The organism is Leucobacter sp. BZR 635, assembly GCF_048061935.2.
In the GTDB taxonomy this organism is placed as follows: Bacteria; Actinomycetota; Actinomycetes; order Actinomycetales; family Microbacteriaceae; genus Leucobacter.
Genome location: NZ_JBLUNZ020000065.1, coordinates 1 through 56,718, shown reverse-complemented (window position 1 = coordinate 56,718; position 56,718 = coordinate 1). Strand labels below are relative to the sequence as shown.

Genomic DNA, 56,718 nt, shown 5'->3' with positions numbered 1-56,718 from the left:
TCATCGGCGCGGTCGGGCTCCCGATCGCGTTCGTGCTCATGTTCTCCGTGCCTCCCGGGCTCTCCCCGGCCGTCTCAGCAACCTGGGTGCTCGTCGCCTTCATCGCGGCGGCGACATTCTTCAGCATGTTCCAAATCCCGTACATCTCGCTCCCCTCAGAACTCACCGACGGCTACAAGGAGCGCACGCGGCTACTCACCTGGCGCGTCGTGGTGCTCACGATCGCGATCCTCCTGTTCGGCGCGGGCGGCCCCGAGATCCGCGACCTGTTCCCGAACAACCAGCTGCTCGGTTACCTCCTCATGGCGATCGCGGCAGCGGCGATCCTCGGCGTGAGCCTCTGGATCGCCTCGACCGTCGCTCCGACCGGCGTGCCGACCATCGCGGCCAACGGCGGCACACGCGCGTTCTCCCTCACGCACTACCGCGAGGGGCTGAGCGCACTGCGCGACAGCCAGCCGTTCCGCGCGCTACTCGCGACGTTCATGCTGCAGGGGCTCGCGACGGGCCTCATGCTCGCCGGGGCTCAGTATGTCGCCACGTGGGTGCTGCATTCGCAGGGAGCGGTCACGATCCTCTTCGCCTCGCTCATCGCCCCCGCGCTGCTGTTCGCCCCCGTATGGCGGTGGATCGCTGACCGTCTGGGCAAGGTGCGCACGTTCCGCATCGCGAGCACGCTCTTCCTCATCGCCACTGTCGCCCTCATCGGGATGCTGCTTTGGCCTGGGATGTGGATCCTCGTGCCCGTCGGCATCGCCGGAGCCGCCTACGCGGGCATGCAGACAATGCCGATGGCGATGCTCCCGGACGTCATGAGCCACGACGCGTCGCGCTCCGGCGGCGGCGAGGCACGCGCCGGGGTCTTCGGCGGCGTCTGGACCGCGGGCGAAACCGCCGGCATGGCGCTCGGCTCCACGACCCTCGCACTCGTGCTCGCCGCGACCGGCTATGTCGAGTCGGTCGCTTCGGTCACGGTCACGCAGCCGGCAACCGCCGTCTCGGGGATCGCGCTCGCTTTCAGCCTCTTCCCCGCGCTGCTCATGCTTGCGAGCCTCGCGACGCTCCGCGGGTACAAGCTCTCAGAGCGCGACGTCGAGGCCGCGGCCGGAGGCCGGGCATGAGCGCCGGCGTGGGCAGCGGGCCAAGCTCTTCCGAGATCCTCGCGGAGCTCGCTGCGCTCCGCGAGCTCGACGCACCCACGCACGGCGGGCGGGTGCTCTCCTACGTCTACGATTCGGGCCTCGCCGAGCTCGACGAACTCGCGCGCGACGCGGCCGAAGCCACCCGGCCGCTCAACGCCCTCGACCCGACGACGTTCCCGTCGGTCGCCACGATGGAGCGGGACGTCTTGGAGTTCATGCGCAAGGCGCTGGGCGGTGGGCCTCGCTTCGGTGCCGGCCCCGTCGTGGGGAGCGTCACGAGCGGCGGCACCGAGAGCTGCCTGCTCGCCGTGAAAACCGCGCGGGATCTCTGGCGCGCAGACAACCCGGAGCTCGCCGAGAAGCTCGCGCGTGCGGGTCGCCGGCCGCGACTCGTCACGGCTGCGACCGCGCACGCTGCGTTCCAGAAGGCTGCCCGGCTCTTTGATCTCGCGTGGGATCCGGTGCCCTGCCAACCCGACGGCGCTGTCCGAGCGGCAGACTTTGACGGCAAGCTCGGGGCAGACGTCGTCCTCGTGGTGGTGTCGGCCCCGGCTTACCCGTCGGGCGCGATCGATCCCGTGGTTGCGGTCGCGCAGAGCGCCAAGGAGTTCGGTATTTCGTGCCACGTCGACGCCTGCTTTGGCGGCCTCGTGCTGCCGTGGTGGCCAGGCACTGACGAGTGGGATTTCCGGGTGCCAGGGGTGACGAGCATCTCGGCGGATCTCCACAAATTCGGCTACGCCCCGAAGGGCGCCTCGGTGCTGCTGCACCGAGGCCGCAGGCGGCACCGCGCCCAGTTCTTTGCGACAACGAGTTGGCCCGGGTATCCGGTCGTGAACCCGACGTTGCTCGGTTCGAAGCCGGCGTCGCCGCTCGCCGCGGCCTGGGCGATCATGAAGCGGCTTGGCTCGGATGGCTACGCGCAGCTCACCGCGTCGTGCGTGCGCTCCGCCGACGTCATCATGCGCGAGGCCGCGCAGGTCCGGGGGCTCAACGTGTGGGGCGCACCGACCGGGCCATCTGTTGCCGTCGTCACCGACACAGGCCTGCCTGAGTCTGAGCAGGTCGATCCGCACCACCTCGCGGATAAGCTTGCGACGCTGGGCTTCCGGATCCAACACCAGCCCGGTTTCACGCAGCCGAACGGTGTGCGGCTGCCGCACACCGCGCACCTCACCATTACGCCCGTCACCGAGCGGACGCTTCCTGAGCTCGCCGCGGCGCTGCACGCCGCGGCCGACGCCGTGCGCGGGAAGCCGCGGGCGAACCCGCGCCTCGAGTACGGCGCGCTGCAGACGCTCGGCTACGCGCCGAAGCGGGAGGGCGGATCTTTTCGGGTGCCATCACCCGATATGGCGTGGCGAATCCTGAAGATCGCGGGGGCCGGGGGCAAGGGATCCTCACTGCCCGGCAAACTCGCGCCGCTCATGGCGCTCGCCGAGCGCTTGCCCGCTCCGGTCGCCGAGGCGCTGCTCACCGAGCTGCTGGCCCGGGTGAGCGAGCCGTAGGGAGCTCCGTCGCCTCCCCACTGCCCCGAGTTTTCTATACCGACTCTTGCACAGCCCGAACTTAGCTCACCTAGGAAAAGTAGGGTCGGACTGGATGCGGGTGCGGCGGCCCCATCCATTCCGACCCGAATGATCTATTCAGCTCGGAATCCGACCCAAATAAGGGTCGGATTAGATTAATCGGGGTCGTGGGGATCGAGCGAGCGCTCTCATCCCTCAGCCCTCAGCGGCTGTGCCCAGCGCCTACGCCCTGACGCGACCGCCGAGGGCGCGCGCGTCGCGATTACCCGCCGCGTCCTTGCGGAGCTCCTTCGGCAGCGAGAACACGAGATCCTCTTCCGCGGTGACCACGGCGCGAACGTCCTCGTACCCGGCCTCGCCGAGATCGTCGAGCAGCTCCTGCACGAGCACCTCGGGCACCGAGGCACCGCTCGAGATACCGATCGTCTTCACGCCCTCGAGCCACTCCTGCTTCACCTCTTCGGCGAAGTCAACGAGGTACGCGGCCTTCGCGCCGTACTCAAGCGCGACCTCAACGAGGCGCACCGAGTTCGATGAGTTCGTGGAACCCACGACGAGCACGAGGTCAGCCTCGGGTGCGATCTTCTTGATCGCGACCTGGCGGTTCTGCGTCGCGTAGCAAATGTCGTCAGACGGCGGGTCCTGCAGGTTCGGGAAGCGCTCGCGGAGCCGGCGCACCGTCTCCATCGTCTCGTCGACCGACAGGGTGGTCTGCGAGAGCCAGACCAGGCGATCCGGATCCTTCACCACGAGGTCGTCAACATCGTCGGGCGAGTTCACGATCGTGATGAGCTCCGGGGCCTGGCCGGCGGTGCCCTCGACCTCTTCGTGACCGGTGTGGCCGATGAGCAGAATCTCCATGTCCTGCTTCGCGAAGCGCACGGCCTCGCGGTGCACCTTCGTCACGAGCGGGCAGGTCGCGTCGATCGCGTGGAGGTGGCGATCCGCCGCTTCCTGCACGACCGCGGGCGATACGCCGTGCGCCGAGAAGACGACGTTGGCGCCCTCGGGCACCTCCTCGACCTCCTCAACGAAGATCGCGCCCATCTTCTCGAGCGTCTGCACGACGTGCACGTTGTGCACGATCTGCTTGCGCACATACACGGGAGCGCCGTAGCGCTCGAGCGCCTTCTCGACGGCGACGACCGCGCGATCCACCCCGGCGCAGTAGCCGCGGGGCGCGGCGAGGAGCACTCGCTTGTCGCCTTCGACGGGCAGGTTCTTCAGCCTGCCGCCCAGGCGGCGCATACGCGGCATCGCCAGGCTCACAACCGGTGCACCAATGGTGCGCTGATTCACTACCGAAGCCTGCTGAGTCATACCCCCCAGTGTACGCCGCAAACTCTGAGCAATCAGTCTGAGCGCTGTGAGCGCGGGGTTGCCGCGCCGCGCCCGCACTGCCGGGCCGCCAGACTAGGCTCGAACACATGGCAACAGACGCACCCGCAACCCGTGACGCCCCGTGGCCGGTCGCCCTCATGAGCGAGAAGGTCGCCGGCTGGATCGACAAGCTCGGCCAGGTCTGGGTCGAGGGCGAGGTTACGCAGTGGCAGGTGCGCGGCGGCCACGTCTACGGCAAGCTCCGCGACCTCTCACAGGATGCAACCGTGAGCTTCACAGTTTGGCGCTCGGTCGCGCAGCGCCTCACGGCCGAGTTCAAGCAGGGCGACCGCGTCATTGCGCTCGTGAAGCCGAACTTCTGGGTGAAGGGTGGCTCGCTCACGATGCAGGTCTTCGACCTGTCGCACGTGGGTCTCGGGGAGCTGCTCGAGCGGCTTGAGCGGCTGCGCCGCCAGCTCCAGTCCGAGGGACTGTTCGCGGAGGATCGAAAGCAGGCGCTCCCCTTCCTCCCCAGCAAGATCGGGCTCGTGACGGGCCGCGATTCCGACGCCGAGAAAGACGTCGTGCGCAACGCGACCCTGCGATGGCCGGGCGTGCAGTTCAAGATCCACTACGCGGCGGTGCAGGGCGACCGCGCCGCGAGCGAGGTGACCGCAGGGATTCGCGCGCTCGACGCGGATCCCGACGTCGACGTCATCATCGTCGCGCGCGGCGGCGGCGACTTCCAGAACCTGCTGCCGTTCTCGGACGAGGCGGTCGTGCGGGCCGCGGCCGAGGCACGGACGCCGATCGTGAGCGCGATCGGGCACGAGGCGGATCGCCCGCTGCTCGACGAGGTCGCGGATCTTCGCGCGTCCACCCCGACCGACGCGGCGAAGCGCGTCGTCCCCGACGTCGGCGAAGAACTCGCTGGCATCGACCAGGCGCGCAGCCGCATGTCGAGCCGGGTGACACAGCTCTTCGCATACGAGGCGGACCGCATCTCCCAGCTGCGGCAGCGCCCCGTGCTCGCGAACCCCGACCGCTTGATCGATGAGCGCGCCGACGAGCTCGTGCGCTGGGTGGCTCGCGGTGCCGAGCTCGCGGATCGCGCGATTGTGGATCGGGCGAGCTCCCTCGCCGAAACCCGCGCCCACCTCAGGGCGCTTTCCCCGAAGGCAACCCTCGAGCGCGGCTACGCGATTGTGCAGCTCCCTGGCGGAGCGGTGCTGCGTGACCCGGCCGACGCCCCCTCCGGCACCTCGCTGCGCGTCAGCGTTGTCGGCGGCCGCATCGGCGCGACGTCGACGGGCACGGGCCTCGACGAGCTTTAGCTTCTAGCCGGGCCAGCGGCAACCTATTTGTTGGTTTGCCCACAGCCAGCATTCATGCTGAAAAGACGAGTCATTTCTCTATAGTTTGCGTCTCAGCAAAGTGCAGCAGCTCAGCCGCGAGTAGCTTGGCGGCGGAGGTGAGCTTTGCCAACGATCTTGAGGCTGCGGGCCTACCGATTTTTCTTCTACAGCAACGAACGATTTGAGCCGGCTCATGTACACGTTGAGCACGGAAAATTCCCCGCAAAGTTCTGGTTATCCCCAGTAGAGTTGGCTCGAAACAACGGGTTCCGTGCTCACGAAATCAACCTTTTAGCCGAGCTGGTCACGATTCATGAAGCAACCTTTCAGGAGGCGTGGGATGACTATTTCAGCACCTAGCCATATGGCGACGCAGGTGCGCATCACGAAGAGCGAAGTCTGCGTTGATCTTCGCGACGGGCGCACCATCTCTCTTCCGTTCGCAGAGGTGGAATCCCTTGCGGGGGCGAGCCAGCAGGAACGCGAGAACTGGCGGATCGTGGGTGGCGGCGAAGGCGTGCACTGGCCAGACCTCGACGAGGATCTTTCAGTTGCCGGAATGCTCATGAGCGGCCGCATCGGCGCGACCTCGACGGGCACGGGCCTCGGCGAGCTTTGAGGCGGAGCGGCTAGACTGGCAGGCATGACTGCCCCGATCGAAGCAGACCTCGCTGAGCTGAGCTATGAGCAAGCCCGCGACGAGCTCATTCAGGTGGTGAGCCGCCTCGAGCAGGGCGGTGCCACGCTCGAGGAATCGCTCCAGCTGTGGGAGCGCGGTGAGGCCCTCGCGACCCGCTGCGAAGAGTGGCTCATCGGGGCACGCAAACGACTCGAAGACGCGCGCCAGGGCGGCGCCGCCTCCGGGGGCAATGCCTCCGCAACCCAGCCCGAGAATGGCGAAGAGTTCTAACTATGGCGAAGCAGAAACGTCCGAATATCGTCGCCGAGCTTGGCCGCCCTGAGACCGCGGCAGAGACCGCGGCGCGGAAGGCCGAAGGCACGCGACTGTACAAGTCGCGCAAGACCGTCAACAACCTGGTCTTCTCGCTGCTCGTCACCGTCGGACTCGTCTTTGTGATCTACCTCATGGTGCCCCGCGCCCCCGGTGACTACGCAGACCGCTCAGTCGATGTCGCACAGGCAGCTGAGACCGCTGGGGCCGACTACTCACTCGCGGTACCCGACGTTCCCGACACGTGGAAGGCCAAGCAGGCCTCACTCACTATCGACGGCGGCGTGACGTACTGGCAGATCCACTACACCACCGAAAACCAGGCGTACGCGTCGGTCGTACAGGCGTACACCGCAGACGGCGAGCCTGTCCCCGCGAAGTGGATCGCGAACAAGCTTGAGGATCAGGATCCCACGGGCACCGACCAGCTCGGCGGCATCGACTGGAAGGTCTACGACCACCAGGACCGCAAGGCTGATGAGGTGCTCCTTCGATTCGGGCTCGAAGGAGTCGTCGGAACCAACTCGGTACTCGTGTACGGCACCGACGATGAGGCCACGATCCGCGTCCTCGCAACGCAGGTGGCCGACTCGCTCGCAAACTTCCAAGCAGTTGACCCAGCCGAGAGCGCTGCCGCGGGACCTGCCGAAGGCAGCGAGGGCACCGAGTGAGCGAAGACACCCAGCGCGTCACACCGCAGCAAGCATGGGACACCCTCATCGCCGGCAACGAACGCTTCGTCACCGGCGGCTCGGCGCACCCCAACCAGAACGTTGAACGCCGCAGCGAGCTCGTCAACCAGCAGACGCCCGACGTCGCACTGTTCGGCTGCTCTGACTCACGACTCGCGGCAGAGATCATCTTCGACTGCGGCCTCGGCGACCTCTTTATCGCCCGCAACATGGGCCACGTCGTCGCGGAGTCCATCACCGCTTCGATGGAGTACGCGGTCACTGAGCTCGGCGCTTCCCTCATCGTGGTGCTCGCGCACGACTCATGTGGCGCGGTCGCCGCGGCCATCGACCAGTCGGGGCGGGAGCCCTCCGACACGACGGTCTCGGTGAAGAACACGCTCGCGCCGATCCAGCCCTCCGTGCAGCAGCTGTGGCTCCAGGGCCGCACTGACACCCCGTACGTGGATCCGTCCAAGGTTGACGCGAACGCCGTCGGCCGGCTGCACCTCGGTGCGACCGTCAACGAGCTGCTGCGCACCTCGCGCGCGATCAGCGACGCGGTTGACGCCGGCCGCCTCGCGGTCGTCGGCTGCCAGTACCGCCTCACCGAGGGTCGCGCCGTACCGTACACGGTCGTGGGTCCGGTCGACCTCGAACTTGCTCCCCTGAGTTAGCTTCAACTTCGCACTAGCTTCATCCCTCAAAGATCCATCCAGAAACAAAGGATTATTGTGACTGAAATCGAGTACCGCATCGAGCACGACACCATGGGCGAGGTGCGCGTTCCGAAGACCGCTCTCTACGCGGCGCAGACCCAGCGCGCCGTCGAGAACTTCCCTATCTCGGGCACAGGCCTCGAGGCGACGCAGATCGTTGCGCTCGCTCGCATCAAGCGCGCAGCGGCAATGGCGAACGCTGAGCTCGGCATCCTCGATGCAGACATTGCCAAGGCGATCGTCGCGGCGGCAGACGAGATCATCGGTGGCGCACACCACGACCAGTTCCCCGTCGACACGTACCAGACCGGTTCGGGCACCTCGTCGAACATGAACATGAACGAGGTCCTCTCGGCGCTCGCGACGAAGCACCTCGGCGCACCCGTGCACCCGAACGACCACGTGAACGCTTCGCAGTCGTCGAACGACGTCTTCCCGACCTCCGTACACGTTGCGGTGACCGGTGCGCTCATCGAGCAGCTCAAGCCCTCGCTCGCGCACCTTGCGGAGGCCCTCGAGGAGAAGGCTGAACTGTGGAAGAGCGCAGTGAAGCCAGGCCGCACCCACCTCATGGACGCGACCCCCGTGACCCTCGGCCAGGAGTTCGGCGGCTACGCCGCGCAGATCCGCTACGGCATCGAGCGCATCGACTCGGCACTCCCCCGCGTCGCTGAGGTTCCGCAGGGCGGCACCGCGGTCGGCACCGGCATCAACACCCCGCTCGGCTTCCCCGAGAAGGTCATCGCCGAGATCGCAGCTTCGAGCGGCCTGCCCATCACCGAGGCACGCAACCACTTCGAGGCGCAGGCGAACCGCGACGGCCTCGTCGAGGCTTCGGGCGCGCTGCGCACCATCGCCGTCTCGCTCACGAAGATCGCTGAAGACGTCCGCTGGATGGGTTCGGGCCCGAACACCGGCATCGGTGAGCTCCACATTCCCGATCTGCAGCCCGGCTCGTCGATCATGCCCGGCAAGGTCAACCCGGTCGTTCCCGAGGCAACCCTCATGGTCTGCGCTCGCGTGATCGGCAACGACGCGACGATCGCCTGGGGCGGCGCACGCGGCAACTTCGAGCTCAACGTGATGATCCCCGTCATGGGCACCGCCCTGCTCGAGTCGATCCGCCTGCTCTCGAACGTCTCGCGCGTCTTCGCAGACAAGACGATCGCTGGCCTCGAGGCAAACATCGACCGCATGGCGACGCTCGCGGGCATGAGCCCGTCGACCGTCACCCCGCTGAACCGCCTCATCGGTTACGAGGCTGCGGCGAAGATTGCCAAGCACTCGGTTGCTGAGGGCATCACCGTGCGTGAGGCAGTTGTGGATCTCGGCTACGTCGAGCGCGGCGAGGTCACCGAGGCCGACCTCGACAAGGCACTGGATCTGCTCTCGATGACCCACCCGGGCGTCGCGAAGTAGTTTCTCTTTCCGGAAGGGGGTGGTGGGGCTTCGGCCCCACCACCCCCTTCGGCGTCCCCGCCCCTTCCCTTCCCTTCCCTTCCCTTCCCTTCCCTTCCCTTCCCTTCCCTTCCCTTCCCTGCCCCGGCCCCTGCCCCTGCCCCTGCCAGGCCGCCCTTCCCCCTTGCCTACCTCCCCGACGCTCACAAGACATCCCTTCAGCGAGGTCATGCCTGTTCCGTGGCCGATCAAGCATGACCTCGCTGAAAGCATGTCTTTTCAGCACCCGGGTCGGGGCGCGGGCAGGGGCAGGACAGGCAGGGCTCGGGCGGGCAGGGGCCGCGGCGTTGGGCACGCGCTCGGTACAGTAGTCGCATGGAGACGCCGAGAAGCGACGAAGCTGTGGAACACACCTGGCAGGCGCGGGTGGACGCCGTCTGGGCTGATGCAGACGCCAGCGAGGCCGATGTACTCGACCGCATGACACAGCTCGTGGATGAGCTTCCGGAGAGCGATCCGCGTGGCCCCTTCGAGCTTGGTGGTGCGAACGATTCGGCGGGAAACGAGGCCGAGGCTGCTGCCCTCTACGAGCGCGCCATCGCGCTCGGCCTTTCTGGCGAGCCTCGGGCCGCACTCGATATTCAGTACGCCTCCACGCTTCGCAATCTTGGACGCATTGACGAGGCAATCTCGGTATTGGAGAAGACAGAGCGTTGCGCTGAGCTGGGTGCCGCGCCCGACGCGTTCCTCGCCCTCGCACTGCATTCGGCGGGCCGGGAGAGCGACGCACTGGCCACCGCAATTGAGGCGCTCGTCCCGTTCCTTCCGAAGTACCATCGGTCACTCACGGGGTATGCCGGGGAGCTCAGGAGCGGGGCGGATCGCACGCGCCAGCGCGCCACCGACTCAGACGCATGACCTGAGCGGGCCCAGCCGAACCCGAGCGACGCTCGGTATACGGGAGAATAGTCGTGTGCTCGACGAAACATTCTCGCTGCCCCTGTGGGCGGAACTCACCGCAGTCGCCGTCGGAAGTCTCCAGGGGGCGCTGTTCGCCGCCGGGTTCAAGCGGCTTGACCTGCTCGGCGTCGCGATCCTCGGCATCGCTTCGGGCATCGGCGGCGGTTTCCTCCGCGACATTCTGCTGAGCACCACCCCGGCAGCGTTCTCGATCAACTGGTATCTCATCACCGCGACGCTCGCGGCCTTCGTCGGCATGCTCGTGCCCCGGCTCTTTCGCAAGGTCGACCCCGTGGTGTCGCTCCTCGACGCGGTGAGCATCGGCATGTTTGGGGCGATCGGCGCGACGAAGGCGCTCTCGCTCGGGCTCCCGGTCGTTCCGGCGCTCTTCATCGGCACGGTCTCGGCCGTCGGCGGCGGTGTGGTGCGCGACCTTATTCTCAATATTCCTATCGCGCTCATGCACGTCGGGTCGTTCTACGCGGTCGCCTCGATGGGCGGGATCGTCGTGCTGCTCGGGCTGCTCGCGTTCGATGTGCCCGTACTCATTGCGGGGATCGCCTGCGTCGTCGTGACGACGCTGCTCAGGCTCCTGGCGGTGCGCTTCGGGTGGAGCCTCCCGGAGCAGCGCGCGCTCAGCCGTGTGCAACTGCGCCGCCAACGCCAGGTCGAGGCGGTCATCGACGAGGCTTTGCAGACCGGCGTGATCGTCCTCCCCGATCTGGGTGAGTACGACGAGGACGACGATGAGGATCTCGACAGCCCCGACGAGAGTCAGCGCCGCAGCGACGGCTTCCCCACCGGCTGACACCGCAGGGCGGTGGCTGTGCAGCACCACAGGGCGGTGGCGGTACAGCACCACAGAACGGCTGCTGTGCAGCACCGCCGTGCCGTGCACTCTCTCACACTTGGGCCGCGGTTCACCCAAACGCGCCGAGCCGACACCGACTGGCCATCTGTGGTCATCTGAAGACACCTCCCGGGGACACCCCCGTAACCCGAGGGAGGCCCTCGCGCAACCCGTATCCGATGAGATGGTGTGAGCCGCCAACAGCGGCTCAGCACCAGACGCATTCGACTCTCAAAGGAACGAAATGACGAACCCAGCCCGCGTTACGCGGCTGCGGCGCGGTTCTACCGCCCTCGCACTTGCTGCCCTCGTCGGAAGCGGATTGGCCCTTCCCACGGCCAGCCCAGCAACCGCCACCACGATCGACATCCCTGCGCCTCCCACACCCGCGGCAGCGCCCGCCGAGGCCCCAGCTGTTCCCACGGATTCGCTCCTCGTGACCGGCTCCAAGTGGAAGTACCTCGACACGAACGTCGACCCAGCAGCGGGCGCGGCCGACCGAAATGTTTGGACCACCCCTGCTTTCGATGACTCCGCTTGGAAGGCGGAACCAACGGGCTTCGGCGTGAAACGAGACAAGCTGGCCGCTGTCGGACCGTACACACCGGTAACGAAGCTCGCCCACCACATCGACGGCGATTCCACGAACGTCGTCCCGACCTACTTCTTCCGCACCACGGTGGATCTCGCCGAGGGCGTCGCCGCCGAGGTGACCGGAGTCGAGGCATCGGCCATTCACGACGACGCCATTCGCGTGTATGTCAACGGCACAAAGGTCGCCGGGTTCTTCGACGAGCGCGTTGACGATTCACTCCCCACAAACCTGCAGTATGCGGGCGCGGGCAAGAGCGACCCGGTGGTGAGCGACTTCAAGATCGATCCCGCGCTGCTCCAGGACGGCGAGAACACGATCGCCGTCGCGCTCTACCAGGATCGCAATAACTCTTCCGACGCCTACTTCGATATGACGAAGCTGCAGCTCACCGGGAAGAGCGGCACGGACGAGCCCGGCCAGGTTATCGCTGCTCCTACTCGCGTGATCCTCACCCCGACTGAGACCCCGTCGGTGTCGCAGTCGTTCTCCTGGCTCGCGGGCGACGAATCGCATGAGAGCGGCCACGTGGAGATCGGTCTCGCTGCGGGCGGAGAGACTCGCGTGCTCGACGCGAAGTCCGTAGGCCAGGTCAACGGCAACACGAAGCAGCACTTCTCGGCGACGGTCGGCGAGCTCGCCCCGGGTACGACGTATCGGTACCGGGTCGGCATGCCCGAGAACTGGAGTGAGTGGTTCGAATTCACCACCGAGACGCCGGGAGCCACCGACTTCCAGTTCGTCTACTACGGCGACGCCCAGATCGGCCTCGACACCACCTGGCCGTCGGTCGTGAAGCAGGCAGAGGAGCGCGCTCCGCGTTCGATTGGCTCCGTGCACGCGGGCGATCTCATCGACACCTCGAGCAACGACACTCAGTGGCTGAACTGGTTCAAGGGCATGGAGCGTTCGGCAACGAGCACGAACGTCATGGCCGCTCCCGGCAACCACGAGTACTACGGCGACAACCTGCTCGCCTCGTGGAAGGCGCACTTCGAGTACCCGCTCAACCAGCCCGCGACCGAGACGATCGGCGAACTGGCGCAGCTCGCTCAGGGCGACACCGAGGTGGCGAAGCAGTACGCCGCATACTTCGAGCACTGGGCTGAGTTCGCGGCAGAGACCGTCTACTACACCGATTACCAGGGCGTGCGCTTCATCACCCTGAACGCGACCCGCGACGCGGGCTTCCTGAAGCCTACGAACCTCCCGGCTTGCTCGGGCGATGCATGCCCGAGCGCCAAGGTTTCAGAGCTCTGGACTGAGTATCAGGCAGCCTGGCTCGACTACGTGCTGAAGAACAGCCCGTCAAAGTGGAACGTCGTCACGTTCCACCAGCCGGTCTACTCGACGTCGGCTGGCCGCAACGAGGCCGTGCTGCGCAAGCACTGGGTGCCCGTCTTCGAGGAGAACAACATCGACCTCGTGCTCATGGGCCACGATCACACCTACGGCCGCGGCTACAACAACGCTGACACGACCGATACGGTCGGCCAGACCGTCGGCCCCGTGTACGCGGTGTCGAACTCGGGCGCGAAGCACTACAACCTCGAATCCGAGGAGAAGAACGTCTGGACAAATAACGGCGCGACCCAGGTGTTGCGCGGCGAGCGCGTCACGACGTACCAGGTCATCGATGTGACGGAGGATCAGCTTGTATACCGCTCCTACGTCGCCGAGACGCGCGACGGCGCAAAGAGCTTCAAGCTTGCCGACGCGAGCGGGGAGCGCCCCGTCTACGCCGCGCAGCCGGTGCCGAACGTCGGTGAGCTGTACGACGAGTTCACGGTCACGAAGTATGCGTCGGGCGAGAAGTGGGTCACCGAGTCGGGTGTCTCAGCACCCGCTGGCCCCGCGATCGAGCTCGGAGCCACCGCGGTGAAGCAGGGTGACAAGGTCGAGGTCACGGGCAGCGGTTTCGCAGCGGGCTCCAAGCTGAAGATCGAGCTGCATTCGGATCCCGTCTCGCTTGGCGAGGTCGAGGTGGGGGCGGATCGCGCCTTCGCAACGACCGTGACGATCCCTGCGGATACCGTGCCGGGTGAGGATCACTCCCTCGTAGTCGTGCTGCCGAATGGGAAGACGCTGTCCACCCCGATCAGCGTGGCGACGGCTGACGCAGAGATACCCGGTGACGGTGACGGCAAGCCGGGCGAAGACGGCAAGCCCGGCGAGGACGGTAAGCCCGGAGTAGACGGCAAGCCCGGCGAAGACGGCAAGCCCGGCGAGAACGGCAAGCCCGGCGAAGACGGGAAGCCCACTCCCGTGGGAACCGGAGGCGGCCAGAAGGGCGATCCAATCGCCGCGACCGGTGGGTCGACGTTCCTCCCGCTCGGCATCGGTGCTGCGGCCCTGCTCTTCGCGGGCTTCGCGACGCTGCTCTGGCGTCGCCGCGCGACGGCAACCGCGACGGTGGCTGACGCGAACAGCGACAACAGCTAACATCGCACACTGCATGAGCGGGTGCGCGGCCCTTTGCCGCGCACCCGCTCATTGCATTCCCCCACCGGCATCAGTTATTCGGCGGACGCACCGCCCGGCTGCACGGGCACCGTGCCAGTCTCCCCGACAACGGTGCGCCGGGGGCCCACCACGCGCGTGAGCAGCAGCCCCACGGTGACCTGAGCAAGCGCGCCCGCCATCAGCAGCACGAGCACGAGCGTCCACCCTCCGGTGAGCTGCCGCAGGGCCCCAGCCCCGAGCGGGCCGAGCGTCGCGACCGTGTAGCCGATCGATTGCACGGCGGTCGACACCCGCGCGGACTCTGCCGCGTCGCGCCCCAGGCCTGCGATGAGGGCGAGCGCGAGTGGAAAGGCGCACATGCCGAGGCCGAGGAAGACGGCCCAGACTTCCGGCAGCGCGACCGGGGCGAACAAAAACCCGAGCATGCCGGTGAGGCTCGCGGCCCCAACGATGATGAAGCCCGCGCGCATCCGTTTGGGCCCGCGCGTCAAGGGGACGATCACCGCCGTCGCTGGAACGCCGACGGCCATCGCGATGCCGAGCAGCAGGCCCGCGCGCTCAGCTGAGAGGCCGGCGTCGGTGGCGATGCTCGGAAGCCAGCCCATGAGCACGTAGCTCAGCAGGGCCTGGATCGCGAAGAACCCGGCGAGCAGCCAGGTTCCCGCGGGGTAGGGTTCGCGGCGCATCGCGGACCCACCATCATCCTCGGCTCCATCAGAGACGGCAGCAGCGACATGGCCAGCATCAACGGCCATCAGCGCGGGCTTCTGCAGCGGCATCCAGACCAGCCAGGCGGCGAGCCCGATGAGCGCGGGGATCGCCCAGGCAGCAAGCCCGAGGGTTGGGCTCCCGAGCGCGACCGCGACGGGCACTGCGGCGGCGGCGGCCGTTGCAGCGCCCAGCGACATCGCCGTCGTGTAGATGGTCGTCACCGTGCCGATGTTGCGGCCAAAGTGCGCGCGCACGACGGCGGGCAGCAGGATATTGACGACAGCGAGCCCGCCAGTTGCGACGACGGTGCCGAGCACCACGATCCACGGGTCGGGGAACACGCGAACGAGGAGCCCAACGGTGAGCAGCGCCATGCCGATCGCGACCGTGCGCTCAACCCCGAGACGGGAAGCGACGCGCGCGGTACTCACGCCAGCGAGCGCGAATATTGCGGTCGGGATCGCGGGGATGATCACGACGGTGAGCGAGTTGAGCGCGCCAGCGTCGGTGAGCATGGTGAGGAGCGATGCGGCGCTCGTGATCGCGAGTCGCAGGTTCAGGGCGACGAGGATCAGGGCGAGGATCATGAGGGCGGGCCGCCGCAGCGGCGGGCTCTGGGGGGAACGGGAGAACATATTCATCCAAACATCAAACGTCTAACCTTTGGGCCGTACTATCATTGCACACATGAGCCTTGATCCGGTACGCCAGTCTTCCCTCAGCGATCAGGTCGTCGAGCGATTGCGCACAGAAATCGTCGAGGGCCGCTGGAAGGTGGGCGACCGCATTCCGGCAGAGCCCGAACTCATCGCGAGCCTCGGTGTCGCCCGCGGCACCCTGCGCGAGGCGCTTCGCGCGCTCCAGTACAGCGGCATGCTCGACATCCGGCGCGGCGACGGCACCTTCGTGAGTGCTCGCAGCGAGGTTCCGGGAGCGCTCGCCCGCTCCGGGGGCTCGATCGCCGACGTGCTCGAGGCGCGCGCAGCGATCGAACCGCAGCTCGCGCGGCTCGCCGCCGAGCGCGCCGACGACTCAGACATCGCCCGGATCGAGGCTGCACTCGAGCACCGAGCAACGGTTCCCGCCGAGCGCTGGGCGGCCGCAGACTCCGCCGTGCACGAGGAGATCGCGCGGGCAGCCCACAACCCAATCCTGTTCGAGGTCTACACGGCACTGCTGCCGCGGCTGCAGGATTCGGTGCATGACGCCATCACCCGCGACGGCTTCCGCCGCGACGACCCCCGTGGGCACGAGGAGGTACTCGAGGCGATCCGCCGCCGGGACCCCGCCGCCGCTGGCGCGAGCGCCGCCGCGAACCTCGCGGCGACCGAGCACTGGGATCACGCCGAGCGGGCCGGCACCATCTCGTAGCACCGACCCGCGCTAGCCCAGTCCTGCGCTAGCCCAGCACTCTGCAGCCTCGCCGCCCCATGAATCCCACCACCCCCGTTTAATCCATTCCGACCCTTTTCGCGCCTCGCAAGTGTCGGTCTGAATTAATCGGGGCGGAGAGGAAAGCCGGCGGCTAAGCCGAAGGCCACGCACAGAACCAGAGGGGCTCTTCACAATTCAAGGCGCAGCGGCATATCGGCGTGGAGTCGCACCGAGTGCGGCTTTTCCCTACTCGCTGAGAGGCCAGAACCACCTGACGCAACGAACGCACCTGGGAGCTGCGATAGGCACACGGCCCGCGCCCACCTGCCTTGCGCCGCAAGGGCGCGAAGCGCCCGCGGCACCCGATTGCTCTGGGCGGTATCCCCCGCAGCAATGGACCGCGGCGAAGCCCCGTCTCCCTACGGCCACCACCTACCCAAGGAGACGGCACACCCAGCTGGAGTCGCTCACAACCCATGACTTCAGCGAAGTCGGGCGTGATTTACCGCAAAAACACCATGACCTCGCTGAGGTCATGGCTGTTGAGCGCTCTTCTTCGCGGAGGTCCACACCCTCAATTGCGCAGAGCAGCCAGAGGCCACGCACGCAGCCGGAGGCCGCTCGCAGAGGCGGGGGCACGGGGCACAGGGCTGAGGCGGGAAGCCCGGCTGGCACCCCGCCTCAGCGCCTCACCGGCTACGCGTCGAGCAGCTGAGTGACGAGCGCCGCGATGTCGCTGCGCTCACTCCGGGTGAGGGTGACATGCCCGAAGAGCGAGTGACCCTTGAGCTTCTCGATAACCGCGGCGATCCCGTCGTGCCTCCCCACGCGGAGGTTGTCGCGCTGGCCCACATCGTGAGTGAGCACAACACGCGAGCGCTGCCCGATGCGGCTGAGCATCGTCAGCAGCACATTGCGCTCGAGCGACTGCGCCTCGTCGACGATCACGAAGGCGTCGTGCAGCGAGCGCCCCCGAATGTGGGTGAGCGGCAGCACCTCGACAAGATCCCGCGCGACGACCTCATCGAGCACGTTCTGCGACACGATCGAACCGAGCGTGTCGAACACGGCCTGCCCCCACGGGTTCATCTTGTCGTTCTGGTCACCGGGGAGGTAGCCCAGCTCCTGCCCGCCGACCGCGTACATCGGCCGGAACACCATCACCTTGCGGTGCTGCTGCCGCTCGAGCACGGCCTCGAGCCCCGCAGCGAGCGCGAGCGCCGACTTCCCTGTGCCGGCCTTGCCGCCGAGCGACACGATCCCGACATCGGGGTCGAGCAGCAGGTCGATCGCGAGCCGCTGCTCGGCACTGCGCCCGTGGACACCGAAGACCTCGCGGTCGCCGCGAATGAGCCTGAGTGAGGCGTCGCCGTCGACCCGCCCGAGCGCCGATCCACCGCCCGGCGCACTGATGATGAGGCCCGTGCCGGGGGTGAGCTCCCGCACCGGCTCAACCTCGTCCAGCCGCTCGGCCTCCCAGAGCGCATCCATCTCGGCATCGCTGAGTTCGATCGTCGCGGTGCCAAGGTAGCTGTCGTCGCCGGTTTGGTCGTTGCGGTACTCCTCCGCCCCGAGCCCGAGGGCTGCGGCCTTCACGCGCATCGGGAGATCCTTCGAGATCACCGTCACCTGGAGCCCCTCAAGCGCGAGGCTCTGCGCGACCGCGAGAATTCGGGTGTCGTTATCCCCAAGCCGCATCCCGCTCGGCAGCACGTCGGAGCTCGAGTGGTTGAGCTCCACGCGGAGCGTTCCGCCCTCGCCCACGGGCACCGGGAAGTCGAGCCGCTCGTGCCGCTCACGCAGACCGTCGAGCAGCCGGAGCGCCCGCCTAGCGAAGTACCCGAGCTCTGGATCGTGCCGTTTCTTCTCGAGCTCGGTGACGACAACAACGGGAAGCACAATGCTGTGCTCCGCGAACCTGAAGATCGCGGACGGATCGCTCAGCAGCACTGACGTGTCGAGCACGTAGGTGCGTTCGGCCTGTGTGAGCGGATCGCTCAGACCGATCGCCGGCTGCTGGAGGATTTCTCGGATATGTGCCACGGCGGCTCCTTCGTTCTGCCGGGGCGGCCCCGGCGAAACGAGTCGGCCGTAGCTTTCGAGGGTGGCTGCGGCCTCCTCAACCGGGCACGGTGCCCGGTACAGCACACGGTACGCGGCGAAGGTAAACGCGGGCTGGCGACACGCTGTCGTGCGGGTAAGCATCTGTCGGCCACACAGTCTTGGGCTTCACAACATCAGCGGGGCTGTAGCCCGACAGTCGTGAAGGGTCTCTTTGTCACAAACACCAGGTTTACGACAACAGAAAAGTTTTCCTTTGTAGCGTATCCTCCATGGATCACGGGTAGGCTAAAGCCATGACTGACGCGCGCAGCCTGCGGACCCGTGCCGCTCTCCACGGAGCCATCACTGACCTTGCTACACAAAAACCCGTGGGCGACATCACCGTATCCGAGCTCGCAGAAAAGGCCGGCATTAACCGGGTCACCTTTTACAAGCACTACACGACGCCCGCGGAGGCGCTCGCAGACGCGCTGCACACCGAGCTCGCCGCCGCGTGCGAGGCCGCGCCGCCCAGCAACGGCCTCGACCCGTTCACCCACTACATCTACGCGGCGCTCGACCACCTTGAGGCGCGTCGCGACCTGTACACGATCGCATTCGGCGATCCCGTCGACGGGACGATCCCCATCATGCTGTCGCGCTTCCTCACCGGCGTCGCAGAGACCTACCTGACCAAGCGCCGCAAGCGGAAGCCCGCTATCCCCGACGTCGACCTCGACGTCGCCGCCGCGTTCCTCGCGAACGGCGCAACCGGCGCGATTCGCGTGTGGATCCTCGAGGGCGACATGTCGCGCGAGCGCTTCTTCGAGAACCTTCCGCACCTGCTCCCCGTTTGGTTCCAGGCTTCAGAGAGCAACTAACTCACCGTCCACGTTCCGTAAACAGTTCAGCCCCGACGAAGCCGTCGGGGCTGAACTGTTTATTGGGCCTTACTGGGTTCTTCACAACCGAGGGTGTAGCGGCATCCGGCATCCGGCATCCGGCATCGCTCATAAGACATGACCTCAGCGAAGTCAGGAGTGATTTGCAGTACAAGAATCATGACCTCGCTGAAGTAATGGCAGTTCAGCGTTGCTGCCCGCGGGAGTGGGGGCGCCGGGGCTAGCGCCGGCGCGCGGCGAGCTCCGGCTGCCGGCTGAACTGCCCCGTCAACACCAGCACCGCGATGACAATAGCGGCGACAATCCAGCCAGATACCCCGAGCGGGTTCACGAGCGCGAGCGGCAGCGGCGCACCAGCCATGCCGAACAGCACGAAGATGCCCGCGGCGCCGTTGAGCGCCCCGTGCGCGATCACCGCGGGCCACACCGAGCCACTGCGCAGGCGCAGCCAGCCGAAGAGGATCCCCCAGCTCACGCTCCCCACCGTCATGAGGGCGACGCCGCGCCAGTCAAACAACCCAAAGTTGTGGCCGAGCAGAGTGAGCGGCGCATGCCAGATGCCCCAGATCACTCCACTGATGAGCAGCGCTGGCCACGTGCCGAGCGGGCGCAGCGCCGGCAGCAGCCACCCGCGCCAGCCGACCTCCTCGCCGAACGCGGGGAGGATGTTGATGAGACCGGCAAGCGGCAACATCACGAGCTGCGTGAGCGCCACCGCCTTCGCGCTCTCGGCGGGTGCCCCCGATGACGCGAGCACCGCCGCGAAGCCAGAGAGGTTCGCGAGGTCGGGCGTAAACCAGCCGAACAGGGTCGCGACCGCAAGCGATGCCGCGACGAGCAGTATTGGCGCGAGCGCCCCGAGCACGATGAACCAGACGACGCGCTTCGCGGGCCGGAGCGGCCAGAGACCCAGGAAACGGGCGCGCCCCGTGCGCGGCGTCCTCGCGAGAAACACGACCACGAGCATCGCGACCGCGGGTGTGAACATGACAGCGATCGGGGTGAGCTGCGCGAGCAGCTGCTGCCCGATTGAGAGGGAGGCCGAGTTACTCGCGACGAGTCCCCACATTGGCAGGGCGACGAGCCAGGCCAGCCCGAGCGCGATCCCCACGAACAGCGCAACGGCTCCCCACGGCACTCGCGTGGGCTGCTGGTTAGGGTTTTCGGGAATCTGTTCAGCGGTCATTGCATGTCTCCTTCGACGTCGGTGGCAGTGGTCGCGGCGTGGGCGGCAGCTGTGAGCACGGTCGCCGCGGTCTCGGCGTCGGGCATCGTCACCACGAGCACTCGGCCATCGCGGCGGGTAATCACCAGGCCCTCCCCACCGCGCGGCACGATACCGGTGCGGTTCCCCGAGAACCTGAGCCCCCAGCCGCCGAATTCGCCCAGCGGATTGATGTTTGCGGTCACCACGTTCGCGACCTCTGCCGCGGGGACACGGAACACGGGCCAGCCCGCGATTGATCGGGCCTCGAAGCCTTGTGGCCCGATCCGCACCCGAAACCACAGGCACGTCACCAGCAGCCCCGCAGAGAACACGAGTGTGCCGAGGGTGATCCACCCGCCGACCGGGTCAACGGTGAACATCCACACCGAGAGCGCAGCGAGCAGCACGATCGTGACGCCGACAACCCAGGCGACCGCCGGCGACGGCTGGATATCGCCCACCCAGGCAGCCCGCTCTGCACCGCCCAGCGGAAGCGGCTCGGCTGGTGGCTCGCCGGCCTCTGGATTGAGCTGAAGCTTTGGCTGCGCCAGGAAGGCGAGCACCCCAACGATGATGCCCGCGGCGAAGCCACCGATGAGGAACCACAGCGTCGAGCCAGTCTCGCGCGCGTCAAGAGCGTCAAGCTGCACCCACGTGCTCCCCAGCGCCTGGGTTTGCAGCGAGACGGTGAGCCCGACCACAAACGCGGGAATGAGCCGGCTGTTGCCCGCCCAGGTGGGCTTGCCTTGGGCGGCGGCCGCACGGCGGCTCTGGAACCGCTCGAGCAGCGGCAGCAGCAGGAGAACGGCGTTACTGAGCGTGAGCACCGCAAGGTTCTGCCACGGTGAGCCGAATCCGTCGGGTGCTCCGGAGATACCCCAGTGAACCGCGGCAGGACTGGGCATGCGGGGCAGCCACGCGATCTGCACGGCTGCCGACACGAGGATGAGGAGCGCGGGGAGCAGCGTGCCAACGCTGAGGGCGGCGCGCCTGGCGCGCGGCAGCCGCTGGTCGGCGCTCATGCGTTGCCTCCCGCAGCCGAGCCCGACGCCTGCTGCGGCGAGGCCGTCTGCGCGAGCTTCGCCGCGGTCGCGAGGGCGGCCGCCGCCGATTCAGCGTCGTCGAGGGTGACGACGAGGTCGCGGCCCTTTCGGCGCTCGATCCTCAGTCCCTCACCCGTGCGCATCACGATGCCGACCCGGCCGTCGACCGTCACCCGCAGGCCCCAACCGCCGAACTCGGCTAGCGGGTTGATCTCGCCGACCGACACGTCTGCGACGTTGTCTGCCGCCGCACGAAGCACCGGCCAGCCAACGAAGGAGCGGGCCTCGAAGCCGCGCTCATCGATTCGCACATTGAAGCGCAGGCTGAGCACCGAGAGCACGAGCACCAGCCCGAATGCCGCGCCCATGCACGCCACCAGTACCGGGCTGCTCGACCGCAGCGAGAGCACGAAGATAAAGCCGGCTGCCCCCACGACGAGCGCCGTGATCATCGTCCAGAGATACGGTTTCGTCACGCCGATCGAGCCGAGCCAGGCCACGCGCTCAGTCGCCGCAATCTCGAGCGGCGTGCCCGCGTCCGCGTCGACCTCAGCGCTCACCCGCAGCTTCGGCTGCGCGAAGTACCCGAGCACGCCCGCCGCGATGCCGACCGGCCAGGGCACAACCATTGCCCACAGGTTCGGGGCAAGGTCGCGGCCGTCGGCGAGGTCGAGCTGCAGCCAGGTCGTGTAGATCCCGAGGGTGAAGATCGAGACCGCCGCGCAGAGCACGACCGCGGGCAGGAAGCGGTTCATCGGGCCCCATACATCGCCGCCGCGACTGGGTGAGAGCTTCGCCTGCAGATCGGCGGCCTTCGTCACGAAGAACAGCGATGCCATCAAAAGACCCACGAGCGGGAACATCACGATCGTGAGGATCGGACTCGCGAAGCCGTCAGCCACGCCCGCGCCGCTCCAGTGCACCGCGATCTCGTCGGGGAGCCTGGGCAGCCAGGCGAGGAACACGATGACCTCGACGACGACGAGCCCGAGCGGGATGTAGAGGCCGACGATGCGCGCGGCGGTCTTCGCGCGCGGCAGCTCTGGGTGTGCTGGGCGCTCGCGGTGCTCGGCGGCCGGCTGCTTCTCGGCAAATTCCGCGCTCGCAGGGCGCTCTGGGCGTTCCGTCTGCCCCTCGGGCCGGAGTGGGATGGGGGTGTTGTCGCTCATGCGGCAGCTTCCTCCTGGATAGCTCTGAGTGGGATAGGTTCGTTGCCCGCGGGCGGGGGCCCGGCGGGGCCGAGGTGAGCAACCATCGCGGCCACCGTCTCCTGGCTCACGCCGAGACTGTTGGCCCGATCGACGAGCGCCCGCACCTCGCCGGAGAGCTCGACGAGCGTGCCTGCGAGCGCGGTGACCACCGCTCCCCTGCCGCGCCTGAGGTCGATGAGCCGCTCGTCGCGGAGCTGCTGGTACGCGCGCAGCACCGTGTGCACGTTGATGTCGAGTGCCTCGCCGAGTCGCTTCGCCGCGGGCAGCGTCGCGCCCTGGCGCAGCTTGCCGCTCGCGATGTCGGCCCGAACAGAGTCCGCGATCTGCGCATAGATGGCGCGCTCGCTGGCCTCGTCGATTCTGATGAGCATGGGCCCTCCTTACGCCTATAACTCTACCTGAACTAGAACAAGTTGTGGGCGAAAGATCTGCGGGGTTCGAGTACCGTGTGTAGACATAGAGAGAGGACATCATGCACACTTCACGACGCCCGCTCACCCTCATCGCAGCTTCGGCCGCGATACTGCTTGCCCTTTCGGGGTGCGCCCCCGAGCCCGAGGCGACGCCGACTCCTCCCCCTGCCCCGTCGAGTGAGACACCCGCGGCCAGCGAGACACCGGAGCCGCTTGGGCCCCGCCAACCGACGCTCAATCTCACAGCCCCCTGGTCAGTCGCGTTCGTCGGAAACTCAGCTCTCGTGAGTGAGCGCGATAGCGCGAAGCTGCTCGAGCTCGCCGAGGATGGCTCGGCCCGCGAGATCATGACGGTCCCTGGCGTGGTCCACGGCGGCGAGGGCGGCTTGCTGGGCCTGGCAGTGTCGCCCGCCGACGCGGGCACTCAGCCAGAGCACCTCTACGCCTACTCGACGGCCGCCGGTGGCAACCGCGTGCAGCGCTTTGCCATCACGGGAGAGCCAGGATCCCTCGCCCTCGGCGACCCGACCACAATCATCGACGGCCTTCCCAGTGCCGCCTCCCACAACGGCGGACGGATCGCGTTCGGCCCCGACGGCATGCTCTACGTGACGGCGGGCGATGCAGCACAGCCCTGGCTCTCGCAAGATCTCGCGAGCCCGGGCGGCAAGATCCTCCGCCTTGCTCCGGACGGCGCGATTCCCGCGGACAACCCGTTCGACGGATCCCCCGTGTACAGCTACGGCCACCGCAACCCGCAAGGGATCGCCTGGGCCACAGACGGCACGATGTACTCGAGCGAGTTCGGGCAGGACACCTGGGATGAACTCAACGTCATCAAGGCTGGCGCCAACTACGGCTGGCCAGAAGTCGAGGGCATCGCCGGCGACGACCGCTTCGTGGATCCGGTGCAGCAGTGGCGGCCCGCCGACGCGAGCCCGAGCGGCATCGCGATTCTCGGCGACACGATCTACATTGCGAACCTCCGCGGCCAGCGGGTGCGCACCGTGCCGCTCGCGGATCTCGCGGCAAACACGGACTACTTTATTGAGGAGTACGGGCGCATCCGCGATGTCACCGTCTCCCCCGACGGCAAGCTCTGGCTACTGAGCAACAATACGGACGGCCGTGTGGATCCTCGCCCCGACGACGACCGTTTCATTGACTCTGGGCTGGTGAAGTAGCCGAGCGGGAGCGCTCTGAGGTCGGTGCGTTCCCCACAGTTCAGCCCGGCGAACTTTTGCCCGGTAGTTTTCCACTTCAACCAACTCGCGCACCTACACGTCGAAGGCGCGTGATTGACTTCGGGCATGACTTCACCATCCGATTTCCGCGCGGAGGCAATCGACGGCCTCGAGGAGGTCGCACGCGATATCCGGTGTGCTGAAGCGAAACGGTTCGAGCTGCTCGCGCGCGGCTATCGGGCGCTCCCGCCCGGCGAGATGGCATTCCGGGCATACAAGACTGAGGCAGCCCTCGCGCTCGGCGTGAGTGAGTACCGCGTCGACCAGTTGCTGGGCCTCGCGGCTGCGCTTGACCATGAGTATCTCGACACCGCCGCGCTGTTGCGCGAGGGGCGCATCGCGGTGGCGCACGCTGAAGTGATCACTGCTGCAGGCCGGGCCATCACGAACCTCACGGCAACCGGGGTAGAAGAGGCGGCACGCCAACTTATCGCCGAGCAGACCGCGCTCGCCGCGGCTCGACTCAAGGAGTATGAGCACGCGGTGCTCGCGTTCGCGCTCGAGGAGTCGCCCAATCGCCTGAAGCCCATCGCGAAGCGACTTGCCGAGCAGTGGGCGGTCGAACCGATCGAGGCCCGGCAGGCCGCGGAGACGCTCCGCCGCAGAGTCACCGTTGTTGAGATGAGTGACGGAATGGCGGAGCTTTGCGTCTACCTGCCGGCAGTGCAGGCGTACGGGCTCTACGACCACCTCACACGCTTAGCGAAGGCAGTGAAGCGCAAGACTATTCCTGCGCCGCCGGTCCCGGTACCGTCGGTTCCCTCGCCGTCTGCTGCTGCACCGCCCGATCCCGGGCGTTCCGTTCCCGCACCGCCCGATCCTGGGCGTTCCGACCCCGCGGAGGCTGCGTCCGATCGCACCGATACTCGCGGGCTCGACGAGATTAGGGTTGACGCCCTGCATGAGCTCCTGTCGCGCGACCCCTTTGTCACTGCCGAAACCGCCTCCCAGCCGGTGGGCGCTGAGCTCCGGGGCCGCGTTCAACTCGTCATCACGCCGGAGGGCCTCGATGCGCTTCTCGTCAAGCATGGCGGCACCGTGATTCGCGACACCGTGCTCCCGCCGAGCGGGACAGTGAAGTGTGAACTCCAAGGCTACGGCCCGGTCGACATCGACAGCGTTCGGCCACTCATTGCCGCCAATCAGCAGTGGGATCTGACAACCGTGTGCGCGCACACTGGCGTAGTCATTCGCACGGATACCTACCGCCCAGCGAAGCCCCAGCAACGATTCCTCGTTGCCCGCGATGGCCGGTGCCGATTCCCCGGCTGTGTCTCTCCGACGTATCGCTCGGAGATTGACCACACCATCGACGCAGCACTTGGCGGGCCCACAGCTACCGACAATCTGGCCCATCTGTGCCGCAGGCATCACACCCTCAAGGGCAGCACCGACTGGACAGTTGAACAGCGCAGTGGCGGCGTGATGATCTGGACCTCCCCAACCGGGCGCGTCTACCCAGACAGGCCGCCCGACCGACTCCCCGAGCACCGTGCCACACGGCGGGCAGAACAGGGTTCAGCGCGGCGGGCAGGGCAGCGGTCCGGGCAGGCATCCGGACAGCGGGCTACGTCGGTACGGCGACCCGACCGCACTTCCGCCAGCAGCCGGGTGAGATTCGAACCGGTCGATTCAGTTCATCCCTTCTGACCTCGCTGCGCCGCACGGTCCCCGCAGCGCAAGCAACCCCTCACAGGCCATGCAACCCACGCAGCCCCAGCAGCTCAAGCTGCCCAAGCAACCCAAGCACTGTGCCGCACCCTAACGCGCCGGGCCCCGTTGCACCGCGCTGCACCGAGCCACACCGTCCGACACAGCACGACGCCAAGCGAAACCGCGCTACACCGATCCACACCGAGCGACACACTGCACCATCGAACATGCAAAAGACGGTTGCGGTGCCACACCCCGAAGGGTTCGGCACCGCAACCGTCTTCACGCCTGAAAACCGCAGACGGGCCCGCGCGCAGGCGCGCAAGCCGGTCAGAGTAGGCCTAGAAGGCTGCGATTCCCGTAAGCTCGCGACCGATGACCAGCTGGTGGACTTCGTCCGTGCCCTCGTAGGTGCGCACCGACTCGAGGTTTGCCATGTGGCGCATCACTGGGAAGTCGCTCGTGATACCGTCACCACCGAGGATCGAACGGCAGTTGCCGGCGATCTTGATGGCCTCGCGCACGTTGTTGAGCTTGCCAACCGAGATCTGGCCGTAGGTGAGCTGGCCCGAGTCCTTGAGACGCCCAAGGTGCAGTGCGAGCAGCATGCCCTTCTCGTACTCGACGAACATATCGGCGAGCTGCGCCTGGATGATCTGCTTGCCGCCGATCGGGGTTCCGAACACCTCGCGCGTCTGTGAGCGCTCGACCGCCGCTTCGAGGCAGGAGCGCGCCGCGCCCATGACGCCCCAGGCGATCCCGTAACGAGCCTCGTTCAGGCACTTGAACGGAGCCGAGAGGCCCTTCGCGCCGGGAAGGATCGCGTCTGCAGGCAGGCGCACATCAGTGAGCTCGATCTCAGTCTGCAGCGAAGCGCGCATCGAGAGCTTGTTCTCGATCGCGGTCGCCTTGAATCCCTCGGTCTCGGTCGGCACGACGAAGCCGCGTACAACGCCCTCCTCATCCTTCGCCCAGATCACGCCGACCTGCGCGATGGTGGCGAGGCCGATCCAGCGCTTCTTTCCGTTGAGCACCCACTGGTCGCCGTCACGGCGGGCCGAGGTGAGCATCGTGTTGGGGTCGGAACCGCCCTGCGGCTCGGTGAGACCGAAGAAGCCGATGGCCTCGCCGCGACCCATCGCGGGCAGCCACTGCTGCTTCTGCTCCTCCGAGCCGAACTTGTAGATCGCGCCCATTGCGAGCGAGCCCTGCACGGAGAGTGCGGTGCGGAAGCCCGAGTCAGCCGCCTCGAACTCCATCGCGACGAGTCCGTACGCGACCGACGATGCACCGCGGAGGCCGTAGCCCTCCATGTACATGCCGAACGCACCGAACTCACCGACCTCGGGGAGCAGCTCGACGGGCAGGCGACGGTCTTCAAACGCCTGGTCGATGATGGGGTTGATGCGAGTCTGCGCGAACTCGCGTGCCTTGAGCTGCCATTCGCGCTCCTCTTCAGTGACGAAGTCGGCGACGTTGAACAGCTGGTCAATCGTGGTGGTCATGAGTTTCCTTTGTTCGTGGGGGATGCAGCGGAAGTTAGCGCGGAAGCCAGGTCGCGCCCTGATGCTCGCCGACGCCGGGTGGCGGCGTCGTGTAGCGCGCGGGGGTTTCCGAGAAGTGGATCGGCGCCGCCACCGAGCGCAGCGTATGTTCGGTGCCGTCAGCGGCAACGCCCGTGGTCTCGGCGACTGCGTCGAGACCGAGCGACTCGGCAAGCTCGATCGCCTGCGCGATCGTGTTCACTCGGCCGGCCGGGATGTTTGCGGCCGTGAAGGCCTTGATCCACTCGTCGGCGTTGCGGGTGCGCAGCCGCTCTTCGAGCGCGGCGCGGAGCTCGAAGCGGTTCGCGACGCGGGCCGGGTTGGTCGTGAAGCGCACGTCGGCGGCAAGCTCAGGGATCCCGAGCACCTCGCAGAGCCGCGTGAACTGGCCATCGGTACCGACCGCGAGCGCAACCGACTGATCCGCCGCGTGAAACGTCTCGTACGGCGCGATCGACGGGTGAGCGTTCCCCATGCGGCCCGGCGAGACGCCGGTCTCGAGTGTCGACGACGCCTGGTTCGCGAGCGCCGAGAGCAGGGAACCGAGCAGGGTGACCTTCACGTGCTGGCCGCGGCCGGTACCGTACTCACCGTCGCGGGCCCGCAGCGCGGCCTGGATGCCGATGACGGCGTTGAGTCCGGTGAGAATGTCGACGAGCGCAACGCCCACCTTCGTGGGCTCGCCGCCCGCGTCGTCGGCCTGACCGGTGATGCTCATGAGCCCGCCGACGGCCTGCACCAGCAGGTCGTAGCCGGGCAGGTCGCGGCCCTCGGCATCGCCGAAGCCCGAGATCGAGCAGTAGATGACGCCCGGGTTGAGCTCAGCGAGCTCCGCGTAGCTCAGGCCGAACTTGTCCATCGTGCCCGGCTTAAAGTTCTCGATAACGACGTCAGCTGTCGCAGCGAGCTCGCGGGCATGCGCAACACCATCTTCGCTACGAAGGTCGCAGACGATCGAGCGCTTGCCACGATTCACGCCGGCAAAGTAGGTGCTCTGACCGATCGCGTTTTGCGGCGGAGACCACTGCCGAGTGCCGTCGCCCTCAGGGCTCTCGATCTTAATAACGTCGGCACCGAAGTCTGCGAGCAGCATCGTGGCGTGCGGGCCAGCGAGCACTCGCGAGAAGTCAGCGACGCGAATACCTGCGAGCGGACCTACTGTTGTCATAGCCCCACTGTAGGTGAAACGCACAATCGAGGCGGGCGATACTTGCACAGCCACAACGCCGAACCCTGTGCGATAATGACACCATGGCGACGCTCTCCCAATTGCTCGAACTGCCCGAGCTCGGTCTCTCACTGCTGCAGGCTGGGCCTGGGGATCCTGAACTGAGCTGGGTATCAATCACCGAACTGCTCCGTATGAACGACTACCTCGAGGGCGGGGAGATCATCATGACAACGGGGCTGTCTCTCGGGCCGGACGACCCGGGCTGGCGAGACTTCGTCGCAGGTCTCAGCCGGGCGCGCGTTGCCGCGATCGGCTTCGGCGTGGGCGTCAACCACGACACCGTGCCGACCCCGCTCCTCCACGCAGCGAGCACCTACCGGGTCGCCCTCTTCGAGATCCCCCTCCCCGTCCCGTTTATCGCGGTGAGCAAAGCCGTCGCGGGCCTGCTGCGCTCCGACGAGCTGCGCGCCGCGCGCTCCGCGCTGCAGGTACAGCTTCGCCTGCTCGACAGCGCGCGAGGCACACAGGACCCCGCTGAGGTCCTCGCGAGTATCTCCCAGGCAACGGGTCGCCAGCTCGCACTCCTCTCCGGTCCAGACCGAGTGCTCGCCAGCACGCAGGGATTCCAGCCCGAGGGAGCCGAGCTGGTGGCGCTCGACACCGAGGGCTCGCTGCGGCTCGCGATCGCGGGCACCGGGCCGCTCACGCCCGAGGGCAGTTCGGTCATCGCCGCTGGCGCGATGGCGCTCGGATTCAGCGTGCGCAGCGATCGCGCGTCAGATCGGGCCGAGCGTGAACGGTGGGAGCTGCTCACTGAGCGGATCCTCACCGGCGTCTTTCCCGCGGCCACCGCGGAGATGCTCTCCCCCGGGCTCAGCCTGCCCGATACCGTTCGCGCGATCGTCGTGCAGGGGTCGCCGGAAGACATTTCGGCGTGGCGCGGCGAACCCCGAGTCGGACTCGACAGGTTCATCGGGTCCTCCGAGGAACTCCCGGGGGGCCTTGCCCGGGCCTGGCAGATCGCCGACGGTGCCGCACCAGATTCCGCCGTCACGCGGATCACCCAACACGGCCTCGACCTCGTCGTTGGTCGCTCGGTCTCGCCAGACGCGCTCCCACTGAGCGTGCGTTCCGCACAGTCACGGCTGCGAGATCTTCCGGGCCGTGCCTCGCTCTACGCCGAGCCGCGGCGCGCACAGGTGATCTGGGCGGATCGCGACGCCCCATTCCTTGAGGCAGTGCTCAGCCTGGGATCCTCTCCCCAACACGGCGCGATCGCGCTCAGCCGCGAAGTGCTCGGCCCGCTCGCGGCAACGGGGCCCGACGGGCAGCCGGCTACGGAACCCGACCGGGAGCTGCTCTGCGAGACGCTGCACGCGCTCTTCGTGTCCGACGGGCAGCGCGGGCCTGCGGCGAGCGCGCTCGGGATCCACCGCAACACGCTGCGTGACCGGGTGACGCGCATCGAGCGGCTGACGGGTCGCTCGCTCGCGAGTGCGGAGGATCGCGCCGAACTGTGGTTCGCGCTCCGCGCCGAGCAGCTCGCGTAGCTGAGGCGGGGCCCGGCCCGGCATTCCTCTCTGACCCTAGTTTTCCTGCGTGAGCCTATTCCAGCCCGTACAAGGCTCAGACTAGAAAAAACGGGGCGGTTGAGGTGGCGGCTGGGCGGGCACGGGTCGGGGCGGGGGCCAAACCGCTAGGCGCTGCGCTCTGCCGCGTTCGCGTCTTCTTCGATCACCGAGCCGGCTGCGGACCAGGGGAAGTCGATCCACTGATCCGTCGCCTTCCAGGCATAGTCAGGCTGGATCACCGTTGACGGCTTGGTGTAGATCGTGACCGAGCGCACCTCTGCACCCTCCTCGGTAAGCAGCTCGACGGCAAGCTTGAGCGTGCGCCCCGAGTCGGCAACGTCATCAACGAGCAGCACTCGGCGGCCCTTGAGGTACGCAAGGTCGAGCACCGGCGGCAGCACCTCCGGGTTGTCGAGCACGGTGCCGATGCCGGTGTAGAACTCGACGTTCAGCGCACCGCAGTTCTTCGCGCCCAGACCATAGGCGATCGCGCCTCCTGGCAGCAGCCCACCGCGTGCGATCGCAACGACGACCTCAGGAGCGAAGCCGTCGGCAACGATCTTCCGTGAGAGCTCACGGGTGGCGTCGCCGAACCCGTCCCAGGTGAGTACTTCGCGTTCGGCGGTCATTCGAGGCTCCCTCAGCAGTTGGCATACCGGCGGCGTGCGCCACCGTAAAGGGTCAAGTTTACGCGACCTCGCCGAGCAGCGCTCTCCGGCTACGGCACCTCGTACCCCGCCGCAACGAACAGCTCGTACCATTCGGCCCGCGTGAGCTGCAGCTGCGCGCCGACAACGGCCTCCGCGACCCGGTGCACCCGGGTGCTGCCGAGCACGACCCGCATCTTCGCCGGGTGCCGAGTGATCCAGGCAGTCGCAATTGCGGTGGGCGTGGTGCCGTGTTCCGCGGCGATCCTGCCGAGCACCCGTTGCAGCTCGCGTAACCCGCCCTGCTCGAAGATCGATCCCTTGAAGAAGCCGCGTTGAAACGGCGACCACGCTTCGAGCGTGATGCCCTTGATGCGCGCGTATTCAAGGAGCCCGCCATCGCGGTCGGCCGACTGCTTGAGCCCCTCCATGTTCGCCGCAATGCCCTGTGCGACGAGCGCTGCGTGGCCGAGCCCGAACTGCACCTGGTTCACGGCGATCGGTTGGGTGACACTCGTCTTCAGCAGCTCGATCTGGCGTGCGGTGTGGTTCGAGACCCCGAAGGATCGCACCTTGCCGCTCTCCTCAAGCGCATTGAAGGCGGCGGCGACCTCCTCCGGCTCGACCAGGGTGTCTGGCCGGTGAAGCATGAGCACGTCGAGGTAGTCGGTGCCGAGCGCCTGGAGCGATTCCTCTGCACGACGCACAATGTACTCCGCCGAGAAGTCGAAGCCGTGTTTGCCTGGCCGGATCCCACACTTCGTCTGCAGCACAATCTCACCGCGCTCCGCTGCCGTGAGCCGCAGGGCCTCTGCGAAGCGGCGCTCACAGCCGTGATCGCCACCCCCGTAGATGTCTGCGTGGTCGAAGAGCGTCACGCCAGCGTCGCGCGCCCCGGCGTAAAGCTCCCGAATTTCCTCTGCCCTGAGCGTTTCAATGCGCATCATGCCGAGCCCAATACGTGCTGCGTCGCTCATAGCGTCGTCTCCACTTCGTTGCGGGGATGGTGCTGACCACTGTACCGGCGCGGCCCGGGGTTTGGCCCCTGCGGCGCAGAGACTCACCCCGCCCCGCAACGCCGAGCCGAGCAGAGCGGAGCGGAGCCGAGGAGAGCCGAGCAGCGCAGGGCCCGGCCCAGCCCAGCCCAGCCGAGCCCCGCCCCCAGCGCCTCAGTCGCGGTGGTTCGCCGCCCGCATCACCGCCGCGAGGGTCGCAGCAAGCGTGGACCGGTCGCGGCCAGCAGCCCAGGCAACGCCTCCCGCGGCGCGGTATTCGATGAGCGTGATCGCCTCGCTCGCGTTGCCGGACCCCATGCTGCTCTGGTGCAGCTCGAGCACCTCGATGCGTGCGCCGTGCTCGGCGAGCGCCGCGGTGAGCGCCTCGACGGGCCCGGTGCCGCTGTGCGTACTCACGAAGGTCTCCCCCGACACACGCAGGGTGAGTGTCGTGCTCGGCTCTCCACCCTCGACAGAGCTCGCGAACGACTCCAGCACGAGAGCCTGCCCGGTTCCGGCGGAGCCCGGCTCGGTCAAGGCGGAGCCCGGCTGGGCCCCGGCATGTCCACGCGCCGGCGCGAGATACGCTGCGGCAAAGATCTCCCAGATCGCGGCGGCCGTCACCTCGGCTCCGCTCGCGTCGGTGTGCTGCTGCACGCGGCGCGCGAGGTCGATCTGCAGCCGCCTCGGCAGCTCGATCCCGTACTCGCTTTCGAGCAGGTAGGCGATACCGCCCTTCCCCGACTGCGAGTTCACGCGGATCACCGCGTCGTAGCTGCGGCCAATGTCGGCCGGGTCGATTGGCAGGTACGGCACCCGCCACTCGATGTCGCTCTCGGGCAGCCCCGCTGCAGCGGCCCGCGCGCGGTGCTCGGCGAAGCCCTTCTTGATCGCGTCCTGGTGCGTGCCGCTGAACGCCGTGTGCACGAGGTCGCCGACGTAGGGGTGCCGCGGGTGCACCTCGATGCGGTTGCAGTATTCGACGGTGCGGCGGATCTCGTCAATGTCTGAGAAGTCGATCTGCGGATCGATGCCCTGCGCATGCAGGTTGAGCGCGAGGGTCGCGATGTCGACGTTGCCCGTGCGCTCGCCGTTGCCGAAGATGCAGCCCTCCACGCGTTGGGCGCCGGCGAGCACCGCGAGTTCCGCGCACGCGATGCCGGTGCCGCGGTCGTTGTGCGGGTGCACCGAGAGGATCACGCCGTCGCGGCGCGCGAGCCGCGTGTGCACGTACTCGATCTGGTCGGCGTAGATGTTGGGGGTCGCGATCTCGACGGTCGCCGGGAGGTTGAGGATCACCGGCCGCTCAGGCCGCGCGTCCCACAGCTCGGTCATCGCGTCGCAGACTTCCAGCACGTAGTCGGGTTCGGTGAGGTTAAACACCTCGGGGCTGAACTGGAAGCGCACATTGGGCAGGTGCCCCGCGAGCTCGAGCATGTCGCGGCCGCCCGCGAGGATCAGTTCCTTCAACGACTCGCGGCTGTGCCCGAGCACGGCGTCGCGCCACATGGGCGCGGTCGCGGTGTACATGTGGATCACGACCGGGTTCGAGATCCCCGCGATCGAGGCGACGGTCCGCTCGATAAGGTCACGCCGCGCGGCCGTGAACACGACGATCGTGACGTCGTCGGGGGCGATGTCGGTGTCGGCGATGAGCCGCACGAAGTCGAAGTCGGTCTGCGACGCCGAGGGGTATCCGACCTCGATTTCCTTGTATCCCATCGCGACCATGCGCTCGAAGAAGAGGCGCTTGCGTTCGGGATCCATCGGCTCGGCAAGTGCCTGGTTCCCGTCGCGCAGGTCGACCGGGACCCAGAGCGGCGCCTGCGTGAGTCGCTTCGTTGGCCACGCGCGCTCGATGAGCGGGATCTCGACGCGTGAGTGCGCGTCACGGTAGCGGTGCGAGGGCATGCCAGAGGGTTGCTGGCGGTTCCACGCCGGGGCGGCCGGCTGGACGGCAGGCTGAGCAGTGGGCTGAGCTGCGGGCTGGACGGTGTTGTGGTGCGTCATGCGCTGGTTCCTGTTCTGCGAAAGCAAAGGTGACCGGCGTCGACAGCTCCCCACGCCGGGGAGCCGGTCTGGCTACGCCCCGCCGTGGCGGCGAAGAAGGAGGAATCCGCGAAGGAACATGCGTAGACTGTAACACAACTCCTCAGACAAGTAGCGCACTTTGCGCGGATTGGATCAGCAGACCATGGCCCAGGTGCAACGATCCTCGCTCGCCGACCAGGCAGCTGACGTGCTGCTCGAACGCGTACGAAACGGCGAGTGGGCGCTCGGCGCGAAGCTGCCAGGAGAGACGACGCTCGCGGCGCAGCTCGGCGTGGGGCGCTCGACCGCGCGCGAGGCAATCAGGCAGCTCGCCGGCCTCGGCGTGCTCAGCTCGCGCCAGGGGTCGGGGGTCTTTGTGACCTCACTCGAGGCCCGCGACGATTGGGATCTGGTGCTTCGCCGCTCCGACATCCTCGCAGTGATCGAGGCGCGCACCGCGATCGAGGCCGAGAGCGCAGGCCTCGCCGCGACGAGGCGCACCCCGACCGAGCTTCGAGCGATCCGCCGGACGCTTGCGGCGCGAAAGCTGAGCTACACGGCCGTGGAGGCCCACGTCGATGCCGACACGGCGTTCCATCGCGCGGTGGTGCATGCGGCGGGTAACCCGATCCTGCTCGAACTCTTCGATGGATTCACGCCGCGGCTCAGGCCCGCAATGATCGAGATGCTCCGACTCCGCGGCGGGCTCGGCAGCGAGGACTTCAACGAGACCGACCACGACCACCACGCAGACCTCGCCGCCGCGATCGCCGAACGAGATTCCGAGCGCGCCGCAGCGCTCAGCCGCGCGCACCTCCGCTCGCTCGGCGATGCGCTCACCGGGCCGAAGGCGCGGCCGTAGGCGCGGCGGCGTCAGCGCGACGCGCCAGACGAAACGCGGTCTGCACGACTCACAACGCAGTCGGTATGACTCGCGAGTCCCGTGCCGCTACTCCTCGACGAGCTCGCGCTCCACGATGTCGCCGGTGAACAGCACGAGCACGTCCCGCTCCTCGGTGAGGACCTTCACGAATCCGGGCTGCACCTCGAGCACCCATCCTTCGAAGGGGCCGTCGCCGGCGTCGATCCGCTCCTTCGACATCCACGGCGTATCGACGGCGACGGCCAGGCCGAGTACGCCCACGACGGCGAGCGCCCCCGCGCTGCGGAGCACGCCGAGCACGACTCGGCGGCCAACGCCGCGTCGCCAGATGAGTCTGGCGGCGAGCAGGATCCCTCCGAGCACGACCGCCCCAATCACGACCCACCAGGAATTGAAGGTGCGCACCCACACGACCGCGACGGTGACGAGCGCGATCGCAGCGAGCACGCCACTCAGGCTGAGCGTGCCGTGCCCGCCGCTGGATCCGTGTCCGCTGAGCGGCCAGAGCGCGCGCAGCAGCGCGAAGGGAAGCAGCACCGCGACGAGTATGCCCGTGAGCTCGGGGCGCGCGAACAGCGTGCCGAAGGCTATCGGCAGGGCATCGCCGAAATCGAGGGAGTCCGCGATCGCCCCCGCGGTGTTCCAATCCCACTCTGACACGGCGAGCAGCCGCAACAGCAGGAATAGGGTTGCGAGTCCGGCGGTTGTCCCCAGTACCATCCCTGTGCGCTTCGCTGTCGGTTGCTCCGTGGCTTCGGGCTGCGGCTGGGTCATGGCCGCAGTCTAGGGATCATCGCGAAGACAGCGCAAGCGCACAGGCAAGCCAAACGCAGAACAGCGACACCACACGCAGAACAGCGACGCAGAACAGAAGTGGCTCTGGTTAATTGGAGTCACGTCTCACCGAGCTAAGGAGCACCATGCGCCCGTATCTTGATAAAGCCGCGCCCGAGGCATGGAAAGCCGCCGGAGCCTACTCACAGGCGATCGCGAAGGCCGCCGCTGACGGCGGACTGCTCCCGACCGAGGGTGAGCTCATCAAGATCCGCGCATCGCAGCTCAACGGCTGCGCCTTCTGCCTCGATCTCCACACCCGCGAAGCGCGCGAAGCCGGCGTCCCGCAGCAGCAGATCGATCTGCTCCCGGCCTGGCGAGAGACGACACTTTTCAGCGAGCGGGAGCGCGCCGCCCTCGCGGTCGCCGAGGCCGCGACGCAGCTCCCCCTGAGCGAGGAGGCGCAGGCCGATCTCTTCGGCGCCCGCACCGTGCTCGGCGACGACGCCTTCGTCGCGGCCGAGTGGGTGGCCGCCACAATCAACCTCTTCAACCGCATCTCGATCCTCAGCGAGCATCCGGTGCGCCCCCGCAAGGCGTAACGGCCACGTGACCGAATCGGCAGTTCTCGACAGCCTCGTCATCGGCGCGGGTCAGGCCGGGCTCTCCGCGTCGTACCATCTCAGCCGGCTCGGGATCACGCACGTCGTGCTCGACGCGAATGACGCCCCGGGAGGTGCCTGGCAGCATCGCTGGGATGCGCTCACCATGCGCGACGTCCACGGAGTCGCCGAGCTCCCGGGATCCACCCCGCCCCCACTCACGCTCGCGCGCGCGAACGAGGCGATCCCCGCCTACTTTGCGGCGTACGAGGCTGAGCACGCGCTGCCGATCGAGCGCCCGGTGCGGGTGGATCGGGTCGACGACGAGGCGGGCGGCGGCGCATCAGGCAGCGGCACAACAGGCAGCGGGATCCTCACCGTGCACGCGGGCAATCGCTCCTGGCGCACCCGCACGATCGTGAACGCAACGGGCACCTGGACGCAGCCGTTCATTCCGCACTATCCCGGTGCCGCTGAGTTCCGCGGCGAACAGTTCCACACCGTTGCCTACCCGGGGCCCGAGCACTTCCGCGGCAAGCGCACCCTCGTTGTCGGTGGCGGGGCATCTGCCGTGCAGTTTCTCGGGGCGATCGCACCGCTCACCGAGACACTCTGGGCGACCCGGCGCGAGCCGGTCTGGCGCACTGACGACTTCACCCCCGAGGCCGGCGCGGCGGCGGTCGCACTCGTCGAGGAGCGGGTCGCGGCGGGGCTTCCGCCCATGAGCGTCGTGAGCGTTACCGGGCTCGCGCTGCGAGAGCAGGAGCGCGAGGCGGAGCGGCTCGGAGCCTATGCCGACCGTCGTCCCATGTTCGAACGTCTCGAGGTCGACGGTGCCCGCTGGGCGGATGGATCCTTCGAGCGCGTCGACGCGATTATCTGGGCGACAGGGTTCCGGCCGGCGATCGCGCACCTCTCGCCGCTCGCGCTGCGCAGCCCCGCGGGCGGGATCCAGCTCGACCGGGCGGGCCGCGGCACCGGAGCGGTCGTCGATGAGCGCGTGCAGCTCGTGGGTTACGGCCCCTCAGCGAGCACAATCGGGGCGAACCGTGCGGGGCGGACGGCTGCCTCCGGGGTTCGCCGGGCCCTCACCGCGCTGGTCGCGTAGCTGCCCGGCTGCCCGCTCAGCGAGCTGCCGGAAGTGCCAGCCCCACGGGACCACCTCTGGGCTCGTGAAACTGGCTCATCACGATAAAAGGTCTAGCCCTCAGCGCCGAGAAATGCTCACCAGCCATGACCTCAGCGAGGTCATGGGCTTTTTACCGCAAATCACTCCTGACTTCGCTGAGGACATGTCTTTTGAGCGGTTTAGGCTAGGCGTGCCCCGCCTTGAGAGTGTGGCGAGCCCCCAAACTTATTCACCCGTGGCGTCGGACGTGTCATCCTTGGTCGTTGCGCGCGCGTCGGCCCTGTCGCGCCGGCGCAGATGGCGGCGCTGTGTCCAGGCCGCGGCCGGCTCGCTCGTCAGGGCGAGCAACGCGAGGCACATGAGTGACGCCGAGAACAGGGTGCCATTGAGGCCGATGGCTTCGAGACCCTGGATGTAGCCGACGGCCGTCCCAAAGATGGTGAAGGCAAGCAGCAGAATCAGCAGCTGCCTGGCCCGGTGTCCCCGTTTGAGCAGCCGCCAGGCGAGGAACAGCTGGCCGAGCATCACGACGCCGCCGACAACCGTGCCGACGACCGCGACAATGTGCCCAATACTTCCAGATGCCTCTTGCCAGAGATCACGGAACTCATCATCGAAGAACAGCGCCACGAGATCGATCACCGCACCGGCGATGATGAGGAGCACCGCAATGGCGATGCTCAGCGGGGCACGATCCACCACGTCCTGCGCCGTCTGCGGCACGACCGGTGCCCGGTCTGGCGACGCGTCGTCGGGCATCACGCCGCTCACATCGAGCACCGGCAGGTGCCCGTCGGTGATGAACCTGTCGCCGCCACCGTTTCGCGCGTGATAGCCCGTCGTGAAGTCTCTGAGCGTCCGCACCGAGACCTCGGGAGCGGCATCGCGCACGCTCGCGACAACAAAATCGCGTTCCTCGTCAGTGTTCTCGTCGATCTTGTGGGTGATCTGCAGCGTGAACAGCGACAGTCCGACATCGGTGTCGTACGTGCCCGCGCCGAGCCAGTCGGTCTTCGCGCCTCCTGGCAGCAGCCAGCCGGGAGGGCAGTGCCAGAAGCGCACGTGGTGGCGCTGCTTCGGGTTGCCCGCGACCTCCTGCTGGTAGGCGACATCGTGCCGCCGGCCAAAGAGCATGAGCGGTGAGACGGGCGCGGTCGGATAGCTCTTTCGGGTGAGCGTGGAGACGATAATGCCCCAGCTGGATCGCAGCGTGATCTCATCGGCCCGGTGCCACCCTGCGCGCCGCATCACCGTGTCGAGCTGCTCGCCGCCGCCGTCAACACCGAGGTTCACGGGGTCTCCGAGGAGGCCGTCGCCGGTGCGGGTGCGTCCGAAGAAATAGTCGGGCACGTAGAGATCCGACAGCAGCTTGTGGAGGCGCGGCAGCACCAGATACGCGGTGATCGCCCACACGGGAATGAACAGGAGCAGCGCCCACGGCGACCGCACGCTCTGGATCGAGATGATCACCGCGAGCCAGCCCGCGGCGAGCGCGCCGATCAGAAAGGCGAGGCGATCGAACAGCGTCGCACGCGGAATCGGCTGCTGCATCTGCAGCGCAAAGCGCCGCTTGGAGGAGCGCTCGGAGACCTGCTCCGACGCTCCCCCAGCGGTGCTTGCGGCTCCGCCAGCGGTGCCTTGGGCTCCCCCGGCGGTGCCTTGGGCTCCGCCAGCGGCGCTGAGGGCTCCGCCAGTAGTGTCCGGGGCCAAGCTATGCGGTCGCTTCGGCCTCACGTGCCGGCTCGTTCATCGCGAGCAGCACGGCGAAGCCAGCCCAGAGCGTGACGATGCCCATAGCGGTTTCCTTGCCATTCCAGGAGCTTGACTGCCACATGGCGAACCACTCAGCGCCGATGATGATGAAGCCGATGAACCAGATCGCGAAGCCGAGCGCGTAGGCCGCGTAGCCCCAACCGCGCGCGCGGTCGTAGTGGGCGACGCTCGCGTCACGGCGCAGAAAGAGCTTCACCGCACCGATAATTGCGATCAGCGCGAACGCACCCTCGGCGATGATGATGCCGATGTAGCCAGCTGTCCACACCCACGGGGTGGTAATCGCGCGCCACATGAGCGCATTACCTTCGAAGGTGGTGTCCATCGAAAGCACGTGTTTCACGAACTGGAAGTTCGAGTCGTAGTCCATGAGGTTCCCCATGAATACGAAGAAGCCGAAGAGTCCGGCGAGGAACAGGGTGAAGGCCTGGAGCAGGCGCAGCGGGTGTTTCATTTCTTTACCTTTCGGCTGAATACGAGGTCGAGCCGAGGTTCGGCGTGCGACTCGAGGGGAATCGCTTGGACAAAGCGCCAGCCTGCCGCGGCCTGCTCGGTGATGACCTCGCGGTAGTCCTTTTGCAGCACTGCGCCCTCGCGCCGCCGCTTCACGGCGACGCGGACAAATGAGTATTCGTGCATGTTGCTCCTCACTTCGGCTCTCTGACCTGGCACGCCGCCCAGCTGGGGTGCGGGCGGCGGGCCCGGCCTCAGCGTAACCCGCGCGAGCGCCGCGTCACCCGCACCACGCCAGTGGCGAGGGCAGCGATTCCGAGCGCGAGCAGCGATGCGGCGAGCGCCGCGGGCCCAGCCGCGGATTCACCTCCGGTCGGTGGGAGCGGCTGCGTGGGGGTGATCGCTCCACCAGACCCTCCAGAGCCACCGGATCCCCCCGGCCCAACCGGCCCGCTCGGCGTGAGCACAGTGAGGGTCGCGGCTGCGCTCGTCGCCGACTGGTTCGCGGCATCGGTCGCTGTCGCCCTGAACTGCAGCCCGGAGTGCTCAGCGGTCGCGGTGAGCGTCAGAGTTGAGCTGTGGCCGTCTGTCGCGACCTGCCACGCGGCATCAACCGCACCCCAGGTCACTCCTCCGTCGCTCGACACTTCCCAGAGCACCGTCGGAGCGGGGTCGCCCGTCGTCGTGACCGAGAATCGAGCCGGGTCGCCCGCGTCGACCGTCAGGTCTGCAGGCGACGTGATCGTTGGCAGCACCGGCGGCTGCGGGTCGTCTTCGACGTAGGTGAAGCCGCCCGGGTACACCACCGGCTCAAGCTCGGCACCGAACTGGGTCGCCCGCACGACGACATCGACGGGCCCGGCGGCGTGCGCTGGGGTCGTCGCCTGCCAGTTCCCGTCTTCGAGCTGCGTGAGGTCGGTGCCAGCGATCCCGTCAAAGGTGACCTCGGTGACGTCTACGGGGATGCGCACCTCGATCGGCTCGTTCACGTCGACGTCGGTATCGTTGCCCAGCTGCCCAGTCGCGTTGTAGCCCCAGGTGTAGGCCGCTCCGTTGTCGCCCATCGCGGTCGAGTGGAACAGGCCGGTGCCAACGGACACGAACTGCACGCCCGCGGGGGCGTTCACCGTGACCGGCGTTGCGCTGTCGGTGTTTGTCCCGTCACCGAGTTGGCCGTTGAGGTTTCGGCCCCACGCGTAGGTGGTGCCGTCCTTCGCAATCGCGAGCGAGTGATATGCGCCGGTGCTTGAGCCGTCATCGGCCGCGTCATTCGGGGCGATCATGCCCGCCTCGATCATGTCGAACTCGACTCCGGGCGGAGTGTCCACTGCCACTGGGACGTTCGAGCTCGCGGAGGGGGCCCCGCCATTGCCGAGCTGGCCGTTTGCGTTCGCACCCCAGGCGTACACCCGGCCGTCATCGCCGAGGCCCAGGGAGTGGTGTCCACCGGCATCCACCCGCGTGAAGGTCACGTCCTGCGGCAGCACCACCTCGACTGGGGCGAGCGAGCCGGTGAAGCTACCCTGGCCGAGCTGGCCCTGCGTTCCCAGGCCCCACCCGAATGCCCGGCCATCGTCCGCGAGGGCGAGCGTGTGGTGTCCACCCGTACTCAGTTGGGTGAGTGTCGCGTCGTCTGGGATGACCGCGGCGACGGGCGAGAGTTGGTTTCCGGTAGTCCCGCTGCCGAGCTGGCCTGCGTTGTTCTTGCCCCAGCCGTACATCGCCCCGTCAACCCCGAGGGCGATCGAGTTGTACTCACCAGCATTGATTTGGGCGATCGCTACGCCACCGGGAATCTCGACCTTCGTGGGCACATTGATGTTCGTGGTCGTGCCGTTGCCGATCTCGCCGGAGGAGTTCTGACCCCAGGTGTAGGCGTTCCCGTCGGAGCCGAGCGCGACCGTGTGGTAGGCCCCCGCGTCGATCTCAACGAAGCTCACGCCGGCCGGCTGCGTAATCGGCCTCGGGAGCCATGATGTTGTGTTGTCGCCCGTGCCGAGCTGTCCCTCGGCGTTGTACCCCCAGGCGTAGGTGAGCCCGTCGGATCCCGTGGCGAGCGTGTGGAGCCCGCCCGGGTAGATCTCGGTAAATGTCACGCCCCGCGGTGCGGGAACGGTGACGGCGGTACCGCCGCTGACCGGCCCGGAGCTGGGATGAGGAACCGCTTGCTCAACTACCGGTTCTGCGTGGGCCGCGGCCGCTCCGCCGGTGAGCAGCAGCGCGCTCACCGCCCCAATCACGCCGAGGCGCGAAGAAAGCTTGCTCATAGTTTCTCCCTCGAAATTACTTGGAAACACCATAAAACGCCCGGGCACGTGCGTCAAGGATCCCCGGAGGAGTGCGAGCTCTACGACTGCACTGTGCGACTGCACTGTGCAGCTGCGATATGCAGCAGCACCCTGCGGCAGCAACGTACGGCTGTCATGCGCGGCAGCGCTACTATTCAGCGGCACCGCCCCTCAGGTAGCCCGCGGCAGCCTCGTGCAGCACGGCCTGCAGCTCCTCGTCGTTCTTCGGAGCCGCCCTGAGCCCGGGCTCCCAGCCGCCCGCGGTCATTGTGCCGACCGTGCGCTGTGTGAGGTCGTAGACGCCGAACGCCGCCTCGCGTTCGAGGTTACGGGCGACGACGTTGGAGCTCAGTGCCGCGTTCGCGACGGCAGCGACGGCGATGAGCGCCTCGCGGAGATCGGCCGACTCAGCCGCCGCGGGCAGCACCGCGCGCCCCGTGATCTGCTGCAGCGCGTAGGCCGCAAGCCGCACGCTCCCGAACAGCGAATCGACGATTTCGCGCAGCGGCGCGAGCTGCGCGACCGGAAGGTAGCTCCCGGGCTCAAGAAACGCGTCGACGGCCGCGGTGACCGCGCCGCACTGGGAGTGCCCGATCACGCTGAAGAGCTGTACCCGCGGGAGGTGATCCGAGGCATAGTGCAGACTGCCCAGGCACTCGGCCCCGGGCACATTCCCGGCGATGCGCACGACGAACAGATCGTTCGCCCCGCGCCCAAGCGCGAGTTCGATCGGCACGCGTGCGTCTGAGCAGCTGAGCACGGCGGCGAAGGGCTCCTGGTTGAGGATCCCGTCGTCGTCGGAGGTGTTTACGAAGCCGAAGGCCTCAGGGTCAAGCCGCATCTCGACATCGCCGCCGGTCGTGCCGAGCGAGCCAAATGCCTCGCTGCCCCGGTTCAGGAGTTCGAGGGCCTCGGCCGGTGAGGCCGCGACGATCGGGACTGGCCGGTCAGACTGCGCGATCCAGCGAATCTGGAGCACGTTGTCCTGCTGCGGCTGCGAAGTGGCTAGCCGCTGCGCCCCCTCCGATCGCGGATTCTGAGCGGCTTGATCTGACTGTGATTCGGTCCCCATGGTTGGATCGTAGCCCGAGAAAAGCCCCACGAACAGGGGTGATAACAACTCTGTGCACGTCATCGGCCCCAGCAGGGGCTGCCCCACGAGTAGCGCCTGCGTATCCTGTGAACGCATTCCCTGCAGATTCCCCGGGCGGTGTGGTGATAATGAACTGGTAACTCAATGCAGAGCATCAAAGGCTTCACTTACAACTCAAAGGAGAGATGTATGACCAACCTTGCAATGAACCTCGTCAACACCGCCGCGAAGCACGGGCAGCGCCCCGCACTCAAGCTCGGCGAAGCCGTACTCAGCTACGCCCAGTTCGAACAGACCACGCAGCTCGTCGCGGCCCTCCTGCAGGAGCACGGTCTGCGCCAGGGCGACCGTGTGGCGCTCATGCTGCCGAACGTGCCCCACTTCGCGTTGCTGTACTACGGAGCGCTGCGCCTGGGGGCCGTCGTTGTACCGATGAACCCACTCCTGAAGGAGCGCGAGGTGGCCTACCATCTCAGCGATTCGGGTGCGCGACTGCTGTTCGTTTGGACCGGGTTCGAGCAGGAAGGCGAGGCCGGGGCTGTGCTCGCCGACGCGAAGACAATCGTCGTTGAACCGACGGGCTGGCCGGGGGTACTCGCCGGGCTGTCACCGGTGGCCGAGGTCCATGACGTGGCCGACAGTGACACCGCGGTGATCCTCTACACCTCAGGCACCACGGGCAAACCGAAAGGTGCGGAGCTCACCCACGCCAATATCGCCCGCAACGTCGAGATCTGCGCCGACGAGCTCCTCTTCCTCTCGGAGGAAGACGTCGTGTTCGGCGGGCTCCCGCTCTTCCACGTCTTCGGCCAAACCGCCAGCTTGAACGCGGCCGTGTACGCGGGGGCATGCCTGACACTGCTGCCAAAGTTCGACCCGCGGGCGGCGCTCGAGACCGTCGCCCGCGATCGGGTGACCGTCTTCGAGGGCGTACCGACGATGTACACCGTGCTCGCGCACTTTCCCGGCCGCGACGACTTCGATACCTCCTCCCTGCGGGTGTGCGTATCAGGTGGCGCAGCGCTTCCGGTCGAGGTGTTGAACGCCTTCGAATCGGCATACTCATGCATCGTGCTCGAGGGCTACGGCCTCTCCGAAACCTCTCCGGTGGTGTCGATCAATCGGCTTGACCGGCGTCGGGCTGGATCGATCGGAGTTCCAGTCTCGGGCGTCGAGGTGCGGATTATTGATGACTCCGACAGCGACGTTTCCGCCGGTGACATCGGCGAGCTCATCGTTCGGGGCCACAACGTCATGAAGGCATACTGGGGCAAGCCTGACGAGACAGCGCAGGCGATTCCAGACGGCTGGTTCCGCACCGGCGATCTCGCGAAGCGCGACGACGACGACTTCCTGTACATCGTTGACCGCAAGAAAGATCTCATCATTCGTTCCGGGTACAACGTCTACCCGCGTGAGGTCGAAGAGGTGCTGTACGAGCACCCGGCGATTGCGGAGGCCGCGGTGATCGGATTCCCCCACTCGGAATTCGGCGACGAGATCGCTGCGGTCGTGGCCCTCAAGCCCGGCTCGGCCGTAGAAGCGGCAGAGATCCGCGAGTTCGTGAAGTCGAAGGTCGCAGCGTACAAGTACCCGCGCGTCGTAGAGATCGTCCAGGCGCTGCCAAAGGGCGCAACCGGGAAGATCCTCAAGCGCGAGATCGTGCTCACGAGCGTGTGATTCGGGGCGGGGAGGCGCAGACTTCCCAATGGTCAGCATGCAGTGTATAGTCAGTGCATGCTGACCATTGGCTCGCGCCTCGACGCTATGCACCGACTCGGTCGCGCCCTCGCTGACCCCACCCGCTCCCAGATCCTGCTCGCGCTCATCGACAGGCCGGGCTATCCGGCGGAGCTCGCTGCGGAGCTCGGCCTCACCCGCACGAACGTGTCAAACCACCTCGCCTGCCTGCGCGGCTGCGGCATCGTTGTCGCCGAACCCGAGGGCCGTAAGACCCGCTACGAGATCGCCGACCCGCACCTCACCGCCGCCCTCACCGCGCTCGTCGATGTCACGCTCGCGGTCGACGAGGGCGCGCCGTGCATCGACCCGGCCTGCCAGGTTCCGGGCTGCTGTGAGCCCGTGGCCGCGCGGGCGTGAGCGCGGAGTGCTGCGGCACGGACGCCACGACGACTCCCCCGATCACTGAGGCGCTCCGGCCTTACTCAGCGACACCGTGGTGGCGCGACCGGGCGATCCTCGTGCCGCTCGGCTCCGGCCTCCTGTTCCTCGCGGGGCTCGCGCTCGACCTCGCGGGCGCCGGCACCGCGGCCCTCGCCGCGTACTGGGCGGGCCTGCTGCTCGGCGCGGCAACGTTTGTTCCCGGGGCACTGAAACGCCTCTTCACGCACCGCAAGCTCGGCATCGGGCTCCTTATGACCATCAGCGCGGTCGGCGCGGTGCTGCTCGGCTACGTGCAGGAGGCCGCGGCGCTCGCGTTCCTCTACGCGATCGCCGAGGCGCTTGAGGATCGTGCGATGGATCGCGCCCGCGGCGGCCTGCGCTCACTCCTTGAGCTCGTGCCCGACACCGCGACCGTGCTGATTGGCGGCACGCGCGCAACGGTCCCCGCCCGGGAACTCACGGCCGGGCAGTTGCTCGTGCTCAGCCCCGGTGAGCGGCTCGCGACCGACGGGGTGGTCGCGAGCGGATCCTCCGCGCTCGACACCTCCGCAATCACTGGCGAGTCGATCCCGGTCGCCGTCGCGCCGGGCGACCTTGTCTCCGCGGGATCCATCAACACGTCTGCGGTACTCGAGATCACCACGACCGCCGCGGGCACCGACAACTCACTCACCGCGATCGTCGACCTCGTCGAGCAGGCGCAGGCCGTGAAGGGCGACCGCGCGCGGCTCGCGGACCGCATCGCCAGGCCGCTCGTGCCCGGCGTGCTGTTCCTCGCGCTCGCCGTCGGCGTCATCGGCTCGCTGCTCGGCGACCCCGAGACCTGGATCACGCGCGCCTTGGTCGTGCTCGTCGCCGCCTCGCCGTGCGCGCTCGCGATCGCCGTTCCCGTCACCGTCGTCTCGGCGATCGGTGGGGCAAGTCGCTTTGGGATCGTCATCAAGAGTGGGGCGGCGTTCGAACGGCTCGGCACGATCCGCCACGTCGCTTTGGACAAGACCGGCACCCTCACACGCAATATGCCCGAGGTGACGGCCGTCGTCACCTCGACGGGCGTGCCCGAGCGCGAGCTGCTCGCGCTCGCTGCGGCGGTCGAGCAGCACTCGACGCATCCGCTCGCGGCAGCGATCCTCAGAGCCTCGCCGACGCCGGCTCAGGCGACTGGCGTCACCGAACTCGCCGGGAGCGGCATGACCGGAGAGGTCGGCGGGCGCACCATCGCCGTCGGCAGCCCGCGTTGGATCGCGCCGGGCCCGATCGCCGCTGACGTCGCCGCGCTCGAAGCGACCGGGCAGACCGTCATCATCGTGGCGCGCGACGGCGAGGTGCTCGGCGCGATCGGGGTGCGCGACGAGCTGCGCGCAGAGGCAGCCGAGACCGTGCGCGCGCTGCACGAGCAGGGCATCGCCGTGTCGATGCTCACGGGCGACAACGCCCGCACCGCGCACGCCCTCGCAGCTGATGCGGGCATCGCAGACGTGTACGCGGAGCTGCGGCCAGAGGACAAAGCGCGACTGGTGGCAGAGTTCGCGCTCTCCGCCCCGACCGCGATGATCGGCGACGGCATCAACGACGCCCCCGCGCTCGCTGGTGCCACGGTCGGGATCGCGATGGGCGCGACCGGCTCAGACGCGGCGATCGAGTCCGCGGACGTTGCGTTCACGGGCCACGACCTCAGGCTCATCCCTGACGCGCTCGCGCACGCCAGGAAGGGGCATCGGATCATCACGCAGAACGTCGGGCTGTCGCTCGCGATCATCGCGGTGCTCGTGCCGCTCGCTGTGACCGGGGTACTGAGTTTCGCAGCCGTCGTGCTCGTGCACGAGCTCGCGGAGGTCGTGATTATCGCGAACGGCTTGCGGGCGGCACGTACCCCAACGCAGCGCTGGTAGCGCTGGCACTGGTGGAGGCTCTGGCAATGGTGGAGGCGCTGGCAGTGGTGGAGGCGCTGCGGCGCCGTGAAGACTCACCAACCCTGAATCGCTCAGCAGACATGCACTCAGCGAAGTCATGAGTGATCGGCAGCAAAAAAGCCCTGACCTCGCTGAGTGCATGTCTTTTGAGCGCCGTCATCGCTGCGATCTACACCTTCAAGCGGGAAGAGCACCTTGGAGTTCCGGGCGGCGGTTAGGCGTCGTGCTGCGCCGGCCAGTCCTCGGTGCCGATCGTGATCTCATTGGCCATGTCGTCGAGGAAGCGGATCACGACCTCGCGCTCGGCCGCCGTGAGCCTGGCGGCGGCGTGAAAGCGCTTCGCCTGCTGCCTCCCGACGGTGTTCCGCGCGACCTCGTGCGTCTCCGGCGTGATCGAGATGGTGAGCGCGCGGCGGTCGGTGGGGTGAGCGCTCCGCACAATGTGCCCGCCACGCTCGAGCCTGTCGAGCAGCTTCGTCGTGGAGGCGCTGGAGATCTTCAGGTGGGCGGCGATCGCCCCCGGCGTTGCCATCTCGCCCCGGTTGGCAGAGACGATGAGGAAGTGGAGCGCGCGCATGTCGGTCTCGTTGAGCTTCATGTATTTGAGCGAGGCCTCCGACAGCTCCTGCTCGGCCTCACGTAGTCTGCCGAGGGCACCCATGAGCAGGCCGATGTGCTGCACCTGGGCAGCGTCGAGTCCACCGCGATCAACGAGGGTGCCTGAGGGGTCGCTCGCGTCGAGGTCGTAGACGTTCATCGCCTGCGGATCCCGCTCGCCGTGATCCAGCCCGTCGTGACTCGCTTGCATGGAACGATTCTAGCCGGAGCGATTGCTTCAAGCCTGACTATCTATACCAACTAGATGTTTCTTGCTAAGCTAGCTACATTCTGTTCTGGACAATGGGGGACGTCACGTGAATCCAAAACATGCCGGCGCGACGAGCACTTCGTCCGCGGAGACCACGCGCGGCGACGTGCCGAAATGGCTGCGGATCCTCCTTCCCGCCCTCCTCATCCTCGTCTGGTTCGCGGGTGCCGGCATCGGCGGCCCCTACTTCGGCAAGGTGAGCGAGGTCTCATCGAACGACCCGACGGCGTATCTGCCCGAGTCCGCGGACGCGACGCAGGTGCGCAAGCTCCTCACCGAGTTCAATGACAGCGACACGATCCCCGCGATCGTCGTCTTCGCGAGCGAGAACGAGCTGAGCAGCGCGGACCTCGACGGTATCGCGGCGCAGCTTGAGCAGCTCTCTGGAGGTGCCGACGGTGGCGCGACCGGCGGCGCGATCGAGGGCATCGCCACAGGCATCTCCCCCGCGCTCCCCTCAGACGACGGGAAGGCCGTGCAGGCGTTCGTACCCATCGACGCGAACGCCGACATCAGCGACGTGGTTGGGGCGCTCGGCGACTCGCTCCGGTCGGCGGCTCCCCCCGGGGTCTCCGTCTACGTCACGGGCCCCGCGGGGTTTAGTTCCGACCTCTCGGCGGCATTCTCGGGCATCGACGGGCTACTCCTCGGCGTCGCGCTGATCGCGGTGTTCATCATCCTCATCATCGTCTACCGTTCCCTCCTACTGCCGGTCGCCGTGCTCTCGACGAGCCTGTTCGCGCTCTGCGTCGCGCTCCTCACGGTGTGGTGGCTCGCGAAGGCCGGCGTGATCCTTCTCAGCGGCCAGACCCAGGGCATTCTGTTCATCCTGGTGATCGGTGCTGCGACCGACTACTCACTGCTGTACGTCTCGCGCTTCCGCGAGGAGCTGCGCGTGACCACCGATAAGTGGCAGGCCACGATGCGAGCCGTGCGCGGCTCCTTCGAGCCGATCGTCGCGTCCGGCGGCACTGTCATCGCCGGCCTCCTCTGCCTGCTACTCAGCGACCTGAAGTCGAACAGCACACTCGGCCCGGTCGCCGCGATCGGCATCGTCTTCGCGATGCTCGCGGCGCTCACACTGCTGCCCGCGCTGCTCTTCGCGTTCGGCCGCGCCGCCTTCTGGCCACGCCGCCCGAAGTTCGAGCCCGAGGTTGTCGAGGCCGAACACGGCATGCCGACCGGCGGCGTGTGGAGCAAGTTTGCCGCGCTCATCAAGCGAAGGCCGCGCGCGATCTGGATGACGACCGCGATCGTCCTCGCCGTCGGCGCGCTCGGCGTCACTCAGCTCAACGCGGTCGGCGTGCCGCAGTCGGATCTCGTCATCGGGGCCTCCGAGGCACGCGACGGACAGGCGGCCCTCGGCGAGCACTTCCCGGGTGGATCGGGCAGCCCGGCCCAGATCCTCGTCCCCGAGAGCGATCTGCAGACCGCGGCCGACGTGCTGCTCGGGCACTCGGGCATCGACGGCGTCTCAGTCATGTCGCAGGACTCCCCGAGCGGCTCGGCGCCCGTCACCGCGGAAGGCATCTCCGCGTTCGGCCCACCCGGGACGCCCGCGCCGGCGCCGACCGTCGTCGACGGCGAGGTGATGCTGCAGGCGACGCTCACCGCGGCGGCTGACTCGGACGCGGCGGCCGACACTGTTCGCACGCTGCGTGCGGAACTCTCCGACGCCGTGCCTGGCGCGCTCGTCGGCGGGGTGACCGCGACCGCGATCGATACGAACACCGCGTCGATTCACGACCGCAACCTCATCATCCCGGTCGTGCTCGTCGTGATCCTCATCATTCTCATGCTGCTGCTGCGCAGCGTTGTCGCGCCGATCCTGCTCGTGCTCACGACCGTGCTTTCCTTCGGCACCGCCCTCGGCGTCTCCGCGCTCGTGTTCAATGGGATCTTCCAGTTCCCCGGCGCAGACCCGGCTGTGCCGCTGTTCGGGTTCATCTTCCTCGTCGCGCTCGGCATCGACTACAACATCTTCCTCATGACCCGGGTGCGCGAGGAGTCCGTGAAGCACGGCACGCGCGAGGGGATCCTCCGCGGGCTAACGATCACCGGCGGCGTGATCACCTCGGCGGGCCTCGTGCTCGCGGCGACGTTCGCGGCGCTCGCGGTGATCCCGATCCTGTTCCTCGTGCAGATCGCGTTCATCGTCGCGTTCGGCGTCTTGATCGACACGTTTATCGTGCGCTCGCTGCTCGTGCCGGCGCTGGGCTACGACATCGGCCGGAAGATCTGGTGGCCGTCGAAGCTATCGAAGGCCACCGAGGTCGCCGAGTAGCCTCGCGCCTGGGCCGCCCCCACTGCCCCGTTTAATCTAGTCCGACCCTTATCGGTCCCAAGAAAGGGTCGGACTAAATTAATCGGGGCGTGGGGGATCGGCTGAGCTGTGAGATATTGGGATCATGCTCGACCAGACGAGACTCCCAGTCGAAGACGAACGGGTGCGGTTGCGGCCGCTGCGCGACGCCGACGCTGCGGCGTACGCCACCGGCTCGGCCGACGCAGACGTGCGGCGCTACGCACACCTCCCCGAGCCCGAGTACACACCCGAGTCCGTGCGCCGCATGATCGAGCGCGACGCCGGGCCCGGGCTCGCGCGGGGAGACCTCGCGGTGTTGGCCATCGCAGAGGCAGAAAGCGACGCGTTCGCGGGGAGCCTCGTGCTCTTCGACGTCGCGGCCGACCGCGCCGAAGTGGGCTTCTGGCTCCACCCCGAGGCACGCGGCAGGGGCTACGCGGTGTCCGCTCTCGCGCTCGCAGCGGAGTTTGCCCGGGCATCAGGGCTCGCGACGCTCGCCGCGCGCACCGTTCTCGGCAACGTTGGATCCCAGCGGGTGCTCAGCGCCGCGGGCTTCGAGCAGGGTGGATCGGAACCCGGGGTCGCGCCGTCTGGTGAGCGCGTCGAACTCATGCACTACTCGCTGCAGCTGCACGACCGGGCGTAGCACGTAGGCGCAGCCCGGAGGCTCGTGCGTAGGCGTCGCTCAATCGCCGCGCGCGGGCGCCTCCCGAAGCACCCGGAACCGCGGGTGCACAAACACGAACACGGCAACGATCGCCATGAGCACGCCGCTCACCACCACCGGGAGCAGAGGCCACACGCCATACAGCGCGGTGCTCAGCGCCGGCGCGATCACGAAGGTCAGGCCGTTCGTCGCGCCGATGAGCCCGGCGAGCCCTCCCTGCTCATCACGCCGCATGAGGAGGGTCGGCCCTGCCGTGTAACCCGGGGTCGCGACGCCGAGGCCGAAGCCCACGAACACGGTTCCGATCAGGAGCAGTGTGAGCCCTGCGTTGGGAGCGAGCAGCCCAAAACCTATGACCGAGATCGTCGATCCCACGCGAAGCAACGTCGCGGGCGACCACCCCGAGCGCGGCACGACGACAACCTGCGCGACCACCATGCCGATGCCCGCGATCAGCATCACCCCGCCCGTCGTGAGCGCGGTCATTCGACCGTCGAGCGCGAGCCGGTCCTGCACGATGAAACCGATGATGATCTGGAAGAAGCCCAGCGCCGTGAACATGCCAAACCCTGCGAGCAGGAACGGCCACACCCGTGAGTCGGTCGGCCGCACGCGGGCGGGATGCTCGATGAGTTCGTGACGGGGCTCGGGGCGCAGGCTCACCAGGGTCACGAGCGCGGCGAGCGCGAGCAGCGCCGGGATGACGATGAGGGGCACGAGCAGCCCGAAGCTCGCGAGTACGCCACCGACGATCGCACCAGCGATCATCGCGACGCCCTGCACCGCGCCGACGCCAGCCATGCCGCGCACGCGAGTTTCCTCGGTGTCGGTCACCCTGGCGATGTACGTTTGCGCCGTCGGCGCGACCGCGGAGATCGCGAGCCCGAAGCCCACACCGCGGAGCATCACGAAGAGCGCGACCAGGGCTGCACCCGTGACGACGCCCCGCATGCCAAGCGCCGCCGCCCAGGCGAACAGCGCCATCGTCGTTGCTCCGAGAACGAGCGCGGTCGCGAGTACCGGCTTCGTGCCGTGCGTCTGCGCCCGCTTCCCCCAGAACTGGCTCGTGAGCACCACCATCACCGCAGCCGCACTCACCGTCGCGCCAATCTGCCACTCTCGCAGCCCGGCCTCGCGGGCGAGCGGGGCAATGATCGGGCTGAGCGTCATCTGCGCGAGGTAGACGAGGAAGACGAGGGAGAGAAGCAGCGGAACCTGCGGGCGGGCAGCTGCACTACCGGTAGCACTGCCGGTAGTGCCGGCGCTGGCAGACTGCTCGGCGCTGGCAGGCTGCTCGACCATAACGGACTCCTCGTCTCGTTTGCGACGAGTGACGACGAGACTTTGGAGCGTCTCGGGCGAAGCCCCGCCCAACGACCACGGGCGCAGGCACCGGAGCGCCATTCATCAGATGAATGCTAACACGCGGGTCTCGCAAGGGATAGGCTCAGCGGGCAATCAGGACGGCGCCCGGGCGCTCACCCCAACCGCTCGATCGCGCGCCCGAGCACCTCTGCCGCTGCCGGGAACGCGCCTGGGTTCGGACCTGAGAAGTTCAGCCTGATGAAGTTTCCCGAGGGCTCCGCCGGGAACCACTCACTGCCCGGCGTGATGAGCACCCCCTCGTCCTCGCATGCCCGCACGAGGCCCGGCAGATCGACCGTGTCGGGCAGCTGCGGCCACAGGTTCAGCCCGCCGCTGGGGATCGCGGCCAGGTGCGCGGCCGGCGCGTACTCGGCGAGGCTATCGACGAGCAGGTCGCGGCGGGCACGCAGTTGCTGCCGGAGCCCGCGCAGGTGAGTGCTCCACGCGGGCTGGGTCACGATGTCGAGGGCTGCGGCCTGGAGGATCCCGCTCACATACATCGAGGATGCACCTCGGTCGGCGAGGATCCGCTCCCGCGCGGGCCCCCGTGCGATCACGCCGGCGACCCGAATCGCGGGCGAGACGCTCTTTGTCAGCGAGCGGACGTAGACGACGTGGCCGGCGTCGTCCAGCGCGGCGACGGGGCTCGCCTCGCTCGTGATGCCAAAGTCGTGGGCCCAGTCGTCCTCGATGAGAAACGCGCTGTGCGCGCGGACTACGTCGAGGATCTGCCGCGACCGCTCGGGTGACCACTGCGCCCCGGTGGGATTCGCGTACGTCGGCTGCGCGTAGAAGGCGCGCGCGCCAGTCTCCTCGAACGCCCGGGAGAGGTCGGCCGGGTCGGGGCCCAGCGGCCCGCTCGCGACCGGCACGAGCCGCACGCCCGCCTGCGCCGCCGCGAGAATCGCGCCCCAGTACGTCGGCGACTCGACGAGCAGCGGCTGCCCGGCGGTGACGAGCGCGCGGAAGGTCGAGCTCAGGCCGCTCTGGCTGCCCGGCAGCACGACGACATCGCTCGCCGTCGGTGGGGTCACGCCGACCGGGGTGGCCTGCGCGAGCTCGCCCGCGAACCACGCCTGCAGCTCGGGGAGCCCCGAGACGGGTGAGCGCGTGACCGCCGCGTCGCTGCGGCCGGCCCGCGTGAGCGCGGCGCGAATGAGTCGCTCGGGCAGGAGCTCGCGGTCCGGGTAGCCGGCGTGGAGCGGGATCGCGCCGTGCGGGGTGGGGCGCATCGTGACGGAGGCGTCGGGGAGGCGGTGCTGCGGCGAGCGCAGCGCCGATGTCTGCCAGCTGAAGTCGAGCGGGCGGGCGGTGCGGACGGCGCGTACGAAGGTGCCGGAGCCCGGCCGCGTTTCGATGAGGCCGCGCGCGCTGAGGGTGCGCAGCGCTTTTTGCACGGTCACGGGGCTCGCCTCGTACTCGGCGACGAGCGCGCGGGTTGCGGGGAGCTTGGCCCCGGCTGGGGCGCGGGCGATCCAGTCGAGGAGGCCGTCGACGATCCGCGAAGTGCTATCATTGCTCATGAGAATACATAGTAGCGCTACTCCAGATTCCCGGAGAGTGATATCGCCCTCGCGGGCGGGCCTGTGGTGGGGGCTGCTCGGAGTAGTCGCGTTCTCCTTCACCGTTCCGCTTACCCGCATCGCTGTCGCGGGCCTCTCCCCGCTATTCATTGGGGCGGGCCGTGCGGTCGTCGCCGCGATCCTCGCCGCCCTCGCGCTCTCGCTCACCCGGCAGCGCCTCCCCCGCGGTTCGCAGTGGCTGCGGCTCGCGGCCGTCGCCGCCGGGGTGGTGGTCGGGTTTCCGCTGCTCACCTCGCTCGCTCTCACGACCGCCTCCGCCAGCCACGGCGCCGTCGTCATCGCGCTGCTGCCCGCGGCAACCGCGGTTATGACGGTGCTTCGCACCGGGGAGCGCCCGGGGCGCAGGTTCTGGATCGCCGCCGCCCTCGGCGCAGTCGTCGCCGTCGCCTTCGCGGCGCAGCAGGGCGGCGGGATCGCCGGGCTCTCGTGGCACGATCTGCTGCTCTTCGGCGCGGTGGTCGCGGCCGCGGTGGGTTACGCGGAGGGCGGCCTGCTCGCGCGGGAGCTCGGAGCGTGGCAGACCATCTCGTGGGCGCTCGTCGTCGCTGCCCCGCTCATGATCGTCCTCACCTGGGTCGCGGTCGCCCAGCAGCCGCCGAGTGCGACGCCCGCGCAGTGGGCGGCGTTCGGCTATCTCGCGGTCGTGAGCATGTTCCTCGGGTTCTTCGCCTGGTACCGCGGCCTCGGGATCGGGCCGATGGCGCAGGTGAGCCAGGTGCAGCTCGTGCAGCCGGTGTTCACGCTGGTGTGGGCTGCGATCCTCCTGCACGAACCCGTCGGCTGGCTCACCGCGCTCGGCGCGCTCGCAGTCATCGCCTGCGCTGCGCTCGCGGTGCGCACCCGGATCCACACCCCCGCTCCACCACCCGAAAGGCAGTCATGAATTCCACAGGCCTCAGCGCGTTTCCGCTCACCCCCATCACCGACGACGGCATCGACGAGGCGGGGTACGCACGCATCGTGGAGCGCATCGCGCGGACCGACGTCGACTCCATCGCTGCGCTCGGATCCACCGGCGGCTACGCCTACCTGTCGCGGGCCGAACGCTCCCGCGTCGCAGATCTCACGGTGCAGCACGCGGGCGTGAGGCCCGTAATCATCGGGGTGAGCGCGCTCCGCACCCGCGACGTTCTCGGCCACGTCGAGGACGCGCAGCGCGCAGGAGCCTCCGCCGTGTTGCTCGCGCCGATGACCTACCAGCCCCTCACCCAGGACGAGGCGTTCGGGCTCTTCGAGGCTGTCGATGCGGAGCTGTCGGTGCCGCTCGTCGTCTACGACAACCCGATCACGACTGGGTTCACGTTCACGGGCGAGCTGCACGGGCGCATCGCCGAGCTGCAGAAGGTCGCGTCAATCAAGATTCCGGCGGTGCCCACCGATCCCGTGGCGGCTCGCGCGCGGCTCGCGGAGTACCGGACGCACGTGCCCGAGCGGGTCACCCTCGGCGTCAGCGGCGACGGCACAGCGGTCGCGGGCCTCCTCGCAGGGTGCGAGACCTGGTACAGCGTTATTGCCGGGGTGCTGCCCGAGGAGTGCGTGGCGCTCACCCGCGCGGCGCTCGCGGGTGACGACGAGACCGCACTCGCGATGTCGGATCGCTTCGCCCCGCTCTGGGAGCTGTTCGCGCGCTACGGCAGCTACCGAGTTGCTGCGGCCGTGGCAGAGCAACTCGGCGTCTTGGCCCCGGGGATGCTCCCCCACCCCGTGCGCGGGATCGACGCGGACGGCCTGAGCGAGGTTGCGCGCGCACTCGCCCACGCGGGCATCGATCGCAGCAGCTGAGCTCGGGGCCCGCCCATCTGCGAACCCCTACCCCTCCATTAATCTAGTGCGACCCTTATTTGCCCGGTGAAAGGGTCGCACTAGATTAATCGGGGGGTGGAGGATGGTCGGGTCGCAGCTTTCCGCCCGCTACACTCGGGGATCATGGCAATAGGTGCAACGATCCACACGTTCGAAATCCAACTGGCCGACGTGGATCGCGGCGTCTACGACGAGCTCTCCCTCAGAGTCGCCAGGCACCCCTCGGAAACCGACCGCTTCATGGTCACCCGGCTGCTCGCCTACTGTCTCGAGTACGAGGAGGGCATCGCGTTCAGCGCCGGCGTCTCAACGACCGACGAGCCGGCGGTGCTCGTGCGCGACCTCACCGGCGCGATCACGGCGTGGATCGAGATCGGCGCGCCCGATGCCGACCGCCTGCACTTCGGCAGCAAGCTCGCCGACCGCACCGCGGTCTACACGCACCGCGAGCCCGAGAAGCTCCTCGCGTCGTGGTCGGGGAAGACGATCCACGAGTCCGAGCACATCGTGATCCGCTCCTTCGACCCAGCCTTCATCGACCAACTCGTCGCCACGCTCGCGCGCCGCAACACGATGACGGTCTCACTCACCGAGGGCCAGCTCTACGTCGACAACAACGGTGTCTCACTCGCGTCGGAGGTCGGCGAGCACCGGATCGAGTAGCGCGGCGCGGCCCTGCCGAGCAACGGCCGGGCGCACAGCAACGGCCGGGCGCACAGCAGCGGCACAGCGGCACAGCGGCGGCGCAGCGCCGCGCTTCTCGCCGCTACCGCGCGGCGAAGGCCTTGATGCGGCGCTCACCCTCAGGACTCACCGAGGCAACGCCGATCGTGCGGGCCTCCTCGTCGAGCTGCTCGCGGAACGAGCGTGCGGGGCGCGAGCGGATGAGGCGCTTTGCCTCGCCGTAGGCGTGAGCATTCGCGACCCACATCGCCGCGATCTCTTCGGCTCGGGCAGCGACCTGGTCGTCGGCGACCTGCTCGGCAGCGATGCCCCACTCGACAGCATCAGCGGCCGAGAGCAGCCGCTCCTGCAGCAGGAGCTGGAGTGCCCGGCGCTCACCGACTGCCGCGGCGAGCTGCGCTGAGACGGAGAGGTCAGGGGTGAGGCCGACGCCGCCGTAGAGGCTGCCGACGCGCGAGGACTCGCCGATGACGGCGTAATCGGAGGCGAGCAGGATGCCGAGGCCGCCGCCGGCCGTGGTGCCGTGCGCGGCCGCCACGACGGGCTTAGCGGACTCGGTGAGCGCGAGGATGCCGGTGTTGATGCGCTGTGCGAGCCGCTGGATCATCTCTCCGCGGTCGTCCATCGTGGCCATCGCCCGGACGTCGCCTCCCGCACAGAAGGCGCGGCCGGTGGCGTCGATGATGATCGCGTGCGCCTC

General features: G+C 67.9%; 50 protein-coding genes (1 of these 50 only partly in view). 28 read left to right on the top strand and 22 right to left on the bottom strand.

All coding sequences use genetic code 11. The annotated features are described in order from the left end of the window. Positions 1-1,121 carry the 3' portion of an MFS transporter gene (locus ACI1US_RS12835; protein WP_461640822.1) on the top strand. Its footprint begins 313 nt before the window's first position, so only the last 1,121 of its 1,434 coding nucleotides appear in the window; its start codon lies beyond the left edge, outside the window; its stop codon occupies positions 1,119-1,121. Continuing rightward, a complete protein-coding gene (locus ACI1US_RS12830; protein ID WP_461640821.1) occupies positions 1,118-2,650 on the top strand; it encodes a pyridoxal phosphate-dependent decarboxylase family protein in 1,533 nt (510 codons plus the stop codon). The genes ACI1US_RS12835 and ACI1US_RS12830 overlap by 4 nt, the downstream gene beginning before the upstream one ends. A 243-nt stretch (positions 2,651-2,893) precedes the next feature. Here the strand turns inward: ACI1US_RS12830 and ACI1US_RS12825 are convergent, their stop codons facing one another. Beyond that, positions 2,894-3,928 (bottom strand): 4-hydroxy-3-methylbut-2-enyl diphosphate reductase, encoded by a 1,035-nt coding sequence (locus tag ACI1US_RS12825; RefSeq protein ID WP_416550259.1) that lies wholly within the window; start codon positions 3,926-3,928, stop codon positions 2,894-2,896. A 170-nt stretch (positions 3,929-4,098) separates the two neighbouring features. Here ACI1US_RS12825 and xseA point away from each other — a divergent pair, with 170 nt between their 5' ends. The 10 genes from xseA to ACI1US_RS12775 all read left to right on the top strand — a co-directional run bounded on the left by xseA (position 4,099) and on the right by ACI1US_RS12775 (position 13,930). Then, positions 4,099-5,325, top strand: coding sequence for an exodeoxyribonuclease VII large subunit (gene xseA, locus ACI1US_RS12820; protein WP_416550258.1), 1,227 nt, complete (start codon positions 4,099-4,101; stop codon positions 5,323-5,325). A 144-nt stretch (positions 5,326-5,469) separates the two neighbouring features. Next, entirely contained in the window at positions 5,470-5,706 is a 237-nt protein-coding gene (locus ACI1US_RS12815) for a DUF4160 domain-containing protein (protein WP_461640820.1), read from the top strand. After that, positions 5,687-5,965: a DUF2442 domain-containing protein gene (locus tag ACI1US_RS12810; protein WP_461640819.1), complete on the top strand. Its 279-nt coding sequence runs from the start codon at positions 5,687-5,689 to the stop codon at positions 5,963-5,965. The genes ACI1US_RS12815 and ACI1US_RS12810 overlap by 20 nt, the downstream gene beginning before the upstream one ends. Before the next feature lie 24 nt (positions 5,966-5,989). After that, positions 5,990-6,256 (top strand): exodeoxyribonuclease VII small subunit, encoded by a 267-nt coding sequence (locus ACI1US_RS12805; protein WP_461640818.1) that lies wholly within the window; start codon positions 5,990-5,992, stop codon positions 6,254-6,256. A gap of 2 nt (positions 6,257-6,258) precedes the next feature. Beyond that, the gene (locus ACI1US_RS12800) at positions 6,259-6,969 is read left to right on the top strand and encodes a DUF4245 family protein (RefSeq protein WP_461640817.1); all 711 of its coding nucleotides are present in this window, start codon (positions 6,259-6,261) and stop codon (positions 6,967-6,969) included. After that, positions 6,966-7,646, top strand: coding sequence for a carbonic anhydrase (locus ACI1US_RS12795; protein ID WP_461640816.1), 681 nt, complete (start codon positions 6,966-6,968; stop codon positions 7,644-7,646). Before ACI1US_RS12800 ends, ACI1US_RS12795 begins: the two co-directional genes overlap by 4 nt. A gap of 57 nt (positions 7,647-7,703) precedes the next feature. Then, complete coding sequence (locus tag ACI1US_RS12790; protein WP_416550261.1) at positions 7,704-9,107, top strand: class II fumarate hydratase; 1,404 nt, start codon at positions 7,704-7,706, stop codon at positions 9,105-9,107. 354 nt (positions 9,108-9,461) lie between these two features. Continuing rightward, the gene (locus tag ACI1US_RS12785; protein ID WP_461640815.1) at positions 9,462-10,004 is read left to right on the top strand and encodes a tetratricopeptide repeat protein; all 543 of its coding nucleotides are present in this window, start codon (positions 9,462-9,464) and stop codon (positions 10,002-10,004) included. A 55-nt stretch (positions 10,005-10,059) separates the two neighbouring features. After that, on the top strand, positions 10,060-10,854 hold the full coding sequence (locus ACI1US_RS12780; protein WP_461640814.1) for a trimeric intracellular cation channel family protein: 795 nt from the start codon (positions 10,060-10,062) through the stop codon (positions 10,852-10,854). Between the two features lie 286 nt (positions 10,855-11,140). Further along, positions 11,141-13,930, top strand: a complete 2,790-nt coding sequence (locus tag ACI1US_RS12775; RefSeq protein WP_461640813.1) for a purple acid phosphatase family protein — start codon at positions 11,141-11,143, stop codon at positions 13,928-13,930. Between the two features lie 74 nt (positions 13,931-14,004). On the opposite strand, the gene ACI1US_RS12770 is transcribed toward ACI1US_RS12775, so the two are convergent. Continuing rightward, the gene (locus tag ACI1US_RS12770) at positions 14,005-15,303 is read right to left on the bottom strand and encodes an MFS transporter (protein WP_461640812.1); all 1,299 of its coding nucleotides are present in this window, start codon (positions 15,301-15,303) and stop codon (positions 14,005-14,007) included. A gap of 46 nt (positions 15,304-15,349) precedes the next feature. Here ACI1US_RS12770 and ACI1US_RS12765 point away from each other — a divergent pair, with 46 nt between their 5' ends. After that, on the top strand, positions 15,350-16,033 hold the full coding sequence (locus tag ACI1US_RS12765; protein WP_461640811.1) for a FadR/GntR family transcriptional regulator: 684 nt from the start codon (positions 15,350-15,352) through the stop codon (positions 16,031-16,033). A 699-nt stretch (positions 16,034-16,732) separates the two neighbouring features. Here ACI1US_RS12765 and ACI1US_RS12760 read toward each other — a convergent pair. Continuing rightward, positions 16,733-18,070 carry a PhoH family protein gene (locus tag ACI1US_RS12760; RefSeq protein ID WP_416550263.1) on the bottom strand — a complete coding sequence of 446 codons (1,338 nt, stop codon included), beginning with the start codon at positions 18,068-18,070 and terminating at the stop codon, positions 16,733-16,735. Between the two features lie 323 nt (positions 18,071-18,393). Here ACI1US_RS12760 and ACI1US_RS12755 point away from each other — a divergent pair, with 323 nt between their 5' ends. Then, positions 18,394-18,960, top strand: coding sequence for a TetR/AcrR family transcriptional regulator (locus ACI1US_RS12755; protein ID WP_416550262.1), 567 nt, complete (start codon positions 18,394-18,396; stop codon positions 18,958-18,960). 241 nt (positions 18,961-19,201) lie between these two features. Here the strand turns inward: ACI1US_RS12755 and ACI1US_RS12750 are convergent, their stop codons facing one another. From ACI1US_RS12750 to ACI1US_RS12735, 4 genes are read right to left on the bottom strand one after another with little or no spacing between them, the layout of a single operon-like run. Then, on the bottom strand, positions 19,202-20,167 hold the full coding sequence (locus ACI1US_RS12750) for a lysostaphin resistance A-like protein (protein WP_461640810.1): 966 nt from the start codon (positions 20,165-20,167) through the stop codon (positions 19,202-19,204). Continuing rightward, entirely contained in the window at positions 20,164-21,210 is a 1,047-nt protein-coding gene (locus tag ACI1US_RS12745; RefSeq protein ID WP_461640809.1) for a DUF1648 domain-containing protein, read from the bottom strand. Before ACI1US_RS12745 ends, ACI1US_RS12750 begins: the two co-directional genes overlap by 4 nt. Continuing rightward, positions 21,207-22,400, bottom strand: coding sequence for a DUF1648 domain-containing protein (locus tag ACI1US_RS12740; protein WP_461640808.1), 1,194 nt, complete (start codon positions 22,398-22,400; stop codon positions 21,207-21,209). Before ACI1US_RS12740 ends, ACI1US_RS12745 begins: the two co-directional genes overlap by 4 nt. Beyond that, complete coding sequence (locus ACI1US_RS12735; protein ID WP_461640807.1) at positions 22,397-22,813, bottom strand: GntR family transcriptional regulator; 417 nt, start codon at positions 22,811-22,813, stop codon at positions 22,397-22,399. Before ACI1US_RS12735 ends, ACI1US_RS12740 begins: the two co-directional genes overlap by 4 nt. Positions 22,814-22,914: 101 nt before the next feature. Between ACI1US_RS12735 and ACI1US_RS12730 the strand changes: the two genes are divergently transcribed. Next, on the top strand, positions 22,915-24,039 hold the full coding sequence (locus ACI1US_RS12730) for a PQQ-dependent sugar dehydrogenase (protein ID WP_461640806.1): 1,125 nt from the start codon (positions 22,915-22,917) through the stop codon (positions 24,037-24,039). Between the two features lie 126 nt (positions 24,040-24,165). Continuing rightward, complete coding sequence (locus ACI1US_RS12725; RefSeq protein WP_461640805.1) at positions 24,166-25,749, top strand: HNH endonuclease signature motif containing protein; 1,584 nt, start codon at positions 24,166-24,168, stop codon at positions 25,747-25,749. Between the two features lie 344 nt (positions 25,750-26,093). Here the strand turns inward: ACI1US_RS12725 and ACI1US_RS12720 are convergent, their stop codons facing one another. Both ACI1US_RS12720 and ACI1US_RS12715 read right to left on the bottom strand, forming a co-directional pair. Continuing rightward, positions 26,094-27,257, bottom strand: coding sequence for an acyl-CoA dehydrogenase family protein (locus tag ACI1US_RS12720; RefSeq protein WP_416550264.1), 1,164 nt, complete (start codon positions 27,255-27,257; stop codon positions 26,094-26,096). A gap of 34 nt (positions 27,258-27,291) precedes the next feature. Then, entirely contained in the window at positions 27,292-28,464 is a 1,173-nt protein-coding gene (locus ACI1US_RS12715; protein ID WP_416550265.1) for a CaiB/BaiF CoA transferase family protein, read from the bottom strand. An 83-nt stretch (positions 28,465-28,547) separates the two neighbouring features. On the opposite strand from ACI1US_RS12715, the gene ACI1US_RS12710 reads away from it, so the two are divergent. Continuing rightward, complete coding sequence (locus ACI1US_RS12710; protein WP_461640804.1) at positions 28,548-30,017, top strand: PucR family transcriptional regulator; 1,470 nt, start codon at positions 28,548-28,550, stop codon at positions 30,015-30,017. 146 nt (positions 30,018-30,163) lie between these two features. On the opposite strand, the gene ACI1US_RS12705 is transcribed toward ACI1US_RS12710, so the two are convergent. From ACI1US_RS12705 to ACI1US_RS12695, 3 genes are all read right to left on the bottom strand, one after another. After that, positions 30,164-30,667 carry a phosphoribosyltransferase gene (locus ACI1US_RS12705; RefSeq protein WP_461640803.1) on the bottom strand — a complete coding sequence of 168 codons (504 nt, stop codon included), beginning with the start codon at positions 30,665-30,667 and terminating at the stop codon, positions 30,164-30,166. Between the two features lie 89 nt (positions 30,668-30,756). Beyond that, positions 30,757-31,662 (bottom strand): aldo/keto reductase, encoded by a 906-nt coding sequence (locus tag ACI1US_RS12700; RefSeq protein ID WP_461640802.1) that lies wholly within the window; start codon positions 31,660-31,662, stop codon positions 30,757-30,759. 192 nt (positions 31,663-31,854) lie between these two features. Beyond that, positions 31,855-33,591, bottom strand: a complete 1,737-nt coding sequence (locus tag ACI1US_RS12695) for a 2-isopropylmalate synthase (protein WP_461640840.1) — start codon at positions 33,589-33,591, stop codon at positions 31,855-31,857. A gap of 268 nt (positions 33,592-33,859) precedes the next feature. On the opposite strand from ACI1US_RS12695, the gene ACI1US_RS12690 reads away from it, so the two are divergent. After that, complete coding sequence (locus ACI1US_RS12690; RefSeq protein ID WP_461640801.1) at positions 33,860-34,573, top strand: FadR/GntR family transcriptional regulator; 714 nt, start codon at positions 33,860-33,862, stop codon at positions 34,571-34,573. An 87-nt stretch (positions 34,574-34,660) separates the two neighbouring features. On the opposite strand, the gene ACI1US_RS12685 is transcribed toward ACI1US_RS12690, so the two are convergent. Beyond that, entirely contained in the window at positions 34,661-35,368 is a 708-nt protein-coding gene (locus tag ACI1US_RS12685) for a hypothetical protein (RefSeq protein ID WP_461640800.1), read from the bottom strand. A gap of 146 nt (positions 35,369-35,514) precedes the next feature. Here ACI1US_RS12685 and ACI1US_RS12680 point away from each other — a divergent pair, with 146 nt between their 5' ends. Together ACI1US_RS12680 and ACI1US_RS12675 are read left to right on the top strand one after the other, a co-directional pair. Continuing rightward, positions 35,515-35,970: a carboxymuconolactone decarboxylase family protein gene (locus ACI1US_RS12680; RefSeq protein WP_461640799.1), complete on the top strand. Its 456-nt coding sequence runs from the start codon at positions 35,515-35,517 to the stop codon at positions 35,968-35,970. 7 nt (positions 35,971-35,977) lie between these two features. Continuing rightward, on the top strand, positions 35,978-37,078 hold the full coding sequence (locus ACI1US_RS12675) for an NAD(P)-binding domain-containing protein (protein ID WP_461640798.1): 1,101 nt from the start codon (positions 35,978-35,980) through the stop codon (positions 37,076-37,078). A 246-nt stretch (positions 37,079-37,324) separates the two neighbouring features. Here the strand turns inward: ACI1US_RS12675 and ACI1US_RS12670 are convergent, their stop codons facing one another. From ACI1US_RS12670 to ACI1US_RS12650, 5 genes are all read right to left on the bottom strand, one after another. Continuing rightward, positions 37,325-38,809 carry an LssY C-terminal domain-containing protein gene (locus ACI1US_RS12670; RefSeq protein ID WP_461640797.1) on the bottom strand — a complete coding sequence of 495 codons (1,485 nt, stop codon included), beginning with the start codon at positions 38,807-38,809 and terminating at the stop codon, positions 37,325-37,327. Position 38,810: 1 nt separating this feature from the next. Then, complete coding sequence (locus ACI1US_RS12665; protein WP_461640796.1) at positions 38,811-39,326, bottom strand: DUF2165 family protein; 516 nt, start codon at positions 39,324-39,326, stop codon at positions 38,811-38,813. After that, positions 39,323-39,511: a DUF4177 domain-containing protein gene (locus ACI1US_RS12660; RefSeq protein ID WP_461640795.1), complete on the bottom strand. Its 189-nt coding sequence runs from the start codon at positions 39,509-39,511 to the stop codon at positions 39,323-39,325. Before ACI1US_RS12660 ends, ACI1US_RS12665 begins: the two co-directional genes overlap by 4 nt. A 68-nt stretch (positions 39,512-39,579) precedes the next feature. After that, on the bottom strand, positions 39,580-41,592 hold the full coding sequence (locus ACI1US_RS12655; protein ID WP_461640794.1) for an RCC1 domain-containing protein: 2,013 nt from the start codon (positions 41,590-41,592) through the stop codon (positions 39,580-39,582). Positions 41,593-41,764: 172 nt separating this feature from the next. Further along, positions 41,765-42,685: a carbonic anhydrase gene (locus ACI1US_RS12650; protein WP_461640793.1), complete on the bottom strand. Its 921-nt coding sequence runs from the start codon at positions 42,683-42,685 to the stop codon at positions 41,765-41,767. A 210-nt stretch (positions 42,686-42,895) separates the two neighbouring features. Here ACI1US_RS12650 and ACI1US_RS12645 point away from each other — a divergent pair, with 210 nt between their 5' ends. Genes ACI1US_RS12645 through ACI1US_RS12635 form a run of 3 tightly spaced genes read left to right on the top strand, consistent with a single transcriptional unit; the run spans position 42,896 to position 46,722 of the window. Then, positions 42,896-44,386: a long-chain-fatty-acid--CoA ligase gene (locus ACI1US_RS12645; protein WP_461640792.1), complete on the top strand. Its 1,491-nt coding sequence runs from the start codon at positions 42,896-42,898 to the stop codon at positions 44,384-44,386. 57 nt (positions 44,387-44,443) lie between these two features. Further along, positions 44,444-44,806, top strand: coding sequence for a Cd(II)/Pb(II)-sensing metalloregulatory transcriptional regulator CmtR (cmtR, locus tag ACI1US_RS12640; RefSeq protein WP_461640791.1), 363 nt, complete (start codon positions 44,444-44,446; stop codon positions 44,804-44,806). Next, complete coding sequence (locus ACI1US_RS12635) at positions 44,803-46,722, top strand: heavy metal translocating P-type ATPase (RefSeq protein WP_461640790.1); 1,920 nt, start codon at positions 44,803-44,805, stop codon at positions 46,720-46,722. The genes cmtR and ACI1US_RS12635 overlap by 4 nt, the downstream gene beginning before the upstream one ends. Positions 46,723-46,957: 235 nt before the next feature. Here ACI1US_RS12635 and ACI1US_RS12630 read toward each other — a convergent pair whose 3' ends face one another. Next, positions 46,958-47,551, bottom strand: a complete 594-nt coding sequence (locus tag ACI1US_RS12630; RefSeq protein WP_461640789.1) for a MarR family winged helix-turn-helix transcriptional regulator — start codon at positions 47,549-47,551, stop codon at positions 46,958-46,960. Between the two features lie 178 nt (positions 47,552-47,729). On the opposite strand from ACI1US_RS12630, the gene ACI1US_RS12625 reads away from it, so the two are divergent. Then, entirely contained in the window at positions 47,730-49,895 is a 2,166-nt protein-coding gene (locus tag ACI1US_RS12625; protein ID WP_461640839.1) for an MMPL family transporter, read from the top strand. 124 nt (positions 49,896-50,019) lie between these two features. Continuing rightward, entirely contained in the window at positions 50,020-50,562 is a 543-nt protein-coding gene (locus ACI1US_RS12620; protein ID WP_461640788.1) for a GNAT family N-acetyltransferase, read from the top strand. A 39-nt stretch (positions 50,563-50,601) separates the two neighbouring features. On the opposite strand, the gene ACI1US_RS12615 is transcribed toward ACI1US_RS12620, so the two are convergent. After that, the gene (locus ACI1US_RS12615) at positions 50,602-51,885 is read right to left on the bottom strand and encodes an MFS transporter (RefSeq protein WP_461640787.1); all 1,284 of its coding nucleotides are present in this window, start codon (positions 51,883-51,885) and stop codon (positions 50,602-50,604) included. Between the two features lie 176 nt (positions 51,886-52,061). Next, positions 52,062-53,471, bottom strand: coding sequence for an aminotransferase-like domain-containing protein (locus ACI1US_RS12610; RefSeq protein ID WP_461640786.1), 1,410 nt, complete (start codon positions 53,469-53,471; stop codon positions 52,062-52,064). Here ACI1US_RS12610 and ACI1US_RS12605 point away from each other — a divergent pair. The 3 genes from ACI1US_RS12605 to ACI1US_RS12595 all read left to right on the top strand — a co-directional run bounded on the left by ACI1US_RS12605 (position 53,470) and on the right by ACI1US_RS12595 (position 55,997). After that, positions 53,470-54,414: a DMT family transporter gene (locus tag ACI1US_RS12605; protein ID WP_461640785.1), complete on the top strand. Its 945-nt coding sequence runs from the start codon at positions 53,470-53,472 to the stop codon at positions 54,412-54,414. The genes ACI1US_RS12610 and ACI1US_RS12605 overlap by 2 nt on opposite strands. Continuing rightward, a complete protein-coding gene (locus tag ACI1US_RS12600) occupies positions 54,411-55,313 on the top strand; it encodes a dihydrodipicolinate synthase family protein (RefSeq protein WP_461640784.1) in 903 nt (300 codons plus the stop codon). Before ACI1US_RS12605 ends, ACI1US_RS12600 begins: the two co-directional genes overlap by 4 nt. 144 nt (positions 55,314-55,457) lie before the next feature. After that, entirely contained in the window at positions 55,458-55,997 is a 540-nt protein-coding gene (locus tag ACI1US_RS12595; RefSeq protein ID WP_461640783.1) for a YaeQ family protein, read from the top strand. 103 nt (positions 55,998-56,100) lie between these two features. Here ACI1US_RS12595 and ACI1US_RS12590 read toward each other — a convergent pair. After that, positions 56,101-56,718 (bottom strand): enoyl-CoA hydratase/isomerase family protein (locus tag ACI1US_RS12590; RefSeq protein ID WP_461640782.1); only part of this gene is annotated, 618 nt, incomplete at its 5' end.

What these genes read in the sequence shown, in the direction of transcription:
- ACI1US_RS12830 (WP_461640821.1), top strand. Translation starts at nt 1,118, where the DNA reads ATGAGCGCCGGCGTGGGCAGCGGGCCAAGCTCTTCCGAGATCCTCGCG.
- ACI1US_RS12825 (WP_416550259.1), bottom strand. Translation starts at nt 3,928, where the DNA reads ATGCCGCGTATGCGCCGCCTGGGCGGCAGGCTGAAGAACCTGCCCGTC.
- xseA (WP_416550258.1), top strand. Translation starts at nt 4,099, where the DNA reads ATGGCAACAGACGCACCCGCAACCCGTGACGCCCCGTGGCCGGTCGCC.
- ACI1US_RS12810 (WP_461640819.1), top strand. Translation starts at nt 5,687, where the DNA reads ATGACTATTTCAGCACCTAGCCATATGGCGACGCAGGTGCGCATCACG.
- ACI1US_RS12805 (WP_461640818.1), top strand. Translation starts at nt 5,990, where the DNA reads ATGACTGCCCCGATCGAAGCAGACCTCGCTGAGCTGAGCTATGAGCAA.
- ACI1US_RS12800 (WP_461640817.1), top strand. Translation starts at nt 6,259, where the DNA reads ATGGCGAAGCAGAAACGTCCGAATATCGTCGCCGAGCTTGGCCGCCCT.
- ACI1US_RS12785 (WP_461640815.1), top strand. Translation starts at nt 9,462, where the DNA reads ATGGAGACGCCGAGAAGCGACGAAGCTGTGGAACACACCTGGCAGGCG.
- ACI1US_RS12775 (WP_461640813.1), top strand. Translation starts at nt 11,141, where the DNA reads ATGACGAACCCAGCCCGCGTTACGCGGCTGCGGCGCGGTTCTACCGCC.
- ACI1US_RS12770 (WP_461640812.1), bottom strand. Translation starts at nt 15,303, where the DNA reads ATGAATATGTTCTCCCGTTCCCCCCAGAGCCCGCCGCTGCGGCGGCCC.
- ACI1US_RS12765 (WP_461640811.1), top strand. Translation starts at nt 15,350, where the DNA reads ATGAGCCTTGATCCGGTACGCCAGTCTTCCCTCAGCGATCAGGTCGTC.
- ACI1US_RS12755 (WP_416550262.1), top strand. Translation starts at nt 18,394, where the DNA reads ATGACTGACGCGCGCAGCCTGCGGACCCGTGCCGCTCTCCACGGAGCC.
- ACI1US_RS12750 (WP_461640810.1), bottom strand. Translation starts at nt 20,167, where the DNA reads ATGACCGCTGAACAGATTCCCGAAAACCCTAACCAGCAGCCCACGCGA.
- ACI1US_RS12745 (WP_461640809.1), bottom strand. Translation starts at nt 21,210, where the DNA reads ATGAGCGCCGACCAGCGGCTGCCGCGCGCCAGGCGCGCCGCCCTCAGC.
- ACI1US_RS12740 (WP_461640808.1), bottom strand. Translation starts at nt 22,400, where the DNA reads ATGAGCGACAACACCCCCATCCCACTCCGGCCCGAGGGGCAGACGGAA.
- ACI1US_RS12735 (WP_461640807.1), bottom strand. Translation starts at nt 22,813, where the DNA reads ATGCTCATCAGAATCGACGAGGCCAGCGAGCGCGCCATCTATGCGCAG.
- ACI1US_RS12730 (WP_461640806.1), top strand. Translation starts at nt 22,915, where the DNA reads ATGCACACTTCACGACGCCCGCTCACCCTCATCGCAGCTTCGGCCGCG.
- ACI1US_RS12725 (WP_461640805.1), top strand. Translation starts at nt 24,166, where the DNA reads ATGACTTCACCATCCGATTTCCGCGCGGAGGCAATCGACGGCCTCGAG.
- ACI1US_RS12720 (WP_416550264.1), bottom strand. Translation starts at nt 27,257, where the DNA reads ATGACCACCACGATTGACCAGCTGTTCAACGTCGCCGACTTCGTCACT.
- ACI1US_RS12715 (WP_416550265.1), bottom strand. Translation starts at nt 28,464, where the DNA reads ATGACAACAGTAGGTCCGCTCGCAGGTATTCGCGTCGCTGACTTCTCG.
- ACI1US_RS12710 (WP_461640804.1), top strand. Translation starts at nt 28,548, where the DNA reads ATGGCGACGCTCTCCCAATTGCTCGAACTGCCCGAGCTCGGTCTCTCA.
- ACI1US_RS12705 (WP_461640803.1), bottom strand. Translation starts at nt 30,667, where the DNA reads ATGACCGCCGAACGCGAAGTACTCACCTGGGACGGGTTCGGCGACGCC.
- ACI1US_RS12700 (WP_461640802.1), bottom strand. Translation starts at nt 31,662, where the DNA reads ATGAGCGACGCAGCACGTATTGGGCTCGGCATGATGCGCATTGAAACG.
- ACI1US_RS12695 (WP_461640840.1), bottom strand. Translation starts at nt 33,591, where the DNA reads ATGCCCTCGCACCGCTACCGTGACGCGCACTCACGCGTCGAGATCCCG.
- ACI1US_RS12685 (WP_461640800.1), bottom strand. Translation starts at nt 35,368, where the DNA reads ATGACCCAGCCGCAGCCCGAAGCCACGGAGCAACCGACAGCGAAGCGC.
- ACI1US_RS12680 (WP_461640799.1), top strand. Translation starts at nt 35,515, where the DNA reads ATGCGCCCGTATCTTGATAAAGCCGCGCCCGAGGCATGGAAAGCCGCC.
- ACI1US_RS12665 (WP_461640796.1), bottom strand. Translation starts at nt 39,326, where the DNA reads ATGAAACACCCGCTGCGCCTGCTCCAGGCCTTCACCCTGTTCCTCGCC.
- ACI1US_RS12660 (WP_461640795.1), bottom strand. Translation starts at nt 39,511, where the DNA reads ATGCACGAATACTCATTTGTCCGCGTCGCCGTGAAGCGGCGGCGCGAG.
- ACI1US_RS12655 (WP_461640794.1), bottom strand. Translation starts at nt 41,592, where the DNA reads ATGAGCAAGCTTTCTTCGCGCCTCGGCGTGATTGGGGCGGTGAGCGCG.
- ACI1US_RS12650 (WP_461640793.1), bottom strand. Translation starts at nt 42,685, where the DNA reads ATGGGGACCGAATCACAGTCAGATCAAGCCGCTCAGAATCCGCGATCG.
- ACI1US_RS12645 (WP_461640792.1), top strand. Translation starts at nt 42,896, where the DNA reads ATGACCAACCTTGCAATGAACCTCGTCAACACCGCCGCGAAGCACGGG.
- cmtR (WP_461640791.1), top strand. Translation starts at nt 44,444, where the DNA reads ATGCTGACCATTGGCTCGCGCCTCGACGCTATGCACCGACTCGGTCGC.
- ACI1US_RS12630 (WP_461640789.1), bottom strand. Translation starts at nt 47,551, where the DNA reads ATGCAAGCGAGTCACGACGGGCTGGATCACGGCGAGCGGGATCCGCAG.
- ACI1US_RS12620 (WP_461640788.1), top strand. Translation starts at nt 50,020, where the DNA reads ATGCTCGACCAGACGAGACTCCCAGTCGAAGACGAACGGGTGCGGTTG.
- ACI1US_RS12615 (WP_461640787.1), bottom strand. Translation starts at nt 51,885, where the DNA reads ATGGTCGAGCAGCCTGCCAGCGCCGAGCAGTCTGCCAGCGCCGGCACT.
- ACI1US_RS12605 (WP_461640785.1), top strand. Translation starts at nt 53,470, where the DNA reads ATGAGAATACATAGTAGCGCTACTCCAGATTCCCGGAGAGTGATATCG.
- ACI1US_RS12610 (WP_461640786.1), bottom strand. Translation starts at nt 53,471, where the DNA reads ATGAGCAATGATAGCACTTCGCGGATCGTCGACGGCCTCCTCGACTGG.
- ACI1US_RS12600 (WP_461640784.1), top strand. Translation starts at nt 54,411, where the DNA reads ATGAATTCCACAGGCCTCAGCGCGTTTCCGCTCACCCCCATCACCGAC.
- ACI1US_RS12595 (WP_461640783.1), top strand. Translation starts at nt 55,458, where the DNA reads ATGGCAATAGGTGCAACGATCCACACGTTCGAAATCCAACTGGCCGAC.